This is a genomic window from Vibrio rubrogenes, from assembly GCF_059641415.1.
In genome coordinates this window covers 1-57671 of record NZ_JCARSY010000023.1, presented here as the reverse complement: position 1 = coordinate 57671, position 57671 = coordinate 1, and the positions used below count along the sequence as shown (strand labels likewise).

General features: G+C 48.6%; 37 protein-coding genes, 1 other RNA gene and 1 pseudogene (1 of these 39 running past the window's edge). 12 read left to right on the top strand and 27 right to left on the bottom strand.

The window, feature by feature from the left end; genetic code table 11:
* The 3 genes in view from AC55NX_RS15130 to AC55NX_RS15120 are tightly spaced (each overlapping or abutting the next) and all read left to right on the top strand, a layout consistent with a single transcriptional unit that may run on beyond the window.
* Positions 1 to 2810, top strand: the end of a protein-coding gene (locus AC55NX_RS15130) for an amino acid adenylation domain-containing protein (RefSeq protein ID WP_496996482.1). 3892 nt of this gene lie to the left of the window's left edge; 2810 of the gene's 6702 nt are visible here — the last part of the coding sequence; the start codon falls outside the window, past its left edge; it ends in the stop codon at positions 2808 to 2810.
* A complete protein-coding gene (locus tag AC55NX_RS15125) occupies positions 2807 to 10156 on the top strand; it encodes an amino acid adenylation domain-containing protein (protein ID WP_496996481.1) in 7350 nt (2449 codons plus the stop codon). Before AC55NX_RS15130 ends, AC55NX_RS15125 begins: the two co-directional genes overlap by 4 nt.
* Positions 10153 to 24762 (top strand): amino acid adenylation domain-containing protein, encoded by a 14610-nt coding sequence (locus tag AC55NX_RS15120; RefSeq protein ID WP_496996480.1) that lies wholly within the window; start codon positions 10153 to 10155, stop codon positions 24760 to 24762. The genes AC55NX_RS15125 and AC55NX_RS15120 overlap by 4 nt, the downstream gene beginning before the upstream one ends.
* 125 nt (positions 24763 to 24887) lie before the next feature.
* On the opposite strand, the gene AC55NX_RS15115 is transcribed toward AC55NX_RS15120, so the two are convergent.
* Positions 24888 to 25430 (bottom strand): RNA-binding S4 domain-containing protein, encoded by a 543-nt coding sequence (locus AC55NX_RS15115; RefSeq protein ID WP_496996479.1) that lies wholly within the window; start codon positions 25428 to 25430, stop codon positions 24888 to 24890.
* Between the two features lie 203 nt (positions 25431 to 25633).
* On the opposite strand from AC55NX_RS15115, the gene AC55NX_RS15110 reads away from it, so the two are divergent.
* Positions 25634 to 25954 carry a hypothetical protein gene (locus AC55NX_RS15110; RefSeq protein WP_496996478.1) on the top strand — a complete coding sequence of 107 codons (321 nt, stop codon included), beginning with the start codon at positions 25634 to 25636 and terminating at the stop codon, positions 25952 to 25954.
* 36 nt (positions 25955 to 25990) lie between these two features.
* Here the strand turns inward: AC55NX_RS15110 and AC55NX_RS15105 are convergent, their stop codons facing one another.
* On the bottom strand, positions 25991 to 27535 hold the full coding sequence (locus AC55NX_RS15105; protein WP_496996477.1) for a methyl-accepting chemotaxis protein: 1545 nt from the start codon (positions 27533 to 27535) through the stop codon (positions 25991 to 25993).
* A gap of 326 nt (positions 27536 to 27861) precedes the next feature.
* On the opposite strand from AC55NX_RS15105, the gene licT reads away from it, so the two are divergent.
* Both licT and AC55NX_RS15095 read left to right on the top strand, forming a co-directional pair.
* On the top strand, positions 27862 to 28710 hold the full coding sequence (gene licT, locus AC55NX_RS15100; RefSeq protein WP_496996476.1) for a BglG family transcription antiterminator LicT: 849 nt from the start codon (positions 27862 to 27864) through the stop codon (positions 28708 to 28710).
* A gap of 18 nt (positions 28711 to 28728) precedes the next feature.
* A complete protein-coding gene (locus AC55NX_RS15095; protein ID WP_496996475.1) occupies positions 28729 to 30798 on the top strand; it encodes a glucose PTS transporter subunit IIA in 2070 nt (689 codons plus the stop codon).
* Between the two features lie 41 nt (positions 30799 to 30839).
* Here AC55NX_RS15095 and AC55NX_RS15090 read toward each other — a convergent pair whose 3' ends face one another.
* Complete coding sequence (locus AC55NX_RS15090) at positions 30840 to 31859, bottom strand: zinc-binding alcohol dehydrogenase family protein (protein ID WP_496996474.1); 1020 nt, start codon at positions 31857 to 31859, stop codon at positions 30840 to 30842.
* Between the two features lie 134 nt (positions 31860 to 31993).
* Between AC55NX_RS15090 and AC55NX_RS15085 the strand changes: the two genes are divergently transcribed.
* Positions 31994 to 32899: a GntR family transcriptional regulator gene (locus AC55NX_RS15085; RefSeq protein ID WP_496996473.1), complete on the top strand. Its 906-nt coding sequence runs from the start codon at positions 31994 to 31996 to the stop codon at positions 32897 to 32899.
* Positions 32900 to 33052: 153 nt separating this feature from the next.
* Here AC55NX_RS15085 and AC55NX_RS15080 read toward each other — a convergent pair whose 3' ends face one another.
* Genes AC55NX_RS15080 through AC55NX_RS15065 form a run of 4 tightly spaced genes read right to left on the bottom strand, consistent with a single transcriptional unit; the run spans position 33053 to position 37389 of the window.
* Positions 33053 to 34339 carry a TRAP transporter large permease gene (locus tag AC55NX_RS15080; protein WP_496996472.1) on the bottom strand — a complete coding sequence of 429 codons (1287 nt, stop codon included), beginning with the start codon at positions 34337 to 34339 and terminating at the stop codon, positions 33053 to 33055.
* Between the two features lie 2 nt (positions 34340 to 34341).
* The gene (locus AC55NX_RS15075) at positions 34342 to 34872 is read right to left on the bottom strand and encodes a TRAP transporter small permease (RefSeq protein WP_496996471.1); all 531 of its coding nucleotides are present in this window, start codon (positions 34870 to 34872) and stop codon (positions 34342 to 34344) included.
* Positions 34873 to 34924: 52 nt separating this feature from the next.
* Positions 34925 to 35917 (bottom strand): C4-dicarboxylate TRAP transporter substrate-binding protein, encoded by a 993-nt coding sequence (locus AC55NX_RS15070; RefSeq protein ID WP_496996470.1) that lies wholly within the window; start codon positions 35915 to 35917, stop codon positions 34925 to 34927.
* Between the two features lie 38 nt (positions 35918 to 35955).
* Positions 35956 to 37389, bottom strand: coding sequence for a tagaturonate reductase (locus AC55NX_RS15065; RefSeq protein WP_496996469.1), 1434 nt, complete (start codon positions 37387 to 37389; stop codon positions 35956 to 35958).
* A gap of 314 nt (positions 37390 to 37703) precedes the next feature.
* Here AC55NX_RS15065 and AC55NX_RS15060 point away from each other — a divergent pair, with 314 nt between their 5' ends.
* Positions 37704 to 39194, top strand: a complete 1491-nt coding sequence (locus AC55NX_RS15060) for a UxaA family hydrolase (protein ID WP_496996468.1) — start codon at positions 37704 to 37706, stop codon at positions 39192 to 39194.
* A gap of 131 nt (positions 39195 to 39325) precedes the next feature.
* Here AC55NX_RS15060 and AC55NX_RS15055 read toward each other — a convergent pair whose 3' ends face one another.
* A complete protein-coding gene (locus AC55NX_RS15055; RefSeq protein WP_496996467.1) occupies positions 39326 to 40234 on the bottom strand; it encodes a DMT family transporter in 909 nt (302 codons plus the stop codon).
* A gap of 195 nt (positions 40235 to 40429) precedes the next feature.
* Between AC55NX_RS15055 and AC55NX_RS15050 the strand changes: the two genes are divergently transcribed.
* Positions 40430 to 41299 carry a helix-turn-helix domain-containing protein gene (locus AC55NX_RS15050; RefSeq protein WP_496996466.1) on the top strand — a complete coding sequence of 290 codons (870 nt, stop codon included), beginning with the start codon at positions 40430 to 40432 and terminating at the stop codon, positions 41297 to 41299.
* Between the two features lie 102 nt (positions 41300 to 41401).
* On the opposite strand, the gene AC55NX_RS15045 is transcribed toward AC55NX_RS15050, so the two are convergent.
* The 10 genes from AC55NX_RS15045 to AC55NX_RS15000 all read right to left on the bottom strand — a co-directional run bounded on the left by AC55NX_RS15045 (position 41402) and on the right by AC55NX_RS15000 (position 48584).
* Positions 41402 to 41965, bottom strand: coding sequence for a P-loop nucleotide/nucleoside kinase family protein (locus AC55NX_RS15045; protein WP_496996465.1), 564 nt, complete (start codon positions 41963 to 41965; stop codon positions 41402 to 41404).
* On the bottom strand, positions 41962 to 42399 hold the full coding sequence (locus AC55NX_RS15040; protein WP_496996464.1) for a PTS sugar transporter subunit IIA: 438 nt from the start codon (positions 42397 to 42399) through the stop codon (positions 41962 to 41964). The genes AC55NX_RS15045 and AC55NX_RS15040 overlap by 4 nt, the downstream gene beginning before the upstream one ends.
* A gap of 12 nt (positions 42400 to 42411) precedes the next feature.
* Positions 42412 to 42675, bottom strand: a complete 264-nt coding sequence (locus tag AC55NX_RS15035; RefSeq protein WP_496996463.1) for a hypothetical protein — start codon at positions 42673 to 42675, stop codon at positions 42412 to 42414.
* 102 nt (positions 42676 to 42777) lie between these two features.
* Complete coding sequence (locus AC55NX_RS15030; RefSeq protein WP_496996462.1) at positions 42778 to 43620, bottom strand: class II fructose-bisphosphate aldolase; 843 nt, start codon at positions 43618 to 43620, stop codon at positions 42778 to 42780.
* Positions 43607 to 44980 (bottom strand): PTS sugar transporter subunit IIC, encoded by a 1374-nt coding sequence (locus AC55NX_RS15025; RefSeq protein ID WP_496996461.1) that lies wholly within the window; start codon positions 44978 to 44980, stop codon positions 43607 to 43609. The genes AC55NX_RS15030 and AC55NX_RS15025 overlap by 14 nt, the downstream gene beginning before the upstream one ends.
* 100 nt (positions 44981 to 45080) lie before the next feature.
* Positions 45081 to 45374, bottom strand: coding sequence for a PTS sugar transporter subunit IIB (locus AC55NX_RS15020; protein WP_496996460.1), 294 nt, complete (start codon positions 45372 to 45374; stop codon positions 45081 to 45083).
* Positions 45375 to 45423: 49 nt separating this feature from the next.
* Positions 45424 to 46404: a 6-phosphofructokinase gene (locus AC55NX_RS15015; protein WP_496996459.1), complete on the bottom strand. Its 981-nt coding sequence runs from the start codon at positions 46402 to 46404 to the stop codon at positions 45424 to 45426.
* Positions 46405 to 46865: 461 nt separating this feature from the next.
* Positions 46866 to 47189, bottom strand: a complete 324-nt coding sequence (locus AC55NX_RS15010; RefSeq protein ID WP_496996458.1) for a hypothetical protein — start codon at positions 47187 to 47189, stop codon at positions 46866 to 46868.
* Positions 47189 to 47554 (bottom strand): hypothetical protein, encoded by a 366-nt coding sequence (locus AC55NX_RS15005; protein ID WP_496996457.1) that lies wholly within the window; start codon positions 47552 to 47554, stop codon positions 47189 to 47191. The genes AC55NX_RS15010 and AC55NX_RS15005 overlap by 1 nt, the downstream gene beginning before the upstream one ends.
* A 145-nt stretch (positions 47555 to 47699) precedes the next feature.
* The gene (locus tag AC55NX_RS15000) at positions 47700 to 48584 is read right to left on the bottom strand and encodes a HEPN domain-containing protein (RefSeq protein WP_496996456.1); all 885 of its coding nucleotides are present in this window, start codon (positions 48582 to 48584) and stop codon (positions 47700 to 47702) included.
* Positions 48585 to 49112: 528 nt separating this feature from the next.
* Between AC55NX_RS15000 and AC55NX_RS14995 the strand changes: the two genes are divergently transcribed.
* The gene (locus tag AC55NX_RS14995; RefSeq protein ID WP_496996455.1) at positions 49113 to 49856 is read left to right on the top strand and encodes a metallophosphoesterase; all 744 of its coding nucleotides are present in this window, start codon (positions 49113 to 49115) and stop codon (positions 49854 to 49856) included.
* Here AC55NX_RS14995 and AC55NX_RS14990 read toward each other — a convergent pair.
* From AC55NX_RS14990 to smpB, 8 genes and pseudogenes are all read right to left on the bottom strand, one after another.
* Positions 49826 to 49924 (bottom strand): hypothetical protein, encoded by a 99-nt coding sequence (locus AC55NX_RS14990; RefSeq protein ID WP_496996454.1) that lies wholly within the window; start codon positions 49922 to 49924, stop codon positions 49826 to 49828. The genes AC55NX_RS14995 and AC55NX_RS14990 overlap by 31 nt on opposite strands.
* Positions 49925 to 50257: 333 nt before the next feature.
* Entirely contained in the window at positions 50258 to 51103 is an 846-nt protein-coding gene (locus AC55NX_RS14985) for a nucleotidyl transferase AbiEii/AbiGii toxin family protein (protein WP_496996453.1), read from the bottom strand.
* On the bottom strand, positions 51078 to 52127 hold the full coding sequence (locus AC55NX_RS14980; protein ID WP_496996452.1) for a type IV toxin-antitoxin system AbiEi family antitoxin: 1050 nt from the start codon (positions 52125 to 52127) through the stop codon (positions 51078 to 51080). Before AC55NX_RS14980 ends, AC55NX_RS14985 begins: the two co-directional genes overlap by 26 nt.
* A 216-nt stretch (positions 52128 to 52343) precedes the next feature.
* Positions 52344 to 53129 (bottom strand): metallophosphoesterase, encoded by a 786-nt coding sequence (locus tag AC55NX_RS14975; protein WP_496996451.1) that lies wholly within the window; start codon positions 53127 to 53129, stop codon positions 52344 to 52346.
* Between the two features lie 331 nt (positions 53130 to 53460).
* Positions 53461 to 54408 carry a competence protein CoiA family protein gene (locus tag AC55NX_RS14970; protein WP_496996486.1) on the bottom strand — a complete coding sequence of 316 codons (948 nt, stop codon included), beginning with the start codon at positions 54406 to 54408 and terminating at the stop codon, positions 53461 to 53463.
* Positions 54409 to 54608: 200 nt separating this feature from the next.
* Positions 54609 to 54779 (bottom strand): annotated as a pseudogene (locus AC55NX_RS14965) (integrase arm-type DNA-binding domain-containing protein); the annotation flags it as partial.
* Between the two features lie 166 nt (positions 54780 to 54945).
* Positions 54946 to 55311, bottom strand: a transfer-messenger RNA (tmRNA) gene (ssrA, locus tag AC55NX_RS14960).
* A gap of 68 nt (positions 55312 to 55379) precedes the next feature.
* The gene (gene smpB / locus AC55NX_RS14955; RefSeq protein ID WP_496996450.1) at positions 55380 to 55859 is read right to left on the bottom strand and encodes an SsrA-binding protein SmpB; all 480 of its coding nucleotides are present in this window, start codon (positions 55857 to 55859) and stop codon (positions 55380 to 55382) included.
* Positions 55860 to 56079: 220 nt separating this feature from the next.
* Here smpB and AC55NX_RS14950 point away from each other — a divergent pair, with 220 nt between their 5' ends.
* Both AC55NX_RS14950 and AC55NX_RS14945 read left to right on the top strand, forming a co-directional pair.
* Positions 56080 to 56511, top strand: coding sequence for an SRPBCC family protein (locus AC55NX_RS14950; RefSeq protein ID WP_496996449.1), 432 nt, complete (start codon positions 56080 to 56082; stop codon positions 56509 to 56511).
* Complete coding sequence (locus AC55NX_RS14945) at positions 56508 to 56855, top strand: RnfH family protein (RefSeq protein WP_496996448.1); 348 nt, start codon at positions 56508 to 56510, stop codon at positions 56853 to 56855. The genes AC55NX_RS14950 and AC55NX_RS14945 overlap by 4 nt, the downstream gene beginning before the upstream one ends.
* A gap of 91 nt (positions 56856 to 56946) precedes the next feature.
* Here AC55NX_RS14945 and bamE read toward each other — a convergent pair whose 3' ends face one another.
* Complete coding sequence (gene bamE / locus AC55NX_RS14940; protein ID WP_496996447.1) at positions 56947 to 57309, bottom strand: outer membrane protein assembly factor BamE; 363 nt, start codon at positions 57307 to 57309, stop codon at positions 56947 to 56949.
* Positions 57310 to 57671: the final 362 nt, after the last annotated feature.

The window sequence follows — 57671 nt, the reverse complement described above, 5'->3', positions numbered from 1 at the left end:
GTCAGGAAACGCTGGCCGAAGCCCCGACATTACAAGCGTATAGTCAATGGCTGGCCGATGCAGATGAGTCACAAGCGTTATCCTACTGGCAACAGACGCTGGCTGGTGTGGAAGCTCCGACGACGCTGTCATCATCGGTTTCGGCTAACGGTAGCCATTACGCGGAAGATGACGGTGAGAGTTCCGGGTTGCAAACCAACTATCCGCAAACCAACTATCTGAAAACCCAGCTCGATAGCACGTTACAGACACAACTGACGCAGCAGGCCCGGGCTCATAATCTGACGATCAATACCTTACTGCAACTGGGATGGGCACTGACCCTTAACCGAGTAACAGGGCGCTGTGATGTGATCTTTGGCAGCACCACATCCGGGCGGAGCGATGCGGTCACCGCGATTCAGCAAACCGCAGGAATGTTTATCAATACATTGCCACAGCGCGTGATATTGCAAGCAGATATGTCGCTGCAAGAACTCGCTCAACAAGTGCAGCTCAGTGCGTCGGAATCACGCCATGCCGATTTTCTTTCACTCGCGCAGATTCAGTCATCATTATCTCTGCCATTGGGAGAAGCGCTGTTCGATACAGTGCTGGTGTATCAGAATTATCCATTCCCACCGGCGCTAGCCGAACTTGATGATCCCAAAATCGAATTACTGTCGATTCTCGAACACAGCAACTTACCGTTGATGCTGCAGGTCGAGCCCGGTGAAACGCTGACGTTACACTGTCGGTATGACCGCCAACGCATCAGCGAAACACGAATAGCAACCTTACTGACGATCTTTGAACAGGCCTTAATCCAGCTCAGTCAGTCGTTGACGCAGCGGATCGATTCCTGTCTGTCAGCCTTGATCGCACATGACAGTGAACTGGCGATATGCAAAGGGTCAATAACCGCCACACCATTCGGTCCAAGTTGCGACTTGATCCAGCAAATCCATGTTCAGGCCAGTCAAACCCCCGATAAACCAGCGCTGATTGCCACCGATCAAACCTACACTTATGCCGCATTGGTTGAGGCCGTTGAAAAACGTGCCGCGGTACTGACTGGGCTGGTCGCTGAACTGACGGACCAACTTACGGGGACAGACGCTTTTACAGACGTGCCGGTTACAGGGACAGACGCCCTGACACCGGACAGCCTTACGAGGACAGTCGCGGTAGCATTGCCGCGAGATGCCGAGCTGGTGATCAACCTGCTGGCGTTGTACCGCGCTGGTATCACCTATATTCCCCTTGACCCGGATCATCCGGCGGAGCGGCTGGAGAATATTCTGCAACAGTCTGATGCGAGCTGTTTGCTGGTGGCTGAGCCACTGGCGCTCAAGACTGCGGTTTGTCAGGTGACGATTGCAGAATTACAAACGGCTGACGTCCCGGCAGCGAACCGCATCGCCATACCGACATTGGATGAGACCATTCCGGCCGAGGCGATTGCCTATAGTATTTTTACTTCCGGTTCAACGGGGCTGCCGAAAGGGGTGCAAATCTCAAGAGGGGCGTTACAACACTTTATGCGTGTGATCGCCAACGAGATTCCTGTTTCTGCCCAGAGCCGCTTACTGGCCGTGACGACTGTCGGATTCGATATCGCCGCGCTGGAACTACTCTTGCCGTTGTTACACGGTGGTTTGCTGGTACTGGCCGGAGATGACGATTGCAAAGATTCCCAGTCCTTGGTGCAGCAGATTATCAATCATGACATCAACCTGTTACAGGCGACACCAGCCACTTGGCAGGGATTGGCTGAATATGACGGGACATGGTGGCAGAAGCTCGATGTTTTATCCGGTGGGGAAGCGTTGCCGAAAACGCTGGCTACCACATTGCTGCGGCAAGCCAACCGGGTATTTAATCTGTATGGTCCGACGGAAGCAACGATTTGGGCGAGTTGTGAGCCGGTTTCCTGTGCGTCACTGGACAATCTGTCAACCAATCATGTCGTGATTGGTCAGCCATTTGCCAATACCGAGTTTTATGTGTTGGATGAGATGCAACATCCGGTGCGGCTCGGTGTTGAAGGGGAGCTGTATATTGCCGGTAACGGTCTGGCGCAAGGCTATCTGAACCGGGCTGAACTGACGGCAGAGAAGTTTGTCGCCAATCCATTTCGGGATGAACCGGGAGCGCGGATGTACCGGACCGGTGACCGGGTGATGATGGATGAGCAGCAGCGTATCCACTACCTCGGACGAATGGATTTTCAGGTCAAACTGCGTGGTTTTCGGATTGAACTCGGCGAGATCGAAGCGCTGTTGCTCAACCATGAGGCGGTCAAAGAAGCGGTCGTGGTTTTATGGGATGCACAGCAAGATTCAGCCTTTATTGCCGCTTATGTTTCACTCCGCCACGGACACAGTGAGTCAACGGATTTAACCGCATATCTGGCTGAGCACCTGCCGGGCTATATGGTACCGGCCTTTATCCAGATCATGGAGCACTTACCGCTGAATACCAATGGCAAGATCAACCGACAGGCATTGCCTTATCCGGCAGCGAGAGAAAGCCGTCATTATCGTCAGCCGGAAACGGCAACCGAGCAGCGTCTGGCAGAAATCTGGCAGCATATTCTTAATGTTACAGAGATTAGCGTGAACGACAATTTCTTCCATTTAGGTGGTAATTCGCTCTCTGCAACGCGCTTACAGGCCCGGATTCAGCGCACTTTCAATCAACGCCTGCCGTTGGCTGAAATTTTCCTGAACCCAACAATCAAAGCACTGGCAGACAAACTGACCGCTGACACTTCACAGCAAGATGATTTAGCGACGATGGCTGCCCTGTTAGATGAGTTTGAATTATGAGTCATGCCGAATTGAACCAACAGAATATCCTTGATACCAGCAAGTCTGATGCAACCCCGCGTCCGAAACCGGAGAACCCGCTGGATCCGCATCATATCGCTCAGCGTCTGGCGCAGCTGCCTCCGGAGAAAAAACAGCAGTTCCGGGCATTGCTGCAATCGAAGCAGATCGACAGCTGGCAATTGCCGATTGTCCCGGTGTCACATCCGGATAATCGTGCGGTGCTCTCCAGTGCGCAGCAACGTTTGTGGTTTATTGAACAGTATGAGCAGGGACGGGCGTTGTATAACCTGACCGGTCGGCTGGTTTTGACCGGACAACTTGACCAACAGGCGATGCAACGGGCGTTTGCCAGTTTGCTGCAACGTCACCATATTTTGCGCAGTACCTATCAGACCGATGCGGCTGGTCAGGTCTACCAGCAGGTTGAGCAGGACTATCAACTGCCGTTCGAGATTCACACCCAGGTCACTGATGTTGAGCAGCACTGTGAACAGATCAGCAATCAGCCGTTCGCCTTGGATCGCGATCTCCCCGTCAGAGTGGCGTTACTCTCTCTGGCAGAAGATGCTTGTGAAAAGCGTCTGTCCTCAGAAGCTATGTCTTCAGAAGCTGGGGAAGCAGAAAAGTGCCTGTCCCCGGAAGAGAACCAAGCCTGCCTGTCCTCCGAAGAACGCTCTTTGCAAGGGCGTCTGTCCCCGCAAGGGGAGCCGTCTTCAACAAGCAGTCACAACCAGTGTTGGCACTTACTGTTTGTCATTCACCATATTGCGTTTGATGCGTGGTCTGAATCTGTGCTGATTCAGGAGTTGGCTGCGTTATATGATTATCACCTCACGCATCCGGGCGATGAGGCCACTCAGCCGTTACCGCTGCAATATGCAGATTATGCAGTCTGGCAGCAGGAATGGCTGATGAGTGAGAAGGCCGAACAACAGCGTGAATTTTGGCAGGCAACCCTAGCCAACGCCCCGAGTCAGACACAGTTACCGTTTGATTTTCCCTACCCAAGCGTGGCTCAGCGTAATTATCAGGGCGCGCAACAAAGTCTGACACTGCCTGCTGCTGTTCTTCAGGCTGCACAACGCTTTGCTGCTCGCGAAGGCACCACTTTATATAATGTGATGCAAGCTGCGTTCTTGCTGCAACTCAACCGGCAAGGTGCCGGAGCTGATATCTGTCTGGGGACGTCGGTCGCCAACCGGCAACGGCCTGAATTGGAGACGATGCTCGGATTTTTGGTCAATACACTGGTGTTGCGTCACCAGTTGCCGTCACAAGTGACGTTCCGGCGCTTGGTCTCCCAAGTGTCGCAGACTACACAATCGGCGTTTGAACATCAGGATCTGCCTTTTGATCTGGTGCTGGATGCATTGGATGTTGAACGCGGGCAGGCATGGAGCCCGCTGTTTCAGGTGCTCTTTGTCTATCGCAATGTGCCGCGTAGTTCTCTGTCTCTGACAGATCTTTCGATTGACGTGGTGGAACGTGAACTCAAACAGGCGCGTTTCGATATGACCGTGCGTTTAAATGAGATTGAGCAAGCTGACGGTGAGGCCGCGTTACGCATCGACCTTGAATACAGCACCGAGCTATTCCGTCAGGAAACGATCCAAACCTTACTGGAAGCGTATCTGCAAACCCTGACACAAGTGTTCGAACAGCCCGATCAGCGATGGGATATTCGTGAACGAGAGCTGGCTGAACCAGTGTCTGCCGATGATGCTACGGTTTCCGAGACGCTTTGGTCAGCGGACAGTGCTGAGGTGATGCAACTGGCCGAACAGATTGCAGCGGGATACCGCGAAATGTTACGCAAAGATGTAACACTGCATGACAGCTTTTTCCAGCTCGGTGGCGATTCGATTCTCTGTTTACAACTGGTGGCGTTGCTGAAAAAATCCGGAGTAAAACTGACACCGAAACAGGTTTTTGCCAAGCAAACCCCGCTGAAGATTGCCCGGGCGCAATTACAGGTTGAGTCAAGTGATACCGATGATGTCATGCAACTGGCCGAACAGATTGCAGTCGGATATCGCACTATGCTGAACAAAGATGTGACGCTGCATGACAGTTTTTTCCGGCAGGGGGGCGATTCGATTCTCTGCTTACAACTGGTCGCGTTACTGAAAAAATCCGGGATAAAACTGACACCGAAACAGGTTTTTGCCCGGCAGACGCCAATCGCACTGGCTCGCGAACTTATCGGTAGTGTTCCGGCAGCAACTCAGGTTGAGACGACCGAGCAGAGCCGGTCCAATATTCCGCTGGCCCCGATCCAGCACTGGTTCTTTGACCAACATCTGGCGCAAGCCGATCACTGGAATCAGTCGGTGTTGTTAAGTTACACCGACACGATTGATCTGTCATGCCTACGCCAAGCGGTATCACAGGTGTTCGCGCTGCATCCTCAGTTATCAGCGCGCTACTTTGTTACTGATGAGATGAGCATCGTTGCGGGGACAGACACCCCAACAGGGACAGACGTTCTTGAAGGGGGAGGTGTTACAGGGACAGACGCTTTATCTGAGGCCGATTTGCTTATGGGGACAGACACCCGAGCCGCGAATGCCCATGCTGAGAAACAAGCCGTATTGCAGCAACTTGGCGAGGGGATGTGGTCGGTCGAGGCTCATTCGTTGCCGGCTGAGCAACTTGATACCTTATTGAAGGCGCAGCAATCATTACTCAACTTACAGAATACCGCTCCGATTCGTGTTGATGTGATTGATTTTGACGATCAAGCCGGTGGGCGGATCTTGCTGACCGCTCACCATTTGGTGGTTGATGGCGTGTCTTGGCGAGTGCTGATCAGCCAGTTATGTCAGGCTTATTTTAGTCTTTTAGGCGGAGCGCGAGCTGAACTGCCTGAACCAAGCGCTTCATACGGGGAGTGGGTTCGCAGCCTGCAACAGTGGCCGGAATCCCACAAGCGTGCCGCCCGGCAATACTGGCAGCCGCTTGCAAGGACAGACGCCGCAACGCAGCACCAGTGGGTGCGTTTACCAGCCTCGGTCGGGGAGATCGATTTCACCCAGCCAAACCGTTTGGCGGATACCGAGAGTATCGATGTGCAGCTTGAACCTGTGCTTACCCGGAAATTAACCACGACCGCACTGCAAGCTTATGATCTCGGTATTAATGACCTATTACTTGCGGCACTGAATGGCGCCATCGCAGAATGGCGTGCAGTACCTGAAGTTCTGATTGAACTGGAAGGTCACGGTCGGCAACACGAGACATTGGATTTATCGCAAACCGTTGGTTGGTTTACCAGCCGTTACCCGGTGCGTTTGCAGTGCCATGCGCATTTCGTTACGGGCAACGCTACGGGGACAGACGGTGCAATGTCTTCTGTTACGGGGACAGACACGTTAGGAAAAGACGTTGTATGGACAGACGCCACAATGCGTCACTTGATTCTGGATACCAAAGCGCAACTGCGTCAGGTACCGGATCAAGGGCAAGGTTTCGGCGTGCTGAAATATTTGTGTGGTGAACTCGATACGCTGGTCACCCCCTCGATTGTATTTAACTATCTCGGTCAGTTGGATCGCGGTTTAGCGATCGGCGATATATCACTCGCGGATGAAACGGTGCCTGAACAGCGACATGGCAGTAATACCCGCAAGCAGTGGCTGGATATCAATGGGATGATTAAGAATGGTGCGTTAACCGTGCACTGGCAGTTTAACCACAATGTGCAAACGCGTCACATGATCCGGCAAGTGGCAGAGCGTTTTATCACTGTGTTATCCGCATTGATTGAGCACTGTGAGCAGACACAGCCAACCCTGTCACTGAGCGATTATCCGTTGGTGGTTGACGCTGTGGATTCTCAAGCGGCATTCGAGCATTTGAGCGACCAGCTTCCGATTGATTCGGATGCGCTGGAAAATATTTACCCGCTGACCCCGACGCAACAAGGGATGCTTTTCCATAGTCTTGCCGAACCAGGCAAAGGATTATATCTCAATCAGAGTGTGATCGACTTTCATGGTGAACTGGACGTACAGGCGTTACAGAATGTCTGGCAGGCGCTGCTCGATCACCATCCGGTACTGCGCAGCGGTTTTCACTGGCAAGGGCTGGATTCGCCATTGCAATATGTGGCCCGCACCGTGCCACTGGACTGGCAAGTGGTGACACTTCGTGACGACACACAGCCGGAGCTACAAGTACATGAGCTGGCTCAGGCTGCATTGACCCAAGGATTTGCGCTTGATCATCCCGGGTTAATGCGTTTCCAGTTAGTGCGTCTCAAAGCCGATCACCACTGCCTGATCTGGACCCGTCATCACTTGATTGTCGATGGCTGGTGTACCGGCCAGATGGTAGCCGAAGTGCGCCGCTCTTATCAAAGTTTAGTTGCGGGACAAGGCGTTGCAGATGCGGTCAGTGTCGGTGAATTCGCTGATTTTGTTGCCTGGTTGCAACAGCAAGATACCTCGGCCAGTTTAGATTACTGGCAACAGTTGTTGACCTCGACCAACGCGGCTGATAGTGCAAAACTTCCCCGGCCATTCAAACCGGAGCAAGGGCAAGCACCAACAAATGCTGCAATAGGACAACAATATACTCAGGCGTTGTCTCCGGCATCGGTCACCGGGCTGAAAGCATTGGCGGCCCGGCATCAATTAACACTGAACTCCTTGTGTCAGGCGGCTTGGGCGCTGATTCTCAAACGTTACACCAATCATGACACCGTCACCATGGGCATCACCAGCGCAGGGCGACCCGATGCGCTGGAAAATGCACAGCAGATGATGGGCGTGTTTATCACCACCATTCCGTTAGTTGCACAGTTCAATGAATCGCAATCATTGGTGGATCTAGCGCATCATTTACAAAGCCAGCTGATGGACAGCCGTGAACATGAGCATGTGCCATTGGTTGAAATCCAGAAAACAACGGGCGTGGCAGACGCGCTGTTCGATAACTTACTGGTGTTTGAAAACTACCCCGGTGAACAATTCCAGATGGATGATGCTTTGCAGTTTACCGTGCGGGAAACGCTGGAACGCAATAATTACCCGTTAACGTTAGTGTTGGTGCCGCATCAACAGTTAGATATGCGTCTCACTATCGATTCGAGTCAAGTTGAGCCGTTAGTTGCGACAGCGATGTTAGCGGATTTTGTCACGCTACTGACCCAGACTGCGACGGCTGAACATGATATTCATGGAGATGAATTTATCCGTGCGTTGGCAAGCGAGTGTCAGCAACCCGGCCCGTGGCTGTGGAACCAGACCGGACAAGTCTATGATGTGCCAACCACGCTGGATGCTTATCTTGCAAAGCAGGTTGAACTGACACCGACGCATATAGCATTGGTGTGTCCGGCTGACATTGTGTCACCGATTTATCTGGAGACTCTTGGCGCGAACGGCAGTGACTGGCAACCGGGTCAAGATCTAACGCTGAGCTATCAGACGCTCGATGCGCTGGCGAGCCGGTTGGCGCATTACCTGCGCCAGTCACACCAATGTCTGCGTGGTGAGCGCATCGGTTTATGTATGCGTCGCTCACCGGAGATGGTGATTGCTATGCTGGCCTGTGTGAAGCTCGGCTGTGCTTATGTACCGCTCGATCCAGATATGCCGGCTCAGCGTCTGGCGATGATCGTTGCCAGTGCCCGGCCGAAGGTGGTTCTGGCACAGCAGAATGTGATGCATCTGCTCGAAGGACAGACGCCTGAAGAGCCGGAAGTCTTAGCTGGACAGTCACCGGAAGCCGCGACACAGTCGCTTGAGCTAACAACGGTGCTGGCGGTAGAAACCGTTCTTACTGAAAGTCACAACTATCACGGACAACCATGGCAGCCAACAGACAGCCAAATCGTACAGGCCGATGATATTCTGTATGTCCTCTATACCTCCGGCTCGACCGGTAAACCCAAAGGCGTTGCTGTGCCCCATGCCGGGATCGTCAACCGGATTGCGTGGATGCAAGACACATTTGGCTTGCAGCATGATGACGCGGTGTTACAGAAAACCCCGTATGGTTTCGATGTTTCAGTCTGGGAGTTCTTCTGGCCGCTGGTCAGTGGCGCTCGATTGGTAATGGCTGAACCGGACGCGCATAAAGACAGCGGCAGACTGTCTGAACTGGTACGGGATTACGGGATTACGACCATGCATTTCGTGCCTGCGATGCTGCATGGTTTCCTTGAATCCTTCGCAGAAAATTCCTTAGCGGGACAGACGCCTGAAGGAGAGGGAGCCTTCGCGGGACAGACACCGCAAGCGCCTTCTCAACAAGCAATCGCCTGTCCGCATCCTCAGTTACGCCGGCTGATTTGTAGTGGCGAAGCACTGCCTTACCACGTGCAGCAACACTGTCTGAAGTTATTGCCGCATGTGGGGCTGTATAACCTGTACGGCCCGACTGAAGCCTCGATTGATGTCACATGGTGGGATTGCCGGGCGAAAAATATCGTCAACGAAGTGCCGATCGGTTATCCGATTGCCAATATGCAGACGTGGATTCTCGACCGTCAGCTCAATCCCGTACCGGTCGGGGTTGAAGGGGAATTATATCTTGCCGGGGTCGGTCTGGCGGCCGGTTATCTGGGACAGCCTGAATTGACTGAATCGGTGTTTATTGCCAATCCATTGGCCGCAAAAGCAGCCCCTTCAGCCACAACTCAACCGACCAGCGATGCGCAGTATGCCCGTTTGTATCGTACCGGTGATCTGGCGCGCTATCGTGCTGATGGAGCCATTGAGTATCTGGGACGAGCCGACTTTCAGGTCAAAATTCGCGGGCAGCGGATTGAACCGGGAGAAATCGAAGCGGTGCTGGCAACCTATCCGGCGATTCGCGAAGCCGTGGTTCAGGTGCGCTCGCGGGGGCAGCAAGATGCGCTGGTCGGCTATGTGGTCTGTGAGCAACAACTGCCGATTGAGCCGTTGATGACCTTCCTGCAACAGCGCCTGCCCGTTTATATGGTGCCGGATCAGATTGAGATCTTAACCGCATTGCCGCTGACTCATAACGGCAAAGTGGATCGTAAAAATCTACCGGAGCCGAGCTGGCAGCGTGTGGCATTCTCCGCACCGCAAACCCCGACCGAACAACAACTGGCAGCCCTGTGGCAGAGCTTATTGGGTATCGAGTCTGTCGGGCGTCACGACAACTTCTTTGCACTGGGGGGACATTCGCTATTGCTGACCCGTCTGGTGAACCGAATCAATCAACAATTTAACCTGAATCTTCGTTTGGCACAGTTGATGGAACTGCCGGATCTGTCAAGTCTGGCCGCTTATGTGGATATGCATTGTCATACCTGCCAAGCCGAACCAACGACCGACCACGAAGATGAAAGGGAGAGCTTTGAATTATGAGTATTGCCGTACTTTTAGCCGAGTTATTCCAGCGTGATATTCGCTTACATCTGGAAGATGGCAAATTGAAAATTGATGCCCCGAAAGGGGCATTTACTGCCGAGATCAAGCAGACATTACAGGCGAGAAAAGCGGAAATTATCGCGCATCTGCAACAGCAGCAACAGTCCCGGACATGGCCGGCACTGACCCGGGTCAACCGTGCAGATGAGGTGTTGCCACTCTCTTTTGCTCAGGAGCGGATGTGGTTTTTGCAGCAGTTTGAGCAAGCGAGCGGCCAATATAATGTCAATGCACTATTGGCGGTAAAAGGTCAGGTTGATCTGGCGCTGTTCCGGCAGATCTTTGGTCAGTTAGTGGCAGAGCACGAAATTTTTCGGACTACATTTTCAGCAGCGGCCGATGGTCATCCGGTTGCCCATGTACACACTGCACAGGCGATCATGGATGCATGGCAGATTCGCGAGATCGATTTAGGTGCTATCGAACAGCCGCAAGCCGATGATGAGGCTTATGATTCGGCACTAAAAGCCGTCATGAGTGAACCATTTGATCTGGCAAAGCCACCGCTGTTTCGTCTGACACATCTGAAATGTGCAGCGGGAGCTTCCCGGTTGCTGCTGACTTTTCATCATATTCTGGTCGATCACTGGTCGTTACAAACCCTGACGAGCATGATGGTGGAAAAAGCCAATCAGTTGACCCGTCAGTTAAGTTCGCAGCAAGACGTATCGTCACCCGAGCTGTTTCAATATATCGACTACGCCCAATGGCAGAAACAGTTACTCAGCGGCGATATCTACGAGCAACTGATGACTTACTGGCGCAACACACTGGAAGGTGGCGATTATCACCTTGAGTTGCCGATGCGTCGTCCGGTTGAAGCGCAACTTGTGACGGCCAGCGAAGCAGACACCGGAGGTGATGAAGGAGCCCGGTACCATTTCTCACTGACCGAGGCCGATTATCAGCAACTGAAACGCGTCTGTGAAACGTACCGGATGACACCTTATACGGTGTTGCTTGCCGCTTACCAGTGGATGTTGAGCCAGCGCACCGGGCAGCAAGATATCCGGGTTGCGTGTCCTGTGGCGGAGCGTTCTCTGCCTGAATTCGAAAATATGCTGGGACTGTTCGTCAATACCTTGGTGATTCGTTCACAACTCAGCACTGAAACCACTGCCGAAAGTTGGTTACAAACGGTTCATCAGGCGCTGGCAGGCGCGCAGAGTCACAGTGCGATGCCGTTTGAGAAACTGGTCGATACACTGGTTTCGACACGAGATATCAGTCATGAACCGCTGGTGCAGACCATGTTCAACTATCTGGATGATGCGTCATCCGGTCAGGTGACGCTGGGTGATATGGTGATTGAATCGCTGCCGGTGCCTGAATTTACCGCCAAATATGATCTCTCTTTATTTGCCGTTCATCATAATCAACAACTTGGATTGTCATTCCAGTATCGGACGGCCTGTTATCGCACAGAAGATGTGGCGCAACTGGCTCAGTTTTATCTGAGCGCGCTGCGTGATTTATTGCAATGTCTGACTGATGAACCGACCCGGACATTACGTACCATGTCCGGTCTCAGTGAGGCAGAGTGGCAGATGCTATGGCAGTGGAACCAAACCGAACAACCGGCTTTTCTGCCGCCACAAATGGCACATGCTACGCTCGGTGAAGCCTTAGCGGGACAGGCACGCAAAACACCGCTGCAGCGGGCTTTAGTCTTTACCCAAACCACGGCGCAAGGGCCACAGCAAGTCTGCTGGGATTATCAAACGCTCAATCATAAGGTGAATCAGCTAGCCCATTGGATCCGCAAGCAAGGGGTGGCACCGGAAAGCCGGATAGCTATTTGTATGCCAAGAAGTGCCCAGATGGTGGTCAGTTTGCTGGCCACGGTGCAGGCCGGGTGTGCTTATGTGCCGGTTGACCCTGAGCATCCGGCGCAACGGCTGGAATTGATAGTCCAACAAGCACAGCCCACTTTGTTGCTGACAGTGCCTGAGCTGGAAAACTTCACGACGGAATTTGCCGGAGAAGTACCTTGTCATACGCTGGATGATGACTGGTCACTGGTGGCACAAGAAGCGATGGACTGGCAGGTGCCAAATCGGATTGAACCGCAACATCTGGCGTATGTCCTCTTTACTTCCGGTTCGACAGGCAAACCAAAAGGGGTTGCTGTGCCGCATGTCGGTGTCATGAACCGGATTCTGTGGATGCAGGATCAGTATCCCCTTGACGGGACAGACGTGGTACTGCAAAAAACACCGTACAGCTTTGATGTCTCGGTCTGGGAGTTTTTCTGGCCGTTGATGGTGGGCGCGACACTCGTCGTAGCACCACCGGAGGCACATAAAGACAGTCAGAAATTGGTCGATTTGATCCGTCAGCATACGGTGACCACGCTGCATTTTGTCCCGACCATGCTGCAAGCCTTTTTAGATCATCAGCACGTGGCGGCTTGTACCTCGCTGCGACGGGTGTTTACCAGTGGCGAAGCGCTCTCCTTTGCTTTGAAAGAGCGGTTCTTTTCTCAGTTCTCTTGTCAGTTACATAACCTGTACGGTCCGACGGAAGCTTCAATTGATGTGACCTACTGGGATTGCAGCACCCCGTGTCCGGCAATCGTGCCGATCGGTTACCCGATTGCCAATATGCAAACCTGGATTCTCAATGCTGATCTGAATCCGGTACCGGTCGGCGTCGCCGGTGAGCTTTACTTGAGTGGTCCCGGTCTGGCGCGCGGCTATTTCGGCCGGGATGATCTGACAGAACAGGCATTTATCGCCAATCCGTTTTATGAAGATTACAAGGACAGACGCCTGAAGACAGGTGGCCGTTTTGATGAGGATGTTTACAGGGACACACGCTGGTATACGCGCTTGTATCGCACCGGTGATCTGGCGCGTTACCGCGAAGACGGCAGCATTGAATATCTGGGACGGACGGATTTTCAGGTTAAAGTCCGTGGTTTACGGATTGAGTTAGGGGAAATTGAAGCCGCGATTCTCGCGCTGGACTTCGTCAAAGAGGTGCTGGTGACCGCTCCGGATCAGCAGACGTTAGCCGCTTATGTGGTGATTGACGGCGATGAGCCTGACTGGGCGCAGTGGCAGACGCTACTTGCCCCTCATTTACCGGCTTATATGATTCCGGCGGTGTTTGTCCGTCTGGACGCGATGCCGGTCAATGCCAACGGCAAAGCGGATCGTAAAGCCCTGCCTGAGATTGATCTGGCACGTCAGAATGCCGGTGAGTATGTTGCACCACAGTCTCCGCGTGAAGTACAACTGGCACAAGTGTTTGCTGAGGTACTGCGGCTTGATACGGTCAGCATCGAAGATAATTTCTTTGCGCTGGGCGGTGATTCGATCATGAGTCTTCAGGTGGTCGCCAAAGCCCGGGCGCACGGATTAGCGATTGAACCGAAGCAAGTGTTTCAATATGCCACGGTCAAAGCGCTGGCCGCTGTTGCCCGTGTCAGTGAACAGACTGATTTTGCGGCTGATACGTATTATGGGGACACACAACCGAGTGCGATTCAGCATTGGTTCCTCACGCAGAACCTGCCCAATCCGAACCAGTTCAATCAGGCGGTTTTACTCGCAAGCACAGCCGATATTCAACCTGCATTGGTAGAACAGACACTGGCGGGGCTGTTACAGGCACATCCGCTGCTTGCTACTCGCTTTACCCGGAATTCGGATGGTCAATGGATTCAGTCGATTCCTCATCCAAATCAGATCACCACCGAACAACTGGCGTTTCAATGCCTTGAATGGCAGAGCTCAGCGGAAGAATCACTCCAAGTCCGCATCGACCAACTGTGTCAGCAAACGCAGTCGGCGCTGTCGATCAGAGAGGGACGGCTGTTCCGGGCGGTATTGGTGCGTATTGTCGATAATGCAACAGCGGCTTGTTCGTACCGACTGTTACTGGTGGCACACCATCTGGTGATTGATGCCGTTTCGTGGCGAATTTTATTTGAGACGCTAAGCCAAGGATATTCACAACTTGCCGCTGATGCAGACGGGCAAGGGGGACTGTCCTTACAGGGACAGACGGCGCAACAGGCGCTTCAGCAAGGCGGGATTTTCCAAGCTCAGACCTTGCCATATAAAGGCTGGGTGGCGCAGTTTGCCGCGCGCTTCGGCTCTCCTGCCACGGCTACCAGCTTACAAAGAAGCGGCTTACAGGGACAGACGCCAGAGCAAGCTGACTTGCAGGACTTGCAGGGACAGACGGTTGAACTGGCGGATAAACAAAACACCGGACTGAACGCATGGCAAGCGTGGACGGCACAGCCCGAGGTTCAGCAAGCCTTACAGGTCACTTATCCGCTGGCGACGCAGCCGCTGTTTCCGCAGCAACCCGTTGGGATTGCAGCGCTGGAACGGTTTGAACTGTCGCAACACACCACGCAAGCGCTGTTTGAGCGCATTGCTCCGGCGGTGAAAGCCAATGGCGAAGAGGTTTGTCTGACGGCCTTGGCGCACGCTTTGTGGCAATGGAGCGGACAGCCGAACCATCTGATCCAGTTGGAAGGTCATGGCCGGGATCAATTAGATCTCGATGTCAGTCAGACTCTGGGGTGGTTTACCCGGATTTATCCGGCGCTGATCAGTGCCGCGGTGACACCGGATCAATCGTGGCACCAAGCGTTGCTCTCGAATCGCGCGGCATTGAGCCATAACCCGGAACGTCAACAGGCCGTGCCATTTTTATCGATTCAGTCACAGCTGGCTGAGTTGTTACCGACACAGGGGCAACCGACGTTGGTATTCAATTATCTGGGGCAACTGGATCTGATATCCACAGAGCGTGACGGGGAGGCTTTGTTCCGCAAAGCGCCTGAATCGTTATCGGCATTCCGGGATGAACAAAATCCCCGTTATTGGCCGATCGAAATCAATGCGTTTGTCCAGCAGGGACAGTTGGTGGTCAATATTCAGTATGCCGCACAATGGTTATCTCAGACTGAAGCACAGCGGCTCGCAACGCTGCTGGCTGACAGCCTTCAATCTCTGGCGGATAGTAATGAGACGGCGACTGGGGCTATTGCCGCAGATTACCCATTGGCGAAGGTCAATGATGCACAGGTGCAGGTGATTGTCCGTCAGGCTGAACGTCAGGGAATGGCGGTTGACGATTTGTATACTCTGTCTCCGGCGCAGCAGGGGATGTACTTCCACTGTCTTGATTATCCGGATGCTTACATCAGCCAGAGCGTAGTGACGTGCCGGGGGCCACTGCACAAAATGCATTTTCAGCAGGCATGGCAAAATGCAGTCAACCGCCATACCGCTTTGCGGACTTGCTTTATTTGTGACGGAGTTGATGAGCCGCATCAATTGGTGCTACGGCCGTTACGGGGACAGACGCCTAAAGGTCAGTCTTTACAGAGGTTACAAGGACAGACGTTACAGGGACAGTCACCGCAAATGCCGTTGGTGTTTGACGAATATGATGCATCATCACTGACCGAGTCTGAGCGTCAGCAACAGTTACACCGGTTGCAGCAACAAGCGCGGGAACAGTTGGATCTCGAACAAGCGCCGCTGATGCGACTGGCGTTGGTGCGCTGGCCCGATACCGCAGACGGACAAGCCGATTATCGGCTGATCTGGACGATTCACCATTTGATTATGGACGGCTGGTGTCTGCAACGGCTGGTGGGGGAAGTGATGGCGGATTACCGGGCGTTGGTGAAAGGCGAACCTTTACCCAATACAACCGGGTCGGCTTATCGTGACTTTATTGCATGGCTGGGTGAATCTGAACGTACCACCGATGCGAAAGCATATTGGCACCATGCGCTGGTAGGGTTCGAGCAAGGCAAATCACTTCCCGCACCCATGGCAGATGTGTCAGTGCGTTCAACAGCGACGTTCCATACGCAGTCGCTGGGTGAGTCACTCAGTGCTTCACTGAGCAACTGGGCGCGAACCCAAGGGGTCACGCTGAATACTGTGATTCAGGGATTGTGGGGACTGGTCTTATCTCGTTATCTGGCAACCGATGATGTGGTGTATGGGGTGACAACATCCGGGCGTCCGGCGGACCTCGCCAATGCAGACGGGATTATGGGCGTCTTTATCAATACCTTGCCGCTGCGCTTACGGATTGAAGCCGATGCAACATTGGGTGACTGGCTGACCGCCTTGCAGGCGCAAAATTTACACATGCGAGATTATGAACAGACACCGTTGGCGAATATCCAGCGTTACGCAGCGCTATCCGGCAACGGCCCTCTGTTTGACAGCCTGTTGGTGTTTGAAAATCTGCCGGTGTCCGATTCGACACCGATTGACGGACTCTCTCTCACTCTGGATGCGCACCATGTGGAGAATAATTTTCCGCTGACATTACGAGTGGTGCCGAGAAAGAATCTGCAATTTGATCTGCTGATGAACCCACAGCAGGTGGATGCGGCATTGATGCCCGAGCTGGTCAGTCAGTTGATCCGTTGGATTGAGCGCGTGACTGCTGATCCGCAATCACAGCAGCAATCGCTGATAACCTTGATACGTCGCTGGTCTGAGGCTGAATCTTCATCTACGGCACAGATGACGCAAGAGGCGCTGGCTCATGCCAGTCCGGTACAATCCGTCAGTCTGGTACAATCTGAACATGCACTGACACGGATACAAAAGCAGGCAAGGGAGGTGACTGCGCTGACGTTTTATTCCGACCACACAGTACTGACGCAATGGTCGTATCAGACGTTGCTCTCTCAGGCCGGACAACTGGCGCAGCAATTACCTAGGGTAAATCGGCTCGAGGTGAATGGGGCTGATGTGAATGGTGATGCGCCGGTCATTGCTATCTGTATGCCAAGACAGATGGAACAAATTGTCGCGATGCTGGCGGTTTGGTATCAGGGGGCTGCGTGGGTGTGTATTGACCCGGAACTGCCATTTTCCCGGATTCAGCACATCATCGACGATGCGCGGCCCGTTTATGTGATTGGCGATGAAGTGCCAAGCTGGGCCAGTGCGTGGGAAGAGGGGCGCTGGGGCGTCTGTCCCCGTAACGACGCTGGTCAAATGCTGTCGCATCATTCATGTGCGTGGATCGATATTACGGCACTGAATTTAGGCGATGATGTGACACCATCACCTATGTCGTTGCTACCGTTGCCGCAGTTAACCGCGCAGGACACCGCGTATTTGGTTTATACCTCGGGCTCAACGGGTAAACCGAAAGGGGTACAAGTGAGCCACGGCAATCTGCTCAGTTATGTCGATGCTTTGTTTGAGCGCGTATCACTGACAGCGGATGCGACGATGACGACGTTTGCGACCGTGGCCGCGGATCTGGGCTTCACGTGTGTACTGGCCTCGCTATGCAGTGGCCGGACGTTGCGTTTGTTGCCTCCGAATGATTATTTTGATCCTGAAGCCTTGGCCGGGCGGCTGGCACAACACCCGGTGGATGTGCTGAAGATTGCACCGTCACATCTGAAAGCGCTTCTGGCGGTTGCTGAGCCGCAACGGTTATTGCCGCAGCAGTGTCTGATTGTCGGCGGAGAATCTCTGGATGTGACACTGTGGACACAATTACGTACGCTTGCACCGACGATGACTATCGTCAATCACTATGGCCCGACAGAAACCACCATCGGTTGTTGCGCGACTGAGCTCCGCTCGCAGGCTGACCTCGGTTCTATTGGAACCCCCTTGAGAAACAGTGTGGCTTATGTGGTTGATGAAGCAGGATTACCTGTGGCTGAAGGGATTGCCGGTGAGCTATGGATTGCGGGTGCCGGGGTTGCATCTGGCTATTTGAACCGGCCGGATAACACCGCCAGACAGTTCAGCCGTACCGATGTGCTTGGTTTGAGTGAGCGATCTATGGCATTGCCGCTGTATAAAACCGGTGACCGCGTGGTGCGAGGGGCACAGGGCGAACTGCGCTATCTGGGGCGTCAGGATGATCAGGTGAAAATCCGCGGCTTCCGGGTTGAGCTGGGTGAAGTGCGTGCCACGTTACAAGCGATGCCTGATGTTGAAGATGCTGTGGTGCTGGCAGTTGACGGGCCGAGTGGTCTACGTCTGGCTGCGGCTGTGATATTAGCCAATCAGGACGAATCTCAGCCGCGTCGGTTAAAACAGCTCGAAATTGCGCTGGAAGGATTACTGCCGGATTATATGGTACCGCGGTTGTGGCAAGTGTTGACTCAGTTCCCGTTACAGAAAAACGGCAAACTGGATCGACAGGCACTGGCATCAAGGATGGTGACACCTGACGTGACATCTTCAGATGAAGCGGAGACAGCACAGTGTTCTGAGCTACGTTCTGTGGCTCCGCAATCTGACAACGAACCGAAGTTGCCGGCTAAAGCTGCAACCGATGTGGTGCTCAGCGATCTGTGGGAGAGCCTGCTTAAGGTCCGGCCACAAGCGGAAGATAACCTGTTTGCGCTGGGCGCGGATTCAATTGTCTGCCTGCAATTTATTGCCAAAGCGCGCCAGCACGGTTTCAAACTGACGCCGAAACAGATTTATGCTGCCCCGACAGTTGCCGCTTTAACAACCCTTCTGGCTGAGCAAGCCTGCGCGACACCGGAGACAGCATCGGCCGAGAGCAAGCGCACAGTTGATGTTCCGGTTGGTAAGAAGGCGTCCGTTGCTGAGGGGAGCGTAACAGCAGCATCCTTAACTGAAGCATCTGTTGCAGCATCATCTCCGGAGAGTGAGACGCCATCGATTACGGAGACATTGCAGTCTCTCTGGTCTGCATTACTCCGGCAACCGGTGTCTGTCAGCGATAATTTCTTCACCCTCGGCGGAGATTCAATTATTGCCTTGCAACTGGTGGCCCGGGCGCGTCAGCACGGGCTGGTGATTACGCCGAAAATGCTTTACGCGACACCGACCATTGCTGAACTGGCAGTGACACTCGGTGAAACAGCGCAACCTGCGGCTGAGCCTGAAACTGTAGCTGCTGACACACCAAAGATAAGCGCGATGCCTGATCAGCAGCGCCTTCTGCCGCTGTTACCGATTCAGCAGTGGTTCCTTGAACAGCCACAGCCTTACCCGCATTACTGGAATCAGGCTGTGATGCTTCGGGTTCCGACGCGGATTGTCCATCGTGTGATGAGTCAGGCGGTTGATGTTGTCTTGCATAAGCATCCGTTACTGACGGCGCGTTTTGAACATCTGGATACACCACAACAGGCCGGTTATTGGTTGTCTCATGAAACTGCGGCCGTTTATGCCGGATTTGACGGACAGGATCCGGCCGGATTAACGGCTTTAGTGGCCGCAACTCAGCAGAGTCTGAATCTGACCGAAGGGCCATTATTCAAAGTGGTTGCTTTCAATTTGGCTGACGGTAGCAGTCAACTGTTGCTGGTTGCCCACCATCTGGTGGTGGATAGCGTGTCCTGGCGAGTGATCGGCCGGGAACTGCATCAGGCCTATCAGCGCTTGTTGAATGGTGGTGCGGTGGCACTTGGTGAGGAAGAGACCACCGCAGCGCAGTGGCAGCAGCAGTTACAGCATTTGCCGGATGAGAAACTCACCGCTGCCGGGCAATACTGGCAGCCGATGGTCAATCGGTTTGATGCCGGGATGCTGATTGCCGGTGCCCAGCCCGGAACGGTCGGCGCCGTGCATACTCAACACCAGACATTCTCCTCCCAACTGACCGCCCGGTTGCTGGGTTTAGGGAACTTACATCAGCGCTCGGCTTGTGAAGTTGCCATGCTTGGCGCGCTGACTCAGGCGGTTCAGTCGCAGTTTCCGCGTGATCAGTTATTGATTGAGATGGAGAGTCACGGGCGTTGTCCTTGGCTGGCTGATCAAGATTTGAGTGAGACGGTCGGGTGGCTGACCAGCCGTTTTCCGGTTCGTTTTGACACGGCAGCTGAAGATTTGGATAGCGTCGCCCGCCAACTGGCAGCAGTGCCTGATCTTGGTATCGGTTATGGCGTGTTACGTTATCTGCATCAGCGGCTGGCATTTCCGGCTCCGCAGATCCTGTTCAATTATCTTGGCCAGACCGGCACGCTCGATATGGACTGGCAGTTGATTGACGGTGCCGGACAAGCGCGTCATCCCGACAGTCTTCGCCGCCAGTTGATTGAAGTGACCGCGCAGATCCGCGATGGTGTTTTGACGGTGGTGTGGCAGTATCCGCCAGCGCTGAAGTCGCAGCTCGACCCCGTTGCTGATGCATTTGCACAGCGGCTTGAAGGTATTGCGTCCTTCGCAGGACAGACGACTTTAGCGGGACAGACGCAGCAACAAGCGTTACGGGGACAGACGCCTTTAGCGGGACAGACACAACAACAAACGTTACGAGGACAGACGGCTCAGCCGGCGGCAGGATATGCGTTGACACCGGTGCAGCAGGGGATGTATTTGCATAGTTCTGCACTGCAAGGGGCAACACCGGATGAGTCGCTGTACTTTAATCAGACTGCGGTCGCGATTGAAGGGGCGTTGGATGCTGAAGCGTTTGTGCTGGCGTGGCAGCAAACGGTCAATCGTGAGCAGGCGCTGCGGGCGTATTTTCAGGACGATCAACAGGGCGAGCCGCGTCAATACTTTGCAGCGCAGGTGCATTTACCGGTAGACATCCTGGATTGGTCCGGTGATGGCATTACACAACAGCAACAACGCTTTGAGGCGTTGTGTCGGGCTGACCGGGATAAAGGATTTGATCTCAATATGCCACCCCTGATGCGTCTGACGCTGATTCGCATCGCGGAGCAGCAGCACTGGTTGATCTGGAGTCGCCATCATTTGATTGTGGATGCGTGGTGTTCGGCCTTGGTGATTCAGGACGTGATGTGCCGTTATCGTCAGGCGATGGGAGATACCTCGATTCAACTGACTCCGCGGCCGGATTTTTCGCTCTATCTCGATTGGCTGGCACAGCAAGACCTTGATGCATCCAAAACGTTCTGGAAAAACTATCTGTGTGGATTTGAAACACCGGTAGCGTTACCTGCCGGAACGCCTGATGACGGATTTGAGCTGTTTGATCATCGTTTGAGTGAAACGCTCACCTCAGCGGTGAAGTCGCTGTGTCGGACACATGGGGTGACTCTGAACTCAGTGATGCAGGCCGCGTGGGCTCTGACGCTCTCTCATCACAGCGGACAGCACGATATTGTGTTCGGCATGACTACGTCCGGGCGTCCTGCTGAGTTGCCGCAAGCGCAGCGAACTATTGGTATTTTCATTAATACTATCGCAGTGCGAATGACGTTACAGGCCGATCAGACGCTGGCGCAACTGCTGGAACTGGCACACCGTCAGGGCGTTGAGTTACGTGAGCATGAATGTCTGCCGCTGGTGGACATTACCGCACAGAGTGAGTTGGCTCAGAACGGCTCATTGCGGGGACTGTCGCTTTTTGATGCGCTGTTGGTGTTTGAAAATGAAGCGCTCGGGGAGGGGGCAGGCAAGACGGGGAATCACGGTTTGTCAGTTACACCGTTACAGGCCTACGAGCGGAATAATTACCCATTGACACTGACGGTAATGCCCCATGATGCGCTGATAATGCGGATGGGGTGCGACGGCAAACGGGTTTCTCTTCAAGCGGCGAAGGCGATGCTTTCGACCTTGGAACAAGTTCTGTCTGCTTTCACCACGGCTCAGGGCAGTGACATGTTGGCGGATATTGGTCGCCAGTGGATTGCTTCTGATGTCGGTTTCCGGGGCGAAGCGGTTACGCTGGATCAATGGCATCTTGGCGCGGGAATTTTGTCTGACTGGACACGTAAACGAGAGCGTGTTGCGGTGTCCGGGGCGGACGGACAGCTGACTTATGGTGAGCTGCTGGAACGGACGTTGCACCTCGCCCATGCATTACGATGCCGGGGCGTTGATAGCCACAGTCGGGTGGTGGTGTGTCATGCTCGTCAGACTGACATGTTGGTTGCGTTGCTGGGCGTTTATGCGGCCGGTGCCAGTTATGTGCCGCTGGATCCGTCTCAGCCTCAAGCACGCTTGCAACTGATCCTTGAAGAGACCTCACCGGACTTGATCCTGAATGATGGCCAGAATAATGGATCGGTGATGCTCGGCGATATCGGTCTCAATCACAGTGTATCGTCACTGATTGCGGCCACGCCGTTCAGTGAGACTGAACGTGAGCAAGCATTGACACGTTTGACGCAGCAAGATCAAGGCTCGGCCTATACCATCTTCACCTCCGGCTCAACCGGGCGGCCGAAAGGCGTCCAGATCCCACGGACGGCACTGAGTAATTTCTTGCACAGTATGGTGTCAGTTACTCAAATCACGGAAGCCGATAAATTACTGGCGGTCACCACCGTCGGGTTTGATATTGCGGTGTTGGAACTGTTCGTGCCGTTGCTCGTCGGGGCGCAGGTGGTAATTGCTGATGAAGCCATGGTGCGTGATGGCGCGGCGTTATCTGCATGTCTGCAACAGCAGGAAATTTCGGTGATGCAGGCGACACCGATGACGTGGCAGATGTTAATGGATCAACCGTCGCAAAACTGGTCGCACTTAACGGCCTTGGTCGGCGGGGAAGCACTGCCTCCCGCCTTAGCTGAAGCGATGATCTCTCGTGGTGCTCGCCTGCTGAACATGTATGGCCCGACGGAAACCACAGTCTGGTCATCTTGTGCCGAAATCACACCGGATAATATGGCGCAGCCACCGCTGGGCCGGCCGATTGCCAATACACAATTGTATGTACTGGATGCATGGCACAATCCGGTGGCTTTGGGCGCTGAAGGGGAGTTATACATCGGTGGTGACGGGGTGTCTCTGGGGTATCTCAACCGGGCAGACTTGACTGCCGGAGTTTTCTTACCGGATCCGTTTGCGCGCCGTGCTGACGCGGTCATGTATAAAACCGGGGATCGGGTGCGATTGTCGGTTGATGGTGAACTGTTCTATGTCGGCCGGACTGATTTTCAGATCAAGTTGCGCGGTTACCGGATTGAGACCGGTGAGATTGAAGCGCGGCTCGGCGCTATCGAGGGGATTCGCGAAGCGGTGGTCAGCCTCTGTTATGCCAATACCGAGAAAGCGTGTTTAGTCGGTTATGTCACCGTTAATGCCGCTGTTAATCAGGCTGATGATGTGATGAACCGCGACTACATTTTGTCAGCGCTTAAGCGTGTGCTGCCTGCGTATATGGTGCCTCAGCACATCGTTTATCTGGCGCAGATGCCGCTCAATGCGAACGATAAAATTGATCGCAAAGCTTTGCCTGAACCTCAGTTATCAGGCGTTATTTCGGCACAGAAAACCGCGCCGCAGACACCGGTTGAGATCGCGCTTGCTCAGGCTTGGCAGTTACTGCTTGGTACTGAAACAGTCTATCGGGAAGATGACTTCTTTGCGCTGGGCGGCAACTCGCTACTGGCTGGCCGGTTGGTGGCGATGCTTCGGCGTCAGTGGGCACTGACATTGCCACTCACGGCCGTGTTCCGTCACTCTGAGTTGCAGGCATTAGCGCTGCATGTTGAAGCAGAACCGACACAGGCGGTGGTTAACAAGCCGGACAACGAATGCCACGCAGACGCAGCACTACTGGTTCCGATGAATGCTCAGGCTGAAACCAATTTGCTCACTTGTCAGGCGCGGGATAACGTCTTTCTGCTCCATCCTGCCGGCGGGATTGTTCGTGCTTATCAGGCGATGGTGCAACAGTTCGATAATCGTTTCCCGGTTTATGGCATTGAATCACCGCAACTACACGGCCTCAGCGCGTCGGATTCACTAAATCTTGAGCAATTGGCTGATCGTTATGTGGCTCTGATTCGCAGTGTCCAACCTCATGGCCCTTATCGTTTGATCGGCTGGTCTTTCGGTGCATGGCTGGCAATGGCAATTGCACATCGGCTTGAAACGCTTAATGAGATGGTCGAGCAGGTGACGATTATCGATGCCCGGGCCGATGTCGATAAAGCGCGTTTGCAAGTGCCGGAACTCAACCAGGTTTCGCGTTATTTGGCCTGCCTCAATCATCGCCATCGGACGTTATTGCTGGACAATCATCTGGCGGAACTGACATTGCTGGAGCAAACGTTGGCAGGACAGACGCTGTTGGCAGGACAGACGGCGCAACCGGATCCGGAACCATCATCAGGTGGGGGATTATCGCGTCTGTCCCCGCAAGATTCGCAGGGCGTTGAGGCGTCTGTCCCCGTAAGTGCATCTCTCGGCATTAAACCGTCTGTCCCCGCAAGCACGGAGGCAGCGCAAGGGCGTCTGTCCCCGCAAGAGCAGGACTTGTTTGTGTTTGATACGCTGGCGCAGTTGTTGGGTGAGACGGCACTTTTGGATAATGAAGCAGCAGACCGGACGTTACGCTTGATGCAGATGCAGTTGTTGATGCAGAGCCATCGGTTGATGCGTGAACATGTGTTGCGGCCGGTTGCCGCACCGTTGCAGGTGTTTTGGTCGAGTCAGACGCTTGAGGGATCCCGCTATCAGCAAGGCGCGGATGCCGGAGAGTGGGATGGTTATGGTCAGGTACAGTCGCAAGTGTTCTCCGGGGATCATGACAGCATCGTGCGTGAGCCGCGTGTCGCTGAGCAGATACTCGCTGGTATCCTGAATTCAGCTATCGCAGTCAGTGATGATATGAGCTAAGTGATATTCTGAGCTTGTGTATGACTCAAGAGAGCCCGACCATGTCGGGCTCTCTAATAACTGCTATCACCAGCTCTTCATTACCAATGCGCTGTGACTTCATCAGCCAACCCCACGCCATCGCATTAGAAAAATTTAATCGAGTTGCGTCCACTAACCGCATCACGTTCAGTGGTTTTTTTATCCGGTTCAGGCTGATTATTTTTTCCCGTGGTTGAGCTATTCGGATTGGTCTTTTGCTGTTTTGGCTGCGGTGACTTTTTCTTCGCTGCGGGATTTTTCGCTCGGTTATTTTTGCTTTTACGCGGCGAAACATTTTCTGAATCTGTTGTCTGAGATGTCTTTTTACGGGCCGGACTCGGCTTCTTCCGAACGGGCGCAGACTGAGATGGCTCAGCCACAGGAACATCACAAATCACCAGATAGTATTCACCGTTAAACTCGACGAGATCACCGTCATAGATTTTACAGCGTTTGCGCCGTTCGACCTCACCATTGACCACAACATATCCGTCAGCAATCGCATATTTGGCTTCTCCGCCACCACTGAGCACATTGGCTAATTTCAGAACTTTATATAGTTCGATGGGCTGATGGTTGACTTCAATGCCAATCGCTTCGATTTCAATTTCTGCTGCTTCATCAGCGTGGTTGTCATGGTTTTGCATAGCTAAATTCTGAGAGATGATTTTGGGGAGAGTGTATCGGTTTGTCGGAGAAAGTGACAATGCTATTTATCGAAAATAGTAATAGTGGTCGGGAGAGATATTTTTCATATTTTAATTATTTGTTTTAAATGTAATTTTTGTTTTAGATATTCACTTAGTTTATTATTGGACCCCTTTTGTTTAACACAATATATGGCGTGAATATGAAGAAACAAGTAAAGCGTGCTGTTGCATTTGTTGTCACCGCATTGTGGGGCGCTTCGGTGTCGGCTGCGACGGGCTGCTATCCGGAATATACTGACGGTTCACAATGGTTTGAGAAAACGATTACCTTTAATCCCGCGATGACCATTAATTACGACTCATCGTCATGGGGAAGTATCCGTCATGTTGTGTTTAAGTTTGAGAGTTCAGAGATTGAGAATACCGGGGAACATCAGGTGAGCTTTAGTCGCGTTAATCTAAGGTATTGGTTAAGTGACGTTTTGGTTCAGCCTTTGATAAAACGTCAAACATCCGGATAGCGGTCATGCTATCCGGATGTTTGACGCTGAGTATGATTACGAATGACTAAATTGTTGCACCAGTCGTTGCAGGCTTTCCAGACGAGTTACAAGGGTATGCGTCCGTTCAACCGATGATGATGAGAGTGATTTTGTCGACTGAATCGCATCATTCATCCGCATCACATGTGCGTTGATCCCTTGGGTCACTTGTACTTGTTCGGTGATGGCTTGTGCCGTGTACGCACTTTGCTCGCCGATGGAGACTAAATCACTCACAATTGCCTCGAATGATTCCTTGCTTTGTTGTGATTTGACGACGCTTTGTTCTGAAGCCTTGACGCCTTCCGTCATCAACTGTCCCGTCTTATTGACAGTTGTTTGCAGCACTTCAATCTTTGAGCGGATGTCTCCGACAGACGTACTTGTTTTGGCTGATAAGGCACGGACTTCATCTGCGACCACCGCAAAGCCGCGCCCATGCTCACCGGCTCTGGCTGCTTCAATCGCGGCATTGAGGGCCAATAAGTTGGTTTGCTCTGCGATGCCTTGAATCATTTCCAGAATCGTTTCGATGCCATCAACATCGCTATACAGTTGGTTCAGCGCAGTTTTTGAATGTTCTAAATGTTGACTCAACAGATGAACGGTCCGGACGGCTTCATCAATGGTCTGAGTGCCTTCCTGCGCTTTGTTTTGCGCATCGTTCGCAAATTCTGCACTCTGTTTCGCCTGTTTGGAGACTTCATCAATTGAGGCCTGCATTTCTTCAGCTGAAACTGCCATCGCACTGGTGGCTGTTTCCTGTTCGTTTAACTCTCGATCAATCAACTGGCGGTTGTGTACTTCTTCATTGGCTGCCTGAAGCAGGGCGCCGGACGTTTCTTTGGCCCGAGCCGTTACCGCTCTCAACTCTGCACGCTTCATCAGCAGTGCCAGCTCGATGCGGGAGAAATCATCACAATGGCCGGTATAAGGTTGTTCCATGAGGGGATTGCTGTAATGGTCTTGAGCCAGTTCATTCAAGGTTGTCATGCGCAGTTTCAATCGAAATGAACACCCGATCTGGAGCAGTACCGATGGGAGCATCACCCCGAGTGTGAGCGGCAGCGAAAAGAGCTTAAACGCGAAAGCAAGCAGGGTTGCAAGTTGTATGAATGTCAGCCCCAGCAAAAGACTGAACCATGGGATACGTCTGATGGTGACCGGGCCTTTTTTCAAACGCTGATACAGAGAGGTTGCCCGCGAAATCTGCTCATCCGTAGGCTGTGTTCTGACGGATTGATATTCGTAGATTTTCCCATCTTTGCCCATGATCGGTGTGACAAAAGCAGAGACCCAATAATGGCCGGAATTTTTACACTGATTCTTGACCAGTCCCATCCAACTCTTACCCGATTGGATATACTCCCACAACTGGCCAAAAGCTGCCCGCGGCATGTCATGATGGCGAATGATATTATGTGGTTTACCGAGGAGTTCCGTTTGTTGATAACCGGCAATGCGGCAAAAATCGGCGTTGCAGTCGGTGATATGGCTGTCGGGGGATGTAGTTGATATGAGGCTGTCATGCTCTGAAAAACTGACTCTTTTGTCTGTCATCGTAATCTCTTTACTATCGATCTGTCCGTGATGATTCATGCAGTGTTTTGTGTTTAAGCGCAGTCATTTGCATAGAGTTACAATTCTATCAAATAAACATGACAGGATGTTGATATGGGTCATCAAGTCAATCGCTATTTATACTGTGCTGTGCAGCACAGTTACATGGTCTTTCATTGATAGTGTCTCAAATTACATGCTATGTTGACGCTGGATATGGATTGTTAATGCATAAGCATGCAAAACCTGAAGATCTCAAAGCATTTGCTACCCGCATTGTTTTGAAATCTTCAGGTTTTTTTATATAAAAACGAGTTTGGATGAACATGAAGGTTGAAAAAGTACTCAATAATAATGTCATTATCTCTGTTGATGAGCATGGGCACGAAGTAGTTGTGATGGGCAAAGGGATCGGCTTTCAAATGAAGAAAGGGATGTCAATTCATCAACAACTGATTGAAAAAGTATTTACTCTGACCAAAACTGACGATAAAGCACTCGACGCGCGTTATCACGAACTGCTGGGAAAAATTCCTTTAGAACTGCTTTCTGTCACGGAATCAATCGTGGGCTTAGCGGAGCGGGATTTACCGGGACAGTTGCATCCGAGTGTGCGTATTTCACTGGCTGACCACTTGTTCTTTGCTCTGGAGCGAATGGTGAAAGGGCAGCAGATCAAAAATGCGATGTTATGGGAAATCCGGCAACTTTATCCGCAGGAATACCGGGTCGGCCTTGAAGCATTACGGTTATTGAAGGAAGCTTCGGGGATTCAGTTTGATGAAGATGAAGCGGGCTTTATCTCGTTGCATTTAGTGAATGCGCAGCTCAATGAAGATATGAACAATACCATCAGTGTGACCAATCTGATTCGTGATATTGTGCAGATGATCCAGTACCAGATACAAATCAGTCTCGATGAAAATAGTACCGATTTTCAACGATTAGTGACCCATTTGAAATTTTTTGCGCATCGACTCATTCATAAGACAACAATTCAATCAGATGATGACTCACTGTTTATCTCTATTAAAGAGAAATATCCGCAATCATTTGATTGTACAAAGAAAATTGGGCAGTACGTCGCAAAAAAATATCAACATGAGATGACTTCAGAAGAGATGATGTTTCTGACGATACATATAGAGCGGGTCAGACGGGCTGCTCATCCATGATTGCAGAGAAAAGATGAAATGAATCATTATCAGCAACTGGCGAGCCAGATTCTAATCTTTGTCGGTGGTGCGAATAATATTAAAAGTGTCGTTCATTGTACGACACGCCTGCGTTTTGTGTTGAAAAATGAAGAGAAAGTCGCAGGTGAAAAACTTCTTGATCTGCCGGATATTATCACGGTGATGAAGAGCTTGGGCCAGTATCATATCGTAGTCGGTGGACATGTTGCCCAAATCTATCATGAGCTTCTGGTGCTGTTAGGTGAAAACGTGGAAGAGAAACACGTTTACGGATTTTTTAACCAGTCTATCGATATCATTACCAGCATTTTTACGCCGTTACTCGGGTTATTAGCGGGTGTCGGCATTCTCAACGGGATGTTGACGTTATTTTCCACACTGGGTTGGCTTGACACGGATGGCGGTGTGTATCGTTTACTGAGTCTTACATCGACATCAACCTTCATCTTTCTGCCGATTTTTCTGGGCTATACCGCTGCCAAAAAGTTTAAGGGACGCCCGTTTGTGGGGATGGCAATCGGTGCTGCCATGGTTCACCCTGATATTATCAGCACCGCCGGTTTATTTTTCTCACAAAGTGCTTATAGCAGTCAGACGCTCGATACGTTTTTAGGCTTACCCATTTATTATATTGATTATTCATCGAGTGTTCTGCCGGTGATACTTGCGGCTTGGATGAATGCGAAACTTGAGCATTGGCTCGCGAAATACATAACGTTTTCTTTTGCAGATTTACTGATTCCCATGCTGTGTCTTATTGTGACTGTCCCGATGACATTTATTTTTATCGGACCTTTTTCATCTTGGATCGCCTTTGAAATATCATGGCTGATTATTTCGCTGTATCAGGTTGGCCCCGGAATTGCCGGGTTACTGATGGGGGCGATTTGGGAAGTCCTCGTTGTGTTTGGCATCCATTGGGGGCTGGTGCCAGCGATAATGAATAATATTTCTGTCTATGGCTATGATGTGTTGATACCTTTGCTGATGCCCGCAGTCTTCGGGCAGGCCGGTGCTTGTCTCGGACTGTTTTTTCGTGAAAAAGATCGGAAGCGGAAAGGACTATTGGGTTCTGCTTCTGTCACGGCATTTTTGGGGATTACGGAGCCTGCGGTGTATGGATTTACATTACCCAATAAACGGCCTTTTCTGTTTGGGTGTCTGGGAGGCGCTTTAGGTGGGTTGTTGGTTGGTCTTTATCAAACCAAAGTGTATTCCATGGGAATTATGAGCCTGTTTACTATGGCACAAATTATTCCTGAACATGGGATTGATGCCACCGTTTATGCAGCTTTAGCCGCCAATATCATTGCTGCATTATTTGCGGGGTACTTGAGTTATTATTTCTCCGGTCAGCCTGCTTTGAAAGCACCTCATCCCCGGAAGGACGCCGATGTTAACAAAGATCATGCGCAAGCAAGCACATGCTCACCAGAGCCGGGAGTCGAGCATACTGCTGAGACATCAGCAGTTAAGACACAACAAATTAAGCAGCAACTAATTAAGCAACAACCGATGGCCGCTGATGAATCGGTTCAAAGTGCATTCAGTGAAACCATTTTTTCTCCTTTATCCGGGGAGATTCTTCCGCTGGAAGAGTCGACAGATTCGATTTTTGCGATGGGGATTTTAGGGGCGGGGATTGTGATTATTCCTGACAGTGGCACCGTGTATGCTCCGGTCGATGGTGAAGTGGTCTCCGATTTCAATGGCGGTCATGCGATTGGTCTCAAAACTCAGCAGGGCGTGGAAGTCTTTATTCATATTGGCATTGATACGGTAAAACTGAAAGGGATGCATTTTTCCGCGCCATTGCCAAAAGGAACACAGGTGAAGCGAGGGCAACCGCTCATCGATTTTGATTATGCGGCTATATCTGCGATGGGGTACGATTTAGAAACGGTGGTGATTATCAAAAATGCCGAGGAGTATGCTGCTGAAGTGATATGCCATGCTCAGAAGGGAGACCCGATTGAACATGGCACGGTATTGCTGACCGTCCGGGCCGACACTGCTATGACTCACCGTGAGCAAGAGCAATACTTGCTCGGCGATAGTGATTGCTAATCAAGGTGACTAATTTATTCAGTGACTGCTCGTTTGAGTGACTAACTCATTTTGATTAAGCCTTTGAGCAGCGCTTTATTATTGATCACATCGGCTTCGTAACTATGACCAATCGTATTGAAATCAAAAGTATGGGTCAGCATGATACTGGAAGTGAGTACGCCTTCTTCCATCAGGTGCTGCACTTTGCAAAAGTCTTCCATCGTTGCGTTACGACTGCCCATCAGTGTAGTTTCTTTCTTATGAAAGTCCGGGTCATTAATTTCCAGATTGCCTTTAAACAGCCCGACAAAGACGATTTTGCCACCGTGGCGAATATGGTTAACGGCACTATTCATGGCACGAGGGTTACCGGTGGCATCAATCACGGTCTGAGCCAGTGAGCCGCCGAATGCCGCTGCCAGTTGCTCGTGGAAGTCTTCATCGAGTGGGTTGAGTGTCGGCAGATTCAGTTCGCGCCGGACATGTTCGATCCGCTCCGGTTGTGTGTCCGCCATGATCACATTGGCCCCATCAGCGGCTGCGATTGCCGCAGCACCAATCCCAATCGGACCGGCACCGACCACCAACACCGCTTCGTTCGGTTTGACATCTGCACGCCGGACCGCATGGGCACTGATCGCCATCGGCTCAATCAACGCTGCGGTTTGATCATCTACGTTGTTCACTTTGAGCAGGTTGCCTTCCGGCACGGTTAGGTATTCGCTGAATCCGCCATCGCGATGAACACCGATCACGGAGATATTTTCACAGCAGTTGGTTTTGCCACTCTGACAAGAAGGACAGGCATGACAGGCAACATAGGGGATTAAGGCGACTTTATCCCCCACGGCGAAATCGCTGGTGACGCCTTGCCCCAACGCATGTACGGTGCCACAGAGTTCGTGACCGAGAATTCGGGGATAAGAGAAGAACGGCTGATTGCCGGTGTAGGCATGGATATCGGTACCACAAATACCGACGGAGGAGACTTTCACCAGAATCTCTTTGTCTTGCGCTTGCGGAATAGCTTGTTCGACGTACTGCAGATCAAACGGTTTATCGCAGATTAATGTTTTCATAGGTATCTCTCATGATGGACGCATAAAAACATTGTATTTAGGTTGTTTTTTATTTGATTAAATTCTCGAAAATGCTCAGGCATAGTCAATCTTTTCTGCTTTTTAATGGTATTTTATAGGGATGGAGGGCATCAATGGCTAGAAATAAAAAACTTCGCGAGATCATTGCGAACCAGTTACTCGATGCAGTTCGTCTCGAACATATTGAGTCACCGTTACCGTCTCAGTCTTCGCTGGCTGACTTGTTTAGTGTCAGTCGTACCACGATTCGGCATATCATGAACGATCTGCGCGACAAGGGAATATTCAGCGAGACCGAAAGCGGATGGGAGGTGGCGCGTTTACCCTCAGAAGAAGATGAATACGCCACGACGATGTCAGAGAAAGATCTGCAAAGTAAAGTCTTTGAAGTGTTCTTCAACGATGAGATTAAAAATAAACGGATGTTGCCGGGGCAGGAATTTACTGAGCTTGAGTTGTCGAAACGCTCCAAGTGTTCAACCTCGGTTGTCCGTGAACATTTAATCCGCTTTTCCCGGTTTAATTTTATTGAGAATATCAACCGCGGCCGGTGGCGGATGATTCGTTTTGATGAACATTATGCCGCGAGCTTAATTGAGTTACGGGAGATGCTGGAGTGTCATGCTTTGAATCGCTTCATGAACTTACCGCGCAGTGATGAGCGGTGGCTGAAGGCTCAATACCTGCTGTATGAGCACCGGGAACTGCGAGATGCCATGGTGAGTGAATATCAGGCATTTTCTGAACTCGACCATAAATTCCACTCGCTGTTACTATCCGCCTCAAATAATCCTTTCATGGATCAGTTCTATGACATCATTTCGGTGATCTTCCATTATCACTATCAGTGGGACAACACGGATCTGCGCAAACGCAACATGGTGGCGATTGAAGAGCATATGGCAATTCTGAGCAAGATGATTAGCGGGGATGATCTCGGAGCGATGGGCGAGTTACGACGCCATTTGCAGACCGCGAAACGTACCATGGAAAACAGCCTGATTACCAATACGCTCTGATTTGTTCGCGGGACAGACGCGCTATTTGTTATCAGACGTGTTAGCGGGACAGACGCTCTAATTTGTTCTATTTGAATTTGTTCGCGGGACAGACACGCTATTTGCCGTCAAACAGCGGGCCCTCATGGGCCCGTTTGTATTGATAGCTATGGTTTATCCGAAGACTAAATTGGGCAGGCCGGTTGAGATCACCGGAATATAGGTGAGCATCAGCAGGGCGACAATCAGTAAAATCCAGAACGGCATGATCTCTTTGACGAAATCTTCAATCGACACCTTGGTGATCGAGCATGTGGTGAACATCACCGTTCCGAGCGGCGGGGTGATGGTGCCAATTGCACCGTTGAAAATAAAGACGATCCCAAAGTGAACCGGGTCGATGCCGTAAGACTGAGCGACCGGTGCCAGCAGCGGAGCCAGAACGATCATCACCGCATTGCCTTCCAGAAACATACCGATAATTAACAGGAACAGATTGACCAGCAATAGGAATGTCAGCGGACTTTCCACGGTAGCGGTGAGCCAGGCTGCGAGCTGTTGGGGTACACGCTCCCAGGTGAGGAATTTAGAAAAGCCCACAGCCATACAGATGATCAACAGGACATTGGCAGAGGCCAGAACCGACTCTTTGGTGGCATCCCACAGCGTCTGAGTGTTCATATTTTTATAGACGAACATGCCCAGAACCAGTGCATAAATGACCGCCGCCGTACCGGCTTCAGTCGGGGTAAAAATCCCGAAGCGAATCCCGCCGATAATGATCACCGGTAGCAGCAAGGCAAGAAAGGCATCTTTGGCCGAGACCGTGATTTCACGGACAGAAGCGCGCTTTTCACGAATCGGTGCGTAGTTGCGTTTTTTGGCAATAAAGGCAACCAAAAGCATCATCATCAGGCAGAGTAAAATACCCGGCACCACCCCGGCAAGAAATAATTTTCCGATGGAGACATTGTTGACATAGCCGTAGATAATCAGGGCGATGCCCGGCGGAATAATCGGCGTGATGAGTGATGACGCTGCAGTGACCGCAGAAGAAAATGACGCGCTATAGCCTCGTTTCACCATCTGTGGCACCAGGAGTTTAGAGCTCATGGCTGCGTCCGCAATGTTCGAGCCGGACAGACCTCCCATTAATGTACTGAGGATGACGTTGACTTGTGCCAAGCCACCGTTCATGTGTCCCGTCAGCACCTCGGAGAATTTCAGCAGACGTTTACTGATCCCCGAATAGTTCATAAATACACCGGCCATGATAAAAAACGGGATGGCAAGCAGTGTGATGGAATCCAGACCACCGGCAAGCCGCTGAATCAGAATCATCATCGGCATGTGGCTATTGAGCAGGAAATAAGTCAGTGTCGCGATGAAGATACAAAATGCAACCGGAATCCCTAGCACAAATAAAAACAGCAGTGCAGAAATGGGTAAAATAACGGACATGATTAGTCTTCCTTACGACGCGATGTGAAAAAGGTATAGAGATGTTTCAATTGGTGATACAGCATAAACATGCCGCTGAACGGAATTGCAGCATAGATATAGACGTATGGAATCTGGAGTGAGGGCGTGAACCGGACTTGTGAAAATGGCAGTAATTTCCATCCCAGATTGATGATGAAAGTCAACGCAAAAATAACAAATAGAGGCCGAATCAAGTTATCGAGGACATGTGCCGCCGCCGCAGGCAGTTTATGCGATAAAAAATCAATCCGTACCACTTCATCGGTGCGCATTAAGGCACTGGCTCCCATGAAGGTTGTCCAAGTAAACAGCGCCAGACAGACTTCTTCAACCCATGAACTGGGAGAATTGAACACATACCGGGTAATGACACCGTAGCTCATCAGCAAAACAATGAGCGCAAGTGAGGTTGTGGCAATCACGGTATCGAGCTGACTGATACGGTCTAAAACGGCGATAAGCCTGTTTTTTGAGGTTGGAACGACCTGATTTTGCAACATTTGAGTTTCCATGATGAGCTCCAAAAAGCTTGACGACGGGGCTCAGACTCGAGCCCCGTCATGATTACAACTGAGATAGCTTTTCTTGAATGTCTTTATATAAATTGGGAGACCATTCAGGGAAGTCATTCTGAACCGCCTGACGGGCGGCTTTTTCGAAAGCCGGAATATCGACTTCGTTGACGGTCACTCCTTGGGCTTTCAGCTGATCGATGGCTTGTTTTTCACTCTCAGCAATCAGGTTCGCCCCATACTTCACCATATCCCGGCTGGTACTGACGATGATGTTTTGTTGCTCTCGAGATAAGCTGTTCCAGAAGTTCATCCCCGCCACAAATGGCGACATGTGTTTGGTGTGAGCCGTTAAGCTGAGGTTCTTCGCCACTTCATAGAATTTACCGCCATAGAGAACCACGGCTGGGTTTTCAACCCCATCGATCACTCCTTGAGAGAGAGCCGGATAAACGTCAGACAGAGACATCGGAGTCGGGATACCACCCATCGCTTTGACGGTGGCAACAAATAAACGCGAGTGCTGCACGCGAACTTTGACACCTTTGAGATCAGCCGGAGTATGAACCGGTTTTTTAGACAGCAGATGACGCGTACCATAGACCACATCAGGCACGACGATCTTCAGGCCCTTTCCTTCAAGTTGCTGACTGAGGCCTTTAAACCAATCGGTATGGAGCAGTTTCGATTTTTTCTCAAACGACTGAGACAGATAAGGCGCGTTGATCACCCCAAAATCAGGGATGGTATCCATCAGATAGCCGTAAGAACTAATCGTGATAATGTTCGCCCCCAGTTTCGCTTGCTCCATGACTTCGGTTTCACCGCCGAGCTGGCTGGAAGGGAAGAGGCGGAACTTAATATCACCATGTGACTTTTCTTGCACTTGATCGGCCCAGTAGTGCATCGCTTTATCAATCGGTTCACCGGGCTGATTACCATAAGCAATCATGATTTCAGTGGCTGCATTGGCACCGAAACTCACAGCGAGTGTCAGACCGATTGCCGAAGTTAATTTTTTAATATTATGCTGCAGGGTTTTCATGGGTTTATTCCTTTATCAGTTCTGTTGCGGTGAAAAACTTAAAGTTTCTTCAGTGCTTCTTTCATTCCAATTGATTGAATCGTATCTACATACCTCACAACGAGGTGCTCTAAATTCGGGAGTTTGGTTAAATCAACATCCCAGTGTTGTTGCAGACCGAGAAAATCCCTGACCGGAACTGCATGACTACCCGTGGTTGCACGCCACGTCTTGAAATGGGCTAACAAATGTTCATCATCATTCAGCGGAATATCATCCCCGTTACGCTGGCCCAGATAGAAACAGTAGAGCGCTGCGAGACTGAAGCTGAGATATTTCGGTGCGGTTCCCCGGCTTTCGGTATAAGTAATCAGCTGTGGCAGGAGCCGGGTTTTAAATTTCGTCAGCGAGTTGAGCGCAATCGAAATCAAATAATGTTTGATATAAGGATTTCTGAAGCGATCCAACACACTCTCTTTGAATGCCTGAAGTTCTTCTTCGGTCATCGACAGTGATGGAATCACTTCGTCATTGAGCAGAGCATCAAGAAATGTAGTGATATCCTCGTCTTGCATGGCTTGTCCGACGGTGTCCAGACCGGACAAGTAAGCCACCGGCACCATCGCAGTATGCGCGCCATTCAAAATACCGACTTTGCGTTCTTTGTAAGGCTTAATGTTGTCAACAATCTTGATATTGAGCTGGCACTGATCCAACTTGAGTTTGTCGTTGAGCCACTGTGGTCCTTGAATCACGAATAAGTAGTAATATTCAGCTGCCACAAGAAACTTATCTTGATAGCCCAAGGTGGTTTCGAGAGCATCAATCTCATCTCTTGGATAACCGGTAACAATTCTGTCAACAAGCGTCGAGCAAAATGTGTTTGCGGTCAAGATCCAATCGGTAAAACCGTCTTCAAGTTCCCAAAGCCGGGCATATTTGAGCACCATCTCTTGCAGCTTTTCTCCATTGTTATCGATCAGTTCACAAGGGAGTAAGATCAGTCCTTTATCCTGACGCCCCTGAAAATGCTGATAGCGACGGAACAAAAACTGCGTTAACTTCGCCGGGAAGGTCTTCGGCGGGTATGCGTTGAAGGTATCCTGTGCATCGTATGCAATGCCGGCTTCGGTTGTATTGGAGACGACCCACTCTAATTCTGGGTTTTCGGCAATTTGCAGTACTTGCTCATACTCACCGTAAGCCAGCACTTCCCGGTTAACCGAGGTGACAATCCGTGGCTGCGAGACACTTTGCCCTGCTTCGTTTATGCCGCGAATCAGCGCGGTATAAACCCCGCCTTGGGTATCCAGTTTGGGATGCCCGGCATCAATCGGTCTGACGATGGTCACACCGGCATTGAAGTCTGTCCGTTCATTGAGAAGATCAATTTGCCAGTCGACAAATGCGCGTAAAAAATTACCTTCACCAAACTGAATGATTTTTTCAGGCCGATGGGGTTGGCTTGCTAGGTCTCTGCTCAGTAGCGTCATTTCATATCCCTAAGATTATACGTAACTCTGTGTGTCGGACAGGTGTTATCGAATGAGTTAGGGCAAGTCTAAGGTCAGGTAAAAAAATTGTAACAGCAAAAAACCTTCAAACGTGTAAGTGATCATTTTTGTCTGTTTTTTATCTGTTTTTTATTCCGATTTTTATCACGTTTTGGCTATTGAAAACGGGTTGAATATGAGAATTGTTATTTTAAGGGCGTATTTTTTTAAGATGGGTTGTTTTTTATTTGCTTAAAATACAGGTCGCAGAGTACACTCTATGAGTCGGACGGGGTCACTTAACAGGGATACCCATGAAAAAGTTCATCAAAATCAATCCAAGCGACAATGTTGTCGTTTGTCTCGACGCGATTCAGGCCCATCAGCAGCTTGATGTGGATGGCGTGATCATCACCGTTGCAGAAGATGTCGAACGGGGCAGTAAAGTGGCCATTCGACCTATTTCGCGTGGTGAAAACATTATTAAATATGGCAGTCCGATTGGTGGTGCGACGGCAGATATTGAAGCCGGGCAGTGGGTGCACACCCACAATATGAAGACCAATCTGTCTGATACCAATAGCTACCAATACCAGCCCAAATTTGCCCAAGTGCCACTGCTGAGCACGCAAGAGCGCACCTTTCAAGGTTATGAGCGTGCCAATGGCGACGTGGCGATTCGCAACGAAATCTGGGTGATACCGACAGTCGGCTGTGTCAACGGCATTGCAAGACAGGCGGTTGAACGCTTCAAACAGAACCATCCTCAACTGCAATGTGATGGCATCCATCTGTTTACGCATAACTATGGGTGCTCACAGCTCGGTGAGGACCATGAAAATACCCGCAAAATCCTCGCCAACATGGTCAAACATCCCAATGCCGGTGGGGTATTGGTGATAGGGTTGGGATGTGAGAACAATCAGATCGTCCCGTTTCAGGAACTGGTGGGTGACGTCGATCCCGATCGGGTACGTTACATGGTGGCGCAAAACGAACGGGATGAAGTGGCTGCGGCTGTTGAACAGTTAACGCAAATTTATCAGACCGTACAGCGTGATGTGCGTAGCGAGATGAGCATCGGCCGGTTACGCGTCGGCTTAGAGTGCGGCGGGTCTGACGGGTTGTCAGGGATTACCGCCAACCCAATGCTCGGGGCGTTTTCTGACTACCTGATCCAGTTCGGGGGCACGTCGGTGTTAACCGAAGTTCCGGAGATGTTCGGTGCCGAGCATATTCTTTTCGAACGGTGCATCGATGAAGCAACCTTTGATAAGGCGGTGGGCATGATTAACGGCTTTAAACAATATTTTATTGCCCACGAGCAGCCTATTTATGAGAACCCGTCACCGGGGAACAAAAAAGGCGGTATTTCTTCGCTCGAAGATAAATCGATGGGGTGTACGCAAAAAGCGGGCAATAGCCCGGTGATTGATGTACTGGCCTATGGTGAGAAGTTGTCTTTACCCGGTTTAAATCTGTTGAGTGCACCGGGCAATGATGCAGTTGCCACATCGGCGCTGGCTGCGAGCGGGTGTCATATGGTGCTATTCTCTACGGGGCGTGGGACGCCTTACGGTGGTTTTGTGCCGACCATGAAGATCGCGACCAACTCTGAGCTGGCGGAGAAAAAACCGCATTGGATTGATTTCAATGCCGGCCCATTGGTGGAAGGCGTCACCATGCCCGAGATTCTCGACCAGTTTATTGAGTGCGTGGTTGCGATTGCCAGCGGTGAGCCGGCTAACAATGAAAAGAATGATTTTCGTGAACTCGCGATCTTTAAATCGGGGGTGACGCTTTAGTTACCCTTGACGTTGTCTGCAAATCCCTCAGCAAGTCAGCGGCAGCGCCCGGCGATGTGAATGCATCTGCCGGGCGTAATGCTTGAGTGGCTCCTTGATCAAAAGGGACTTCTGAGCAAAAGCGGCCCCAATCAATGGAGGATGGCTTTTGAGCGCGGCTTCGGCCGTGGTTTCACTTTCAAAAACATCACAATATTACCGGTCAGAATCAGCATCAATCCAACCACAGCGCTTTGTGTCCAGACATAACCTTCAAACAGCGTTGAGATCGATAACGCCACTAACGGAAATAAGATCGTCGCATAAGCAGCCGCGCCTGTCCCGATACGCCCCACCAGCGCAAAGTAAGTGCCAAAGCCAATCACGGTGCCAAAAATCGCCAGATAAAAGAGCGCGCCGAGGTAGCTGACGGTGGTGTCAATGGTGAAATGCGTTCCGGTGACCCCAATGATCAGTAGCATAGTGAGCGCGCCATAGAGCATCGCATAGGCATTGGTGGATAAGACATCGTTGCCTCTGTTCTGATGGCGGGCACTGATCATATTACCGAGCGAGAAGCCGTAAGTTCCCAGCAGGCACAGGCCGATGCCGATCAGGGTTGAGGTATTAAAGTCATTGGCAAATACACTCTCCCAGAACAGACAAACAATGCCTGAAATACCGATCAGACTGGCAATGGCGAGTCGGTAGGTAATGCGCTGGCCGAGAAATATCACGCCATTGATCGCGTTAAACACAATCGCCATTGAAAATAAAACCGATTCTAAGCCGCTGTTGATATAGTGATTGGCTGAATAAAAGCATAAAAAATTCAGGCAGAACACGCACACCCCTTGCAGCAGGCAGAAGAGGTGATCGCGTCGATTGATGGCTTGTAGTTTGCCTGACCATTTCAGAATGGTAATGAGCAGACATGAGGCAATCGCAAAGCGGTAGAATACCGAAACCATTGCGGGGACGTCGCCCGTTTGGAGTGCAATGGCAAACCAGGTTGTTCCCCAGATGAGGACAGTGATGAGATAGAGTGAACCGTTAATCATATTTTGTTTTATCCGTCTGAATCGTACGACGGTGATTTTAACCGTGTTGCCATGACCGGGATTACAGGGGCTTGCTGACTATTTACATATTCTTGCGGGTTTTTTGAGAAAGGCTGCCGGGATCGGTTTGCTTGCCATCATGATTAGCCATAAACTGGTTTCTGGTTAAAGTTGATATACCGGAGAGGATAAACCATGTCTGAGCCGTACCGGATGATTGAATGCTTACAGCAGCAGAAGGCGCAGCAGTTAGATTCAACTGTGCTGGACAACGGTACCGGAGTGACATCCTGGTATAATCAACATGCGCTGGTAGATGTCAGTGCGCCTGAACATCATACCTTGAGTTTATATGTCAAAGATGGTTATCAATCTTTCCTGAAAACGCCGCACGGCTGGCGTAACGGTGGCAAGCCAGACCGGATGTGCCTGATGCCCAAAGATTATTCGTCTGTCTGGGATATTCGCGGCTCATTATCGTTTGTTCATTTTTATTTTACTGACCGGCACTTAAAACAGGTGGCGGAATCGGTGTGGGACAAGAGTCCCTACGGAATTAGTATCGATGAACGAATCTTTGCCGATGACCCGCAAGTCACCACGCTGTACCGGCAATTTTTATTGAATCTGAGTTGGAATGATTCCGCTGACCGCTTAGCGCTGAGTTCAGCAACGACACTATTGCTCACTCATTTAGTTCGCCACTACACCAATTTTAAATGGAATCCGGTACCCGTCACCGGCGGACTGGCGCCTTTTCAACTGGCCAGAGTGAAAGCCTATATTGAGGCAAATCTCAGTGCCTGCATCCAACTTGCTGATTTAGCTGGAGTTGCGAATTTAAGTGAATACCATTTTGCGCGGATGTTTAAACAATCCGTCGGGCTGGCTCCGCATCAATATGTGATGCAGCAGCGCTTACTGTTGGCGAAAACGCTGCTGAAGAAAACCGATCTGTCTTTAGTGACCATCGCTCTGCAGTGTGGTTTCAGTTCATCGGGGCACTTTTCCAATCGTTTTAAACTTGCCAGCGGATGTACCCCAAGCCAATACCGGCACCGTTAGACAAATTCGTAAAAAGTGATATGAACCTGTAATTCCGCTGAGTTCAGTCAATATGTCACGTATGGATGCCCCACGATAGCAGGGCGTTTGGGGATGGTTCGGTTAATAGTTGATGGTTTGTTTGACGGGAGACCGGGTTGCCATCCGGGCGGTGATCTCGGGCAATAGCTTGGCATGACTCGACGTGTCATCCTGATCGAGCCAAACCAGCTCGCCAATGTTCATCGGTTTCGCTTTTTGGGCTAACGTTTCCAGTTCCGGCAGATATTCAGCTCCGGGGTGGCCTTTTTTCCGGTAGGGCAAACGCTGTTTGTAACGTTCAACCACCGTCTCCGGCGACACTTGATTCCATACCTCGATCACATGGTGAATATTGGCTTCATCCACATACCGGAGCAGCTCGGCTTTGGGACGGAACCCAAACCAGGCATCGACCACATACACACATTCATCAGGGGCTTGGGCGATCGTGTCCCAAATAACTTGATAAGCGGCCTGACCGAGTTTTCGGTTGAGTTTGCGATCCACATCGCTATAGAGACCCATAAACGGCTCTTTAATGGTATCGATCGACAAATAGGGGCAGGTAAAGTATTCGGCAATTTTGGTTGCCGTCGTGCTTTTGCCTGACGCCGGGATTCCATTAACAAGAATGACAGTTTTCATAGTAAATTCAGCACCTCTTCTTTCGTCGTCGCATGTTTTAATTGCTCCCGGGTTTTTGCATCACTGAGCCGCTCAAAAATGGGCCGCAGGCCTTGTTCAATATGACTGTGACCATCTAAAGCACATAACATGATAATCAGATCAACTTCAGGGCTTGATTGAATGGTAATCGGATGTTTGAGGGTGACTAAACTAAAACCAAGCCGGTTCACGCCGTCCTCCGGCCGTGCATGGGGCAGTGCAAACCGTTCGTCTTCGAACACGTAATAAGGGCCGGTTTCTTCAGTCGCCGTTTTAATCGCATCTAAATAAGAGGGATTGATAAATTGATGATCCAACAGTGGGCGGGCCGCAATATCGAGTGCCTCTTGCCAGTCTTTCGCATCCACTTGTAACTGGATCGCATCGGCTTCCACTAAAAGCGCTTTCAGCATAATGTTTCCTTCTCAGAAATTTTTCCGCGCGGTATTTCTCAGCTCATTCATTTTGTCAAACACATCGTCGACACGATTTTGGTATGCAGGAACTTGTGCATAAATTGAGGCTGCCTGAGTGTATTTGACCAACAGATTTTGCCGCAGGGTTATATCATCGGGGGTTGCAGCATACTGTTGTTCCAGTTGCAAAATGGCTTGGTGAATGGCATCCGCCTCACTTTCAGTGACTGTCGGGGTATTGTGGCCAGCGAATAACTTTTTCAGGAATTGCATATGAGCCTCCTCAATGGCCCCGCCGCAGCGGGGCGCTGAATCGTGATTTAAGCGATGTGATTGAACTATCTGTTATTTACGTCTCTGTTATTGATGTCTCTGTTATTGAAAGAGACGCATCTTCTCCGCAATGACTTCTCTGACCGCTTTACGCGCCGGAATAAAGAACTTGCGCACCGAGTCGTCTACTTTGCCGCTGGAGAAGGTATCCTGACAGTGTTTCACCCATTGGACATTCATTTCGGTGCCGACATTGACTTTATCCATCCCGTGACGAATGACATCACGCATATCTTCATCACTGACGCCGGTACCGCCATGGAGAACCAGAGACTTGTCGACCGCCTGATGGATTTCTGCCAATAATTGGTGCTGAATATTGGTTTTGGCGGTGTAAGACCCGTGCACCGTGCCGATACTGACGGCCAGCATATCAACATCAGCCTCGCGGACAAACTGAGTCGCCTCTGCTACCGTCGTAAAAGCGATGTCACTATCGGCAACGGCTTTACCGTCTTCCGCACCGCCGATGGCGCCTAATTCCGCCTCAACAGTGACATTGAACCGGCGGGCGTATTCCAGAATGATATTGGTATTGGCAATATTTTCCTCTAACGGTAAATGCGATCCATCGTACATCACACTGCTGAACCCACTGTCGATGGCTTTTTTGATGTCATCGAGATTTGAACAGTGATCCAGATGTAAACAGGTGGGCACATCGTGTACTTCAGCCAAGGTTTTGATCGATCCCACCAGTAACTCACGGCCTAAATATTCCGCCGTGCCCGTTGAAATTTGGATCATCAACGGGGCGTTGGTATCGAGCGCCGCTTCGAAATAAGCGGGGAGCATTTCAAGACAGTGCAAGTTAAATGAACCCACCGCATGAAACCCGCGTCGTTGTGCAATGGGCAAGAGTTGTTTGAAATTAAGCAGTTTCATTAGCGATATCCTTTTTATCTTCAGAGCGAGAAAGCGATTTGTTGACGAAATAGGTAATGGCGATCACCAAGACGATGAACGTCACCACAAATCCCCAATTGCCGTTGAAGGCGTTGCCGAGCAGTAAACCGGATGAAATCACATCGGAGTCACTGAAGGTCACACCGACAAAACCATAGGTTTCAAGCAGTGGGATCAGAATGGCGGGTAAGAAGGTGATGAATAAGCCGTGGACGACACCACCAATAATGGCACCCCGTCTGCCGCCCATTGCGTTGCCGAAAATACCAGCAGTCCCGCCGGCGAAGAAGTTAGTTAATAAGCCGGGCAGGATCATGGCGAGCCCGAACATCGGGAATAGCAACATGCCAATTACCGTACCCACGGTGGTGGAGAGGAAGCCCAAAATGACGGCATTGGGTGCATAAGGGAACATCACCGGACAATCTAACGCAGGCTTGGCATTCGGCACCAAACGCATCGCAATCCCCTGAAATGCAGGAACCAACTCTTGCAGTAACAGGCGTACCCCGGAGTAGAGCACAAAGACACCGGCAACAAATACCATCGCCTGCATGAACGCATACATCAGGTAATTCATGCCATTAGAGTATTTCGCAATGTATTCCGGACCGGCAGCGATTGCAGGGATGAGATACATCGGGATCATCACCACCGCCATCGACAAGTAGGTATCATTCAAAAAAGAGAATGCTTTCGGCAGTTGAATGTCTTCGGTTGACTTGGAGTTTTTGCCGACCACTTTGGCGACAGCGGCCTGAACCATATAACCAATGGTACAGAAGTGCCCCAGAGCGATACTGTCGTTGCCGGTGATACGACGTACCACGGGTTGTGCGATAGCGGGCATGGCAACTGCCATGATGCCGCCAAAAATCCCACCGGTCAGGATCAGGGGGAGTCCGGTTAATCCGGCTTTGTAGCCAATGACGGCACCAATGGTACTCATCCATAGCAACGCCTGACCGGTGAGGAATATATATTTCCATGGTGTGAAGCGGGCGATCAAAATATTAGTGGCGAATATCACCAAAAGGGTTAATGCCACTTCGCTGCCTAATTGTTTGTTGGCAACCCCTGCAATCGCGGCGACATCGGTAATATAGCCCGACATGCCGAAACCGGTGGTAAAAATTTGGTTTAGAAAGGTAAGGGTTTCGACAATAATATTAATGCCGGCCATCATCACTAAAAAGCCCAGCATGGTTTTAAATGTACCTTCAAATATCTTTCCGTAGGTTTTTTTCTGTAATATCAGACCAATCATGGCAATAAATGCGATGAGTATGGATGCCTGACCTAATAAGTCTTTTACAATAAATTCGAAAAAGGCGCTCATAATATGTGCTCCATTTTTAATCAATAGGGTACCCATAGCTTAATTTTTAATTAAGCTATGTTTGGGGGGTTATATAAATAAAATAGGCAGAGAAATATTCTTATTTATGAAGAAAGAACTGATTTAATTTCTCTTCCATTTCATTACTGTCTGTAAATTTCTGGATAGTAATTATTTTTTCAGCATCCTCAGGAGAGGCACTTGCTTTAATTGCATCAGAGAATGAAGTTGAGGTAATAATCGCATCCGGTTTTAATGCTAAAACCTCAGATACCGTGGTATGGTTTAAACTAAAATCGATACCGAGCTTTTCTAGTACCGGTTTTGCTGTCATTTCTAACGCAAAACTAGAGCCTAAACCACAACCGCACACACACCATATGTTATAAGTCATGAGCTAATCCTTCTTCATGTTCTATCTTTCATCACGTTATATTATGTTTTCATATAATTTCTAATTGTTTTGCAAGTTTAAAATAGTGACCTTCCTTATCAATTGTCCGGTTTTGCATTGTATTGAGATCAACCGGTATCGGTTTATTACTGGAGTTGATAACAATCACTTTGTTAGCCATTCCACTTTTTATACAACGTACGACTTCACTGGCAGCAATCGTACCTTGATAAATTTCCTCAGTTGTCGGATTTCCGTTTCTTAAACCAAATCCTAATGTGGTCTTTCTTATTCTGATACCAATTAAAGGTTCTAATTGTTCTGCCACGGTATCAATGGCACCCTGAAAACCGGGGGTATATTCATGGGTATAACTTTCGGCACATAAAATAATCACACTATTTTGAATCGCTAATTTATCCTTCACCCGGGTGGCTAATTCTTCAATGGGAATCATATACTCAGGAATCAGAGCAAAATCAGCATTCGATTTGATGGCGGACTGAAGGGTTAATTCGCCACAATATGCCCCGAGCACTTCAACCATAAAGACACGATTCGGCAATGCCCGACCGGTATTTCTTAATTTGGTCACTTCATGTAACACTTCTTCACAGGCGGTTGAAAATCCAATCGTATATTCAGACCCTGCCAAATCATTATCCACCGTCATCCCGATGCCGAAACAGTTGACACCGTATTGACTGAGTTTATGTAGAAACTTCATCGAGCCGTCACCGCCGGCCAAAATCAGCACCGATATTTTTTCCTTCTTCAAACGTGTCGCAATCTGATCGTACTCTTTCGGGTTTAAATAGCGCTCAGAACGACCGGATGAAATAATCGGCATTGAAGAAATCGAGTAATCAATCAAATCACGGTAGCTGATATCAATCTTGCTGCCGTTGAGCAGCCCGTAGATGCCGCCATTAAAAATCGTAATATCCGCACCGGATAGTCTAGCCACCTGAAAGATAAAGTTATTGATACCAGCGCCATCTCCGCCGCTAATCACGATACCAATTTTCATAGGATTCTCCTTATTTTGTTATGGTTTGATTATTAAACACTCAATAAGGGTTTGTTGTGATCAAGATCGATAAAAATCAGATCAAAAAATAATCTGTGAATAAAATCGATCTGGATCACTGCTGTTTATTGTGACTTAAGTCACACAAATATCTTGATTGTTATTTAAATGTTAAATTGGAGGGTGTTCATATGCGAGGAAGTATGGATTGATGGGGCTGAGTTTCTCTTGTAGTCATCCCCTAAAATAATACTATACGGTTTAGCCTATACAGCACGTTCATATCTTATTTATTGGTTTGATTTCTTACGTTAAATAACAAGATTTAAATGAATTAATAGAAGTGTTGGTTACATAGTCTGTCGCAATAATCTGATCACATTTGATGAACAAGAAAACCCTTAGGGGTAGATAATAAAAAGCCCACATCATCATCTGCGGGCTGTTATATTGCTTTCTAATTAGTGCCAATATCCGGGTGAAATTCTTCTGGGGTCATGTGGTAATTGTTTTAGAGTATATTCATCGACAAGATATCTTCTCTCAAAGCTTCTTTTTCTTGCTCCGGGTGCTGGAAGTTCACGCAGTAACGTAACAACTGCTTGAACTTCTTTTGATTCGAATCTGTATCCTTCAGACCAAAGCCCATCTAATACAACAATCAGTTCTTTATATGTTTCGTTAGCATCTTGTTTGGCTTCATACTGTTGATATAATTTATATAACATTGAGCCAATAACACCATACTTTCTTAGTTCTGCTAATTGACCTGTAAATGATGGCATTATGCTTTCCTTTTTTTACTAATAAAGATACTGAGAATATAAATCGAAAATAAAAATTCTAATAAATGAGAACCCCACCAATACTCAGGAAAATTTTGCTCTGAATATTCAATGACCGGATAGATAGTTTCACATATGATTAATGCAGGATATAAAACTCCAATAAGCTTAAATTCTTTCTCTTTGAAAACTTTTATGTCTCGCCAGACACCAAAAAGGCCAATTAATACTAAGACTGTAATAATTCCGCCAAGGAACTCTAAAAATTGTTCAATAATATCACCTACATATGCTGATGCATTTGCTAATGATATAGCGATAATAATTAATATAAAAAATAAGCCAGCAACATTCCTAGATGCCATAAAATAACCTATACCTAACCAATGAAAATGTGCAGGAATAGTATCACGCTATAAGTAAAATGTTCTATTTGAAGTAAGCGCATTTTTTCTGCTTAGGGAATGGTAATGAGATCTTTATTCAAAAAATCCCCACAGAGACTGGCCATTATCCTGTATTTCCAATCCTCCCCCGACAAACCCGTTCCGTCATTTCCCGTAATTTATCTACTTCACTTTGTAAATACGTCAGCTCTTCTGCGGTGATTTCGTAATGTTCGGAATAACGGGCATCGATATAGGCGCGTTTGAGGCGCTGGAAGCTGCGACGGTGGAACTTATTTTCCATCGGGAATAGCTCGGCAAAGGCCGGGTCTTGCTGGGCGCACATTGAGCGCAGGCTTTCAATATTGTGGGTTTTAGGCAGATAGTTGGTACACACTAACAGGGTGCAGGCAAACAGGCGTTCGGCTGCTTGGTGTAATTGAAATGCTGAATTACTAAGCCAGTTTCTAACTAAAAGATCTTGGGAAATACTGAAAAACTGGATCGCATTTTCAAACCAAATTGAATAATGCTTACTGGCAATTGCAACTCGCTCAGCTTCACTTAAATTCCCCGGCATGGGCAGTTCCCGCTTATCGGCGCTGAACAGTTCAATGCCCTGTTCTCGAATATCTTTAAAGAAGTAGTGACCTTGCTGGAGTTGCTGATGGACTTCATTGAGTGTGTGGACGATCAAGCCGAGCGGGGCGGAGTTAACCCGACGCGCAATCTGCTCTTCGGCACAGTGCCACACCGCGTACTCTTCGACTAATGATGAGCGGTTGACGATCACCAGAATATCGTAGTCGCTGATATAACCGTTGGGTCGGTCACTGACCCATGTGCCTTTGGCATGGCTGCCAAACAGGATAATTTTAAGGATCCGAAACTCAGCTTTACTGCCATTTTTGCTGCGTAAGAAATCATCCAGCGTATCGCGTAATACGGTGGTGATGATGTGAAGTTCTTGTTGCTTCCGCTCCGGGAGGTGGTCGAGTGCTGTTTTCATCGCGGTTATCCTACTATGAGCCGGGGGTAAAACAAACCGTTACCGCATCGGGCGGCGTTGTTTTTGTTGATGATTTGCGGTTTTGTCATGGTAATAATACCCGGCTGTGACTTGATGTCGGTATCGTGAGCGATTTTGTTGTTGGTGGCGATATACGCAAGGGCACTTTGCGACACAATTCAGGAAAAATCATACTTTTCTAATGCTTGTGGGGGAGATATTGCGCTGCCACTGGGAGGCAAGCCGGATACCTTGAGCATAAGAAAACTGGGGATTTCGCATGTGTCTGGTTACATAATCGGTCTGATGGGTTGTTCCGAATTGGTTTTGCCTCCAGATTTGACACAATTTATGAGTGAACGTAATACCCAATTAGCCGTAGATACCTGTGGCAGTGATAATACGGTTCTTTATAATATAAGTTAAGACAATTGAAAAAAACGATATATTTGATGATAACTCTCCCTATAATCGATTCAATTCGGATAATATGTATGAAGTTGAAAATCATAGGGAACCTAAATAAAAATGGATGAAATAATTCAAATATCAGATATACATTTTTGTATTAGAGACAAAAATCATGATTCAAGGAAAAATTTATCCTTAGTATTAAATAAAATCAATGATTTATATGATAAATATATTTTAGTGCTTTCTGGCGATCTGGTCATGAAAGCTGATAACGCTCATTATATTGAACTTTATCAATATATAAGAACTTTTACTCACAATCCAATATATGCTATCCCCGGCAATCATGATGATATAGTCTTAATGCAGGAGTTAGCTACACAAGAAAATTTATTTAAAATTCAGGATGTTCTAGAGATAGGTAGCAATGATGTTATTTTCTTGGATTCTAGTGAGAAAGGAGAATATCTAGGCGGAGGAAAGATCGATATTTATTATTTTGAAACGATAAAGTCTAAGCTTAGAGAGAATTCGAATAAGATCATCTTCATTCATCATCCACCTTTTAAAATCGGAGCAAATTGGTTTCAGAAGATATGTCTTGATAATGGTGATTTATTGATGAAATCGCTATCGGAAATAAATAATTTAAAATATCTCTCTTATGGACATTGTCATAACTACTTCGTAGAAGAAAGGGAAAGTACTATATTTTTATCATGTCCGTCTTCATGGGTTCAATTTGATCATTCTTGTCATGATGAGATAAAGTATGATCAAAAAATAGCTATTGGATTTAACGTCTTCCATCTATCCGATGATATTTCTCATGATACGATAACAATATCTGACCATTGATTTATTGGCGACTGTCCGATCTTATCCATAAAAAGTACATGCTGTACAAATTGATAGTTGGAGTTCAATTCTAAGAAATTATCGAACGATACTCATAAACACACGAATCCGATTGAGCTTGTTCCAGACAAGAAAAAAGACGCCCGAGGACGTCTTTAAACTATGATTTGGTGGGCTGGCGGGAGTTGAAATGATTTCTCATTTTTCATAAATTCAGTAATTTATATCGATGTTACTAATTTGGTGTTGCATCAAATGTTGCATCAATTTCCTGCTTCAAAAGGAACTGCACCCGCGTCCATTTATACGTTTTTGTGTTTTTTAGGTGCTTCGATAGAGCAAAATGTTCTAATCAGGACAGCGAGCGAACTCCACAATGAGTAAACCTAACGTAGCTGATTTTATAATGCTTGTGCAAGCAAGTTGAGACAAGCAGATGACTCCTCATACGTGAATTTCGAGTTGTTTTTCATCTCCCTGCTAAGAACATCCATCAATGCTTCTTTTTTAAATAGCTCATCCTGTAGAAACGTTTTAGCTGGTCCTGAAGCTATAGCCGCGATATCGGCACCAAGTTTACAAGCGCTGGCTTTTAACTCATCATAATCTTGTGCATCCATGAAACCTTCTTCGTAGAGAGCATCATAGACTGAAGGTATCTTGCTATAGGTACTAATAAGATATAACAGGTCTGTGGCATCTTTTTTTCGTTTGTCACTTTCTCTATCTAGCCAGGCAATTAACTTTAAGAGCGCTATGCCCGCTGGCGCACAAACAGGCAGAACCAACTCAGGATCATCTTGCACTAGGACTTGCCATGAACTATCCAGCGCTTCTTGAAACCCTAGAACATTCATAACGAAGTCTCCTTTTGGAGGCCAAGCAATATTATTGTTATCTGCTATTTCCCCAAATGGAACTATATCCAGTTCCCACGGCATACCGTCACTGCCTTGTCTATGAAAGCGATGACTTACGTGTTCATCTTGAATGAAGCCGATGGCAATCAAGTTGGTAGCCAGATTATGGAATTGATCCCAGGATTCTACGCAGATCCCAAAGTCTACATCTCTAGTTCCTCGTTCGATCTTTGCGTCAAATCCATGGACGAGCACTAGGTCACGAGCCATTGCACCTACGATCATATAAGGGATAGCAAGTTTTTGTGCTTCACTATTTACATCAGCATAGAGTTCGGTGAGTCCTTTGGGGAACTTTTTATTAATTTTGACGTAGGTATTGGTCATATAACTTCTCTGCAACCTCAAGGTTTCTCACATCGTCTGACGCTAGTAGTTCAGCATAAACAATTAAAGGGTTCACTAAATTTTCGAGAGGGCCTTTTAAGACATTTAATTCGGTAAAAGGCTCTACAATCTCTATTTTTACAGAGTAGTGTTCATCTTCACGAATCTGCTTTAAGCGGCCATGCCGTAGTAGTAACTTGGAGTTCTCTTTGGATATATAAACTCGTGCTTTATTTGAGCTTAGAAAGTGGGTGTATCGATCAGCTGCTGCATCTCCACCTAACAATGCGTTGCATTGACTAAGCAACTCATTAGTACACCAATCGATATTGTCAGTTGTGTATTGGATGTTAGGTGTGTTTTTTACTAGTAGATAGCCATACTCTTTAGCCCATTTCTGCATAAGGCTTTTTCCATTTAGGAGCGTTTTTCCATTCTTGTCAATGTAGCCCTGATAGTCTAAATCCAGCATGACATCTCCAATAGTACCAAGGGATACATTTGAGGTTTTGGCTAACTCTCGATAAGGCAACGTGATAGCTTCGGGTTTAGTTAGCAAAACATATATGACTTGTAAGCCTTTTTTTCCAAATGCTTTTCCCAATACTTGTTTTTCTTTCAGTACGTTACGAGTTTTTTGTTTGTTGCCTTTGACAAAAATAAAGAACTTACCTTGATCAAGATATGCATTTCCACTGTGATCTATGAACTGGATTTTAGCCTCTTTTAGTCGTTGAGCTAGAGCTGGGTTTACGTGATCAGTTAGAAAAACATATTTGCAAGGTGATGGAGATTGATTTTTATAGTCGGCTATCTGAACGACAGTTAAAGGTTTTTTCTGAGTAAAACAATGAACAAAGAGAGGCTCTTTTGAACATTGATAGCTAACCTTGCCAATTGTGCCATGACTAGAGTTATGGATGATGTCTAAACTGGAGACAGGTATGCGGTATTCATCTTTTAATAGTGAATATGCACCTTCAAGAAGCTCTTCTTCTGCATTGTTATAGATGTGACTATCCATCTTTTCCCCCAACTCCTACGTTAGCTATAAATGTAGTGGAAAGTTGTTCATTTTTTCATGCTGTTCATTTTAAATGAACAATATAAAAAAGTGAACATATGTGTTCATTTTTTCATAGCGTTCAAATTAAATGAACGCAATAAACTAATGAACAAAAATGGTTGGGAGATGAAAGCCAAAGGCTTTCATAAATCAAATAAAAGTATCGATTTTCCTTTAAAGGTAGTATGCCTTGATCTTCAAGCCTCCTGACTTGAGTGGGATAGAGCCTTTTGGATTACAAATGAAAGTGGTGCTGCCAGCAATGATCTTTTCTACTGGATCGTGCTGATGACCTGCAATCCAGTATCGTGCTTTAGAGATCAGTTCGTCACTCAAACTAGCTTGGTAGTACGGAGCATAATCGCTGTTGGCATTTTGTTCGACAGCAAAAGCTTCCTTTGATGGAAGATGATGAGATATCGCTATATCAACTTTCCTTGGAAAGTTGTTAATGAATGCCTTGTGCTGCTCCTCAATCATTTGATGGCTGATATACTTTGTATCATTCATTAGTTCTGAGTACACATCTATTAGTTCAGGCGAGTATGTGTGGATAGGAAACCAAAGAGTGCCGCCATAGATGGTACATCCGTCTAAATTGATTGATTCATTATCCAGAAAAAACAAGTTCGCAGTTGTGTCACTGTGCGACTTAAGCTTTGTTATTGGTGAGTATGTTTGAACATCAATATCGTTTTCGGAATTTATTGAAACTTGTTTGTGTAGATAACCAGAACGATAAGATTTACTTTTACTACCGTACCACTCGTGGTTCCCTGCAATGAGGACTACGGCTTTAAAGTAAGAGCAAAGAACATTTTTTACATACGCAATGCCATTGAGCGCATTGGCGGTGTCACCCGCAATAATCAAAACAGCGTCATTATCGAAGTTATGCCAAAAGCTCCGATGGATGCCGTGTAAATCTAAGTGCAAATCAGATATCGCGTAAAATTTCAATTTCGCCACCTGGCTGAGTTTGTAAATGTGTGGTCATTGCGTACAGTATACCTCCTGTTGATTTAGGGTATGCGTGTATTTGTGCCAGAGTCAGAGTTCGCAAAAGGGGAACTTCATCGGCGATTGGTTGGGAGACGTATTTGATCCTAATGACACCTTTGCTACTCATTGTGTGGGTTTTGGTTTGATTATGTAACTTTAACTACTCATTAGCTGTTTTCAGAGTGCTAGTCATGAGAATCAAAAACTAAGAATAGTATTTGGCTGTGTTCATTTTTTCGGTTTGTTCATAGAAAATGAACGGAAAAATAAAATGAACATTTGATGTGCCCTATCTTGATGAGATCTCGCTAGCGTATAGGTGGCTATGACATTTAGGGCAGATTGGTGTATTAGGTAGTGTAACTTGCCAATGGCATTGACACATGATGCACTCAAATTGAGCTGAACGTCTTGGCACAGGTGCTGGCTGGATAGCTTTCGTTGCTGGTTGCCATGAGTCGGAACGATGAAGCTTGAAACTCCTCTGGTTGCGATGGCGGTGTTGGTCATTATGAAGACTCGGAGTAGGGGGCGGAGTGTACTGAGATGCTTTTAAGGATAATCGCTCAGTCGCTTCTTGCGCCAATTGAACGTAGCGTGGGTGAAATACCCACACTTTAGATTCGACATCATGTTGAAGGTAATCTTTTAGTCTGTCTAGTTGCCGAACCCCTGAGACTTTATCACGTGTAAATAGGTGATGTGTATCATCCAGCTTGATTTCGAGTACACCGCATTGCCTGTTATGTGGTGTGAGCAATTCACTTGGAAGTGGACGGTTTGGGTGGGTGAAATAAATAACAAAGGTGAACTCACCGACTCTGCCCATGACGTCTACAACACATTTCTCAAATGAAGCTTCTTTATCGACGTTATCAAGTAAGATGGTGGATGACTTAGCAACCAAAAAATCTTCTTTGAAGCACTTCCCCTTCGCTTGTTTTGTGAGAGAACTCCTGTACTCAGGAAGAACAATAGATATACCAGTTTCTATCACTTGTCTCGCCATCATGCGCACAGAAACAAAAAAAGAAAAATCACACTCTTTATCAGTTCCTTCAACCTTGCGGCTCGCATGAGCAAAGTGCCATTGCTTTTCTTCACCTTGTCTCGCAATCAGTGGTGTGTGGCAAGAAGGACATATACAGCCGCAATTTTTCCCTCGCACAACATCTGCGACATCAACGAATGTTTGATCTTGGGTTCTTAAGCCGAAAGGCATATGTTGAAGCATCATCAAAATGTGAATAACTCTCAATTTAGCGACGGTATGTACTGATTTTAGGTAAGAATGCTTTATAAATATGTTAGATAGGTTATGAATTGTGCCTTTGTTTTCGTATTGTCTTTTATACAATCGATTATTAACTGCATGAAAGTGATGTAATAGTCGGGGCTAGATATGGATGAGTTTGAGCTAATTGAACAAAAGATTCAGTTGGCGCGCTTTCTATTTGTTGGACGATAGTAATTAAGTTGCCATTGCTTAGAGCCACTTGGCAAAACTCTCAATTTCAGGCCTTGGCCGTCAACAAGGCTATGTTCTTTTTCTTTGGGCTTGGCATTTTTTATTTCTATCGCAGTGAGCGGCTTAGTTTGTCTAGGCATGTTAGGAACTAAAAGTAAGGAACACAATACTAAGGTTCCTACAATGGTTACTAAAAGTCAAAGATGTAGTGAAACACCTTGAGATACTATGGGATGCTAAGTTATTGATTTTACATTGATGTAGATACAAAAAAAAGACGTCCTGAGACGTCTTTAGATGTTGAATTGGTGGAGCTGGCGGGAGTTGAACCCGCGTCCGAAAATCATTCATCTTTGGTACTACATGCTTAGTCGATCTTTAATTTCACTACCACCTGCGAACCGACACGCGAATGAATAGCTAACCTGAATTATCTCTTACGCTTCATCCCTCAGGTGGGGGAATCCACGCCAGCTTGTTTTTGTTTGACCATCTGAACTCCCCGTCCTACAAGCAGAGGCTAGGGCAGATGGGCTCTCAGCAGGTTATTAAGCTGCTAGTGCGTAGTTTTCGTCGTTTGCGACTATTTTTTTGCGGTTTGTTAACGAGGCCTACCGCACCTCGGCATGCACCTCAGACTGCAAAATTCCCGTCGAATCCTGAATCAGCCCCAGAGGTAGAGTGTGCATACTACCAGAATTGTTTCCGGTGTCTAGTGCTGCACAATCATATGATTAAGTTTAGCGCAGTGCGCTCTTCATGACGCGGTCTTTTTGGCGCTGCCAGTCCCGATCTTTGACCGTATCCCGCTTGTCATGCATCTTCTTACCTTTCGCAACCCCGACTTTAATTTTGACCCATGAACGAGACCAGTACAGCGATAATGCTATTAAGGTCATCCCTTCACGATTGATCCGGCCGAATAGATTATCGAGCTCCCGACGAGAGAGTAGGAGTTTGCGTACCCGGGTCGGGTTGGCAATCACATGTGTCGAGGCTTGTTGCAGTGGGATAATGTTCATGCCGGAGATAAACGCTTCTCCGTCACGCAAGAATACATAACTTTCTGCGATATTTGCTTTGCCCTGGCGAAGTGACTTTACTTCCCAGCCCTGAAGCTCCATACCCGCTTCTATTTCATCTTCAATGAAATATTCGTGGCGAGCTTTCTTGTTTAGAGCAATCGTGTTGCTCCCTGCTTTTGATTTTTTCTTTGCCATAGTGGGGCGTATTATACGGATTGCGTGTTGGTTGGGAAATCCTTTTGTTGGTATTGGTGCAAAATATGCACAATTGATTGATAAATCTGCGATTGTTGTCATTATGAGGTGATTAACTGGCTGCGTAATGCCGATGGATTGACGGACGCTGACCTTGAGCTCACTTATGTATCACAGTAAAATCACAAGGCTTGGGTGTAAAGAGGAAGAAGGAGCATCAATGAAGCAGGTGAGTCGTTCTGCACTGGTATCGTTTAGCGCTGAACAGATGTTTAATTTAGTCAATGATGTGATGCGTTATCCTGAGTTCTTGCCGGGTTGTTCCGGTGCGAAAGTGATTGAGTCAAATGCTGACAAGATGGTTGCTTCTGTTGATATCTCTAAAGCGGGGATCAGCAAAACATTTACCACGTCGAATCAGTTAAAAACGGGTGAAGCGATATTGATGGATCTGGTGGACGGGCCGTTTAAAATGCTACGTGGTGGATGGTACTTTACACCACTCGATGAATGGGCATGTAAAGTTGAACTGAAGCTTGAATTTGAGTTTTCCAGCAAGATAATTGAGCTGGCATTCGGCAAAATTTTTAATGATCTGACCAATAATATGGTCAATGCTTTCACCAAACGAGCCAAGCAGGTGTATGTATGACGGATGAAGAGAACACGATTCATGTTGAAGTGGTGTATGCTCTGCCGCATGAACAGCGCGTGTTGTCGTTGGTTGTGTCGCCATCGATGACGGTGGAGGAGATTATCCGCCAATCCGGTGTGTTGAATATGTATCCGGAGATCGATCTGACCAAGAATAAAGTAGGGATTTTCAGCCGTCCGGTGAAGTTGGATGCGACTGTCCGGGATCGAGACCGAATTGAGATTTATCGACCATTGCTGGCCGATCCGAAAGAAATTCGCAGAAAGCGGGCAGAACAGGCAAAAGCTGCGGGAAAAGCCGACCCGGTAACTGGTGGCAAACCGAATCCACTCAAAAAATAATCGTCATCCCGATACCCGATACCCGATACCCGATAGTTAAATCGTAAAAAGCTCGCATTGCGAGCTTTTTTATAACTGTTGGTTTTACAAGTTATCGGATGCTTTCAAAGAAGTGATCGCTGTTATGAAAGTCACCGGCCAGATGAATGAGTGAGCCTCTCTTGTCAAATTTGACAATCAGATTCTTCTGCACCGGTTCTTCATGGCCTGAAACATGATGATAAATGTAGTACCAAGTATCGGGATAACCATTCTCAACTAGCATCGGAGAGCCAAGTACATAATGGACTTGTTGTTTGGTCATACCGAATTTCAGTTGATCAACTGCCTGTTGATCAACGTAGTTGCCTTGGTTGATATCAATCCGGTAAACCAACATATCGGTAACCGATGAACATCCACTGAGGACAAGTATTGCTAATGATGCGGTGATGAGAGACTTCTTAAATTGCATAGTTTGTTTACTACATTGTCATTTAGAGTGAAAGCTTGGCTGATAATAAACAAGCTTGATGGAGAAGTAAAAGGGTTCCCCACCATCTTATCCCACACTCAGACTACAAATTTTGGATTTTGTTGCATCTGATCGGTTTTTTTTCAACATTCGGCATCAATTATAGGTCTTAATGATAATACGGACGACTTTCGAACTGCTTGGGTTGGTGAAAAGGGGATTCGATGAAGTACCTCAGGCGAGCAGAAGCTCTCAAACCGCAGTGATGATGGTAAGAGGGTTATGGCGCTTCTCATGGCCTGAGGCTGTGAGCGGGTGGTTACGTAAAACGATGAATAATCAAGTGCTGTATTAAAAATGAC

Bases quoted from the DNA above. Each gene is read 5' to 3' on its own strand.
- AC55NX_RS15125 (WP_496996481.1), top strand. From the start codon at position 2,807: ATGAGTCATGCCGAATTGAACCAACAGAATATCCTTGATACCAGCAAG.
- AC55NX_RS15120 (WP_496996480.1), top strand. From the start codon at position 10,153: ATGAGTATTGCCGTACTTTTAGCCGAGTTATTCCAGCGTGATATTCGC.
- AC55NX_RS15115 (WP_496996479.1), bottom strand. From the start codon at position 25,430: ATGCAAAACCATGACAACCACGCTGATGAAGCAGCAGAAATTGAAATC.
- AC55NX_RS15110 (WP_496996478.1), top strand. From the start codon at position 25,634: ATGAAGAAACAAGTAAAGCGTGCTGTTGCATTTGTTGTCACCGCATTG.
- AC55NX_RS15105 (WP_496996477.1), bottom strand. From the start codon at position 27,535: ATGACAGACAAAAGAGTCAGTTTTTCAGAGCATGACAGCCTCATATCA.
- licT (WP_496996476.1), top strand. From the start codon at position 27,862: ATGAAGGTTGAAAAAGTACTCAATAATAATGTCATTATCTCTGTTGAT.
- AC55NX_RS15095 (WP_496996475.1), top strand. From the start codon at position 28,729: ATGAATCATTATCAGCAACTGGCGAGCCAGATTCTAATCTTTGTCGGT.
- AC55NX_RS15090 (WP_496996474.1), bottom strand. From the start codon at position 31,859: ATGAAAACATTAATCTGCGATAAACCGTTTGATCTGCAGTACGTCGAA.
- AC55NX_RS15085 (WP_496996473.1), top strand. From the start codon at position 31,994: ATGGCTAGAAATAAAAAACTTCGCGAGATCATTGCGAACCAGTTACTC.
- AC55NX_RS15080 (WP_496996472.1), bottom strand. From the start codon at position 34,339: ATGTCCGTTATTTTACCCATTTCTGCACTGCTGTTTTTATTTGTGCTA.
- AC55NX_RS15075 (WP_496996471.1), bottom strand. From the start codon at position 34,872: ATGGAAACTCAAATGTTGCAAAATCAGGTCGTTCCAACCTCAAAAAAC.
- AC55NX_RS15070 (WP_496996470.1), bottom strand. From the start codon at position 35,917: ATGAAAACCCTGCAGCATAATATTAAAAAATTAACTTCGGCAATCGGT.
- AC55NX_RS15065 (WP_496996469.1), bottom strand. From the start codon at position 37,389: ATGACGCTACTGAGCAGAGACCTAGCAAGCCAACCCCATCGGCCTGAA.
- AC55NX_RS15060 (WP_496996468.1), top strand. From the start codon at position 37,704: ATGAAAAAGTTCATCAAAATCAATCCAAGCGACAATGTTGTCGTTTGT.
- AC55NX_RS15055 (WP_496996467.1), bottom strand. From the start codon at position 40,234: ATGATTAACGGTTCACTCTATCTCATCACTGTCCTCATCTGGGGAACA.
- AC55NX_RS15050 (WP_496996466.1), top strand. From the start codon at position 40,430: ATGTCTGAGCCGTACCGGATGATTGAATGCTTACAGCAGCAGAAGGCG.
- AC55NX_RS15045 (WP_496996465.1), bottom strand. From the start codon at position 41,965: ATGAAAACTGTCATTCTTGTTAATGGAATCCCGGCGTCAGGCAAAAGC.
- AC55NX_RS15040 (WP_496996464.1), bottom strand. From the start codon at position 42,399: ATGCTGAAAGCGCTTTTAGTGGAAGCCGATGCGATCCAGTTACAAGTG.
- AC55NX_RS15035 (WP_496996463.1), bottom strand. From the start codon at position 42,675: ATGCAATTCCTGAAAAAGTTATTCGCTGGCCACAATACCCCGACAGTC.
- AC55NX_RS15030 (WP_496996462.1), bottom strand. From the start codon at position 43,620: ATGAAACTGCTTAATTTCAAACAACTCTTGCCCATTGCACAACGACGC.
- AC55NX_RS15025 (WP_496996461.1), bottom strand. From the start codon at position 44,980: ATGAGCGCCTTTTTCGAATTTATTGTAAAAGACTTATTAGGTCAGGCA.
- AC55NX_RS15020 (WP_496996460.1), bottom strand. From the start codon at position 45,374: ATGACTTATAACATATGGTGTGTGTGCGGTTGTGGTTTAGGCTCTAGT.
- AC55NX_RS15015 (WP_496996459.1), bottom strand. From the start codon at position 46,404: ATGAAAATTGGTATCGTGATTAGCGGCGGAGATGGCGCTGGTATCAAT.
- AC55NX_RS15010 (WP_496996458.1), bottom strand. From the start codon at position 47,189: ATGCCATCATTTACAGGTCAATTAGCAGAACTAAGAAAGTATGGTGTT.
- AC55NX_RS15005 (WP_496996457.1), bottom strand. From the start codon at position 47,554: ATGGCATCTAGGAATGTTGCTGGCTTATTTTTTATATTAATTATTATC.
- AC55NX_RS15000 (WP_496996456.1), bottom strand. From the start codon at position 48,584: ATGAAAACAGCACTCGACCACCTCCCGGAGCGGAAGCAACAAGAACTT.
- AC55NX_RS14995 (WP_496996455.1), top strand. From the start codon at position 49,113: ATGGATGAAATAATTCAAATATCAGATATACATTTTTGTATTAGAGAC.
- AC55NX_RS14985 (WP_496996453.1), bottom strand. From the start codon at position 51,103: ATGACCAATACCTACGTCAAAATTAATAAAAAGTTCCCCAAAGGACTC.
- AC55NX_RS14980 (WP_496996452.1), bottom strand. From the start codon at position 52,127: ATGGATAGTCACATCTATAACAATGCAGAAGAAGAGCTTCTTGAAGGT.
- AC55NX_RS14970 (WP_496996486.1), bottom strand. From the start codon at position 54,408: ATGATGCTTCAACATATGCCTTTCGGCTTAAGAACCCAAGATCAAACA.
- smpB (WP_496996450.1), bottom strand. From the start codon at position 55,859: ATGGCAAAGAAAAAATCAAAAGCAGGGAGCAACACGATTGCTCTAAAC.
- AC55NX_RS14950 (WP_496996449.1), top strand. From the start codon at position 56,080: ATGAAGCAGGTGAGTCGTTCTGCACTGGTATCGTTTAGCGCTGAACAG.
- AC55NX_RS14945 (WP_496996448.1), top strand. From the start codon at position 56,508: ATGACGGATGAAGAGAACACGATTCATGTTGAAGTGGTGTATGCTCTG.
- bamE (WP_496996447.1), bottom strand. From the start codon at position 57,309: ATGCAATTTAAGAAGTCTCTCATCACCGCATCATTAGCAATACTTGTC.